Below are 57,671 nucleotides of genomic sequence, written 5' to 3'. Positions count from 1 at the left end.
TGCAGGTCCACGAGTCGATCGCGGTACCGCTCCACGGTGAAGTCGGGCACGGTCCAGATGACCTTGCGCAGGAAGTAGACGACGGCGCCGACGTCGGAGAAGTCGACTCGCAGCGACACCTGTCGAAGGTCGACGAGCTCGAGCCCGTTCGCAGCGGCCTCGGCGACCGCGCGTTCCGGAGCGCGGGCGTCGCCCGGCTGCTGCGGACCCATGACGAACTCCGTGAGCTCGCGGTTCGTTTCCGGCCCGACGTGTTGCGCGAAGTAGTGGCCGTCGCGGTCGAGGACGCGCGCGACCTCGTCCCAGCGAGTCATCACGGGATGGCGCGAGATGACGAGGTCCAAGGCACCCGAACCGAACGGCAGCGGGCCGTCGTCGGTCGCGGCCGCGACGGTTCCGCGGAACCGCTTCAGCCGCTCCGTCGCGAGCGCGCGGTTCGGTGCCCACGATTCGGTCGCGGCGATCGTGCCCGGACGCTGCGTCGCGCGGTCGAGAACCTCGGCGAACACCTCGGCCCCACCGGTCTGCACATCGAGCACGGCGCGTGCGCGCTCGAGTCGCGGCACGACCATGCGCGTGTAGCCCCACGGCGGTCGCTCCTCGGTGGCCCGACCGTCGAGCCACGAGAAGTCCCATCCCTCGATCGGCGCGCGCTCGGCCGCCGTGATCAGCTCGTCCGGATCGTTGGGCACGAGCCGAGCATGGCAGCCGAGCGACGCGCGCAGTCGGTTAGAGGTTGAAGGCCTTCGCCATGCTCTTCGCCGTGACCGCCTTGGCGAGCGGCGGCACGCCGAGCAGATCCTCCGTCGTGCGCAGCAGCGAGTAGTGGTTGAAGAGCTTCGCCGACTTGGTCCCGGCCTTCGTGCTGGGGCTGGCCACGATCGCCGCGATGTGGCAGCCGATGTCGGTCGTGTTCCGCGCGCAGTCGTTGCTCGTGCCGCCCTCGCCCTCGTCCCACGTCAGCACGACGGCGGTGGTCCCGGCCGCGTACGCGGGGCTGTCGAAGATCGCTTGGAGGTTCGTCGACAACCATGCGTCGCCGGTGGCCACGCCCGCGTTGTGCGTGTCATCGACGAGGTTGGGCGTGATGAACGAGAACGCCGGCAACGTGTTGTTCGCGAGGTCGGTCGACAGGCTCGTGTAGGGGACGTCGTTGGTCGAGCATCCGCTCAGCGTCCGGAAGTACGGCGGCGGGTTGTGGCGCACCGCGTAGTTGCCGCTGTTGGTGACGGAGCAGTTCGAGGGCATCGACTCCTCGTACGCCTTCCACGACGACACCTGCCCGAAGATGCTCGGCGCGGCCGTGCGGCAGGTCTTCGACACCGTGCAGTCCGACGCGAACTTGTTCCTGACCGTCGTCATCGGCAGTCCGCTCGTCGCGGCGATGTAGTTGGGAAGGCTCGGGTGCGTGATGTTGTGGTAGTTCGTCGCGAGGCCGCACTCGTTCGCCAGCGTGTTCGCGTAGGGCGCGTCGGGCGACCCGATAATCGTGTCGTAGCTGTGGTTCTCCATGAAGACCCAGATGACGTGCTGGTAGACCGGCGCGATCCGGGTCTGACCGCACGGCGACGAGGCCGTCGGCCGGGCGCCGGCGACGGCCGGCGTCGCGACGCCGAGTCCCATGAGGGCGAGGCACACACAGAGCAGCAGCGACTTCCGTTTCACGACATTGACCCCCGTTTGGCTGGCGATCCCCACCGCTGACCCCATCCTGCCTGATCGGGGTGCGCTGCGCCCGCGGGTCCGGCGGGGCCGGCGCGCCGCTCAGGCCTTGGCGATGATCTCCTCGGAGAAGCGGCCGAGGTTGGTCTGCAGCGAGTCGAGGTCGAAGCCGAGCGGCGGGATCGTGTAGCGCGCGACGCCGAGGTCGGCCGCGCGCTTCACCGAGTCGAGGTCGAGCCCGCCGCCGCTCGTGACCTCGATGGCGTCGGCATCGCGACCCGCGTCGCGCGCCGACGCACGCATCACGTCGAGCAGCTCTTCGAGTCCGTTGCCGGGACCGCGGCCGGGAAAGAAGCCGTCGCCGATGCGCCCGGCGCGACGCGCTGCGGGCTCGGAGTGACCGCCGACGTGGATCGGCACGGTCGCGCCGTTCGCGGGTTTCGGGTACGAGTTGAGCTCCGCGAAGTTCGTGAACTCGCCGGAGTACGCAGTGCTCTCCTCCCGCCAGACCCGGCGCAACACGTCGACGTACTCGTCGGTGCGCGCGCCGCGTCGTTCGAACGGAATGCCGAGCGCGTCGAACTCCTCACGCAGCCAGCCCACGCCGATGCCGAGATCGACGCGCCCGCGCGACAACCGGTCGAGCGTCGCGACTTCCTTCGCGAGCACGAGCGGATTGCGCTGCGGAAGGATCAGGATCCCGGTGCCGAGCCGGATGTTCGTGGTCGCGGCGGCGACGTACGCGAGCCAGATCAGCGGATCGGTGATCGCGACCTGCTCGCCGCCGGGCATCTTGCCGTCGGGCGAGTACGGATACGGCGACGAGTAACCGCTCGGGACGACGACGTGCTCGACCGTCCAGAGCGACTCGAAGCCGAGCTGCTCGCACAGCTGCGCGAGGGGCGCGGCGCGCTCGGGGTCACCGAGCGGACCGGCATTGGCGAACGCAAGACCGAATTTCATGCGGCGAAAGCTACTGACCGACCTCCGCACAAAGGAAACGCTCCGGCCGATTCGGCCGGAGCGTCTCGAGATCGGGGTCGATCGCGCCACCGGGCGCGTCCGGAGCCGTCAGCTGCGCGGTCAGGGCCGCTGCATCGGTCGAGGGCTCGTGCGTGTCACGCGACGGCGACCGACCCGGTGACTCTCCGGTGGACTGTCCTCGCTCATGCGCACCTCCTGGTGTGCTTCGCTCGACGACTGTAGGCCCGCGTTCGCGGGCGCGGAAGAGGGTCCGTCCGGCCGGCTCGACCGGCGCTCAGCTCGTCACGGTGAAGTCGGTGTGCATTCCGCTCTTGAAGTGCGACGTCGAGCCGTCGACACGGTTGCAGAACAGCACGTACTTGCCCGCCGACATGGTCACGGTGAGGGTCTTGCTCTTTCCCGGATCGATGTCCTCGACCTCGCCGAGGTGGTTCGAATCTGAGATCTTGTCCTCGTTGACCTCGCCATCGGTCTTCAGCGGCAGCGAGGCTGCGCCCGCGGCGCGGTCGACAACGAACTCGTGCGTGAACGTGCCGTTGTTCGTGACCTTGAAGGTCACTTTGCCGGCGGCGACGCTGGTCGCGTCCGGGATGATCTTGTAATCCACCTCCGAGACGTTGACCTTCTTCCCGCTGCTTCCGCCCCCGCAGCCGGCCAGCGCGCCGGTCGCGATGGCCAGGAGGAGCGCGGCAGACCACACACCGAGACGAGTTGTCATTGCTCGACCACCTTTCCGTTGCTCTCCGGCGGTGGAGCTCCCGACACGGAATTCTCGGGAGGTCCACCGCCGGCTCTCAGAAACCTCTCATACCTCGTACCCGGCCGGGCGAGGGCGCACTCGGTTTCTCGAGATCGCCCCCGGCCCTGCCTCCGGTGGGTGCTGCGAGGGGTCGCGGCGCTCCTATGGATCGACGCGGATCGCCCTGTGTCGCTGCGCATCGACGACCACCCGCGCACCGAGCCGATCGCGCAACGTGATCGTGAGGCGACGGACGTAGCCGATGGCCGCGAACGCGACCGCCGCGCCGCTCGACGACGGTCCCGGAGTCGCGACCGCCGAGACCAAGACGGCGACGGCAGACGCCGACTCCGCGAGGTGCGCCTCATTGCTCACACCGCACGCGCCGGCGCCCGCGGCGCCTCCGACGAATGAGATCGTGAGTACCCGCGGTTCGGTCGTGCGCTTCGCGCTCATCAGCTCCGAGCCAATCGGGCCCCTCGGCGGTTCGTAGAGCGCCGACGGAGCGACCGCGAGTACGGCCGCGGGATCCGAGACGCCTTGGAACGAGAGCAGCCACGCGGGCAGCACGAGGGCGTGGTGATCGCTTCGGAGTCGAAGCCTGCGTTCACGACGGCACTGAGACGCGAGAAGCGCACCTGGTTCCGGCGCCAAGGGGCACTCGCCGAACTCCACCTATATTTCTCCGATGCGCATCGGCATTCTGGGGGCCACCGGCCCGGCCGGTCGGGGGCTCGCCGCCCGATTGGCGAGCGTCGGCCACGAAGTGCTCTTCGGCTCCCGAGAGGTCGAGCGGGCCAAGCAGGTCGTCGAGGAGCTGCGAGTCGAGTGGGGTGACCGGGTCGCCGGCTGCATCCCTTGTGACAACGCGTGGGCCTGCGACGCGCCGGTCGTGATCCTGGCGGTGAACTCCGACTCCGCGATCTCGACGGTGAAGCAGCACGCGGGCCGGCTCGCGGGCAAGGTCGTCGTCTCGATGGCGAACCACCTCGTGCGCAACGGCAAGGAGTTCAACGCGGTCCTCCCGCCCCACGGGTCGATCGCCGCCGAGATCCAGTCGCTGCTCTGGGACTCGAAGGTCTGCACGGCCTTTCACCTCGTGCCCGCGGCCGAGTTCGGCGAGCTCGACCACGAGATGGAGAGCGACGTCGTGGTGCTCGGCGACGACGACGATGCCCGCCGCACGCTCATGGAGATCACGAGCAGCATCCCGAAGCTCCGCCCGCTCGACGGCGGGTCGCTCCAGAATGCGGTCGGCATGGAGACGTTCGCCGCGGTGCTGCTCACGATCAACGTGCGGCACAAGGGTCGGGCCAGCCTTCGTCTCATCGGTGTTTGATGGTCGCGCTCGCTGTGCTCGCCGCTCCCGACGCTTCAGCCCCCGAGTCGGGCGGGCGGCAGAGCCACCTGCCCGTTCCGGCGAGAACACGGATCTGAGTCATGAAGCTCTACGACACCTCGCGCGCGGAGGTCGTGCCGTTCGAGCCGCCGCACACGGTCCGCATGTACGTGTGCGGCATCACGCCGTACGACTCGACGCATCTCGGTCATGCCGCGACCTACCTCACGTACGACCTGCTCGTGCGCCGGCTCGAGGACCTCGGTCACGAAGTGCGGATGGTGCGCAACATCACCGACGTCGACGACTCGATTCTTCCCAAGGCGCGTGAGCTCGGTGTGCCGTACCTCGAGCTCGCCGAGGCCGAGATGGCGCGCTTCCGCTCCGACATGGACGCGCTCGACATGCGCCCGCCGCTCTCGGAGCCGCGCGCGACCGAGGCGATCGACGGCATCATCGACCTCGTCGCGCGTCTGCTCGACGGCGGGCACGCGTACGTCGCGAACGGCACCGTCTACTTCGACGTGTCGGGCTTTCCGAAGTTCGGTGCGCTCTCGCACTACTCGCGCGACAACATGGTGCGCCTCGCGCGCGAGCGTGGCGGCAACCCCGACGATCCGCACCGGCGCGCGCCGCTCGACTTCGTGCTCTGGCAACCGTCGTTGCCCGACGAGCCCTCGTGGCCGGCGCCGTTCGGTGTCGGTCGGCCCGGCTGGCACATCGAGTGCTCGGCGATGGCGATGGCCGAGCACGGTCCGACGCTCGACCTGCACGGCGGTGGTACCGACCTGATCTTCCCGCACCACGAGTGCGAGATCGCGCAGAGCGAGTCGCTCACCGGCGAACCGTGCGCACGGCACTGGATGCACTCGGCGATGGTGAGCTACGAGGGCGAGAAGATGTCGAAATCGCTCGGCAACCTCGTGTTCGTGAGCGACCTGTTGAAGCACGCCGACGCGCGCGCGGTGCGCCTTGCGTTGATGCAGCACCACTATCGCTCGGGCTTCGAGTGGTACGACTCGGAGATCGACGAGGGGAGTGCGCTGCTCAACCGGTTGCTTGCGGCCGCGGAGTGTCCCGACGGTCCCGACCCGCGGCCCTACGCGCAGCGGGTCCGGGATGCGCTCGACGACGACCTCGACGCGCCCCGTGCGCTCGAGGCGCTCGACGACCTCGCGAGCGCGGTGCTGTCGGGCGGTGACGACGCGTCGGCGCCGGTCGTGCTGCGCGAGCTCGGTGCGCTCGTGGGCGTCGACCTCACGCGACCGGCCTCGACCGCGGGCGGACCCAGCCGGGGGGCGTGACCGCGCCGGGGGAGGAAGCCGCTGCGAGCTGGGGCGGCGCGCGCTGGCGCCTCCGAGATCTCGTGCGCGGTGAACGACTGGTCGCGGCCGCGGTACTCGCGCTGTTGCTCGTGCCGTTCGCGGTCGCGCTCGCGCGCGGCTTCGCCGACGGCATCGTGCCGCGCGGCGACGCCGCGAACGTCGCGACCCGCGCCCTCGACGTCTTCAGTCACCATCCGCCGCTGACGGGACTGCCGTCGACATCCCAGATGTACGGCGACCGCATCTCGACCGATCATCCGGGACCGATCGAGTTCTACTTCCTCGCGGCGCCGTTGCGCGTGCTCGGCATGACGGCGGGTCCGCTGCTCACGGCCGCCGCGATCAACGCCGCGTGCGTGCTGCTCGCGGCGTGGACGGTGTTCCGGCGGCTCGGGTCGCGTGCCGCGCTGTGGGCCACGGTGCTGTTGCTCGCCGCGCTGTGGTCGACCGGAACCGTCATCCTCACCGACACGGTGAGCTCGAACATGGTGCTGTTTCCGACGCTCGCGGCGGCAACGCTCGCGTGGGCGGTCGCCGACGGCGACGTACGCCTGCTCCCGCTGACCGCGCTCGTCGCGAGCTACGCCGCGCAGCAGCACCTGTCGGGAACGCTCGTCGTCGCGGCGCTGGTCGCGGTCGCGCTCGCCGCGGTCGTCGTCGACACGACGCGCCGCCGTCGATCCGGTGACGCGGATGCAACCGTGTTGCTCCTGCGCTGGTCGGCCGCCGCCGCGGTCGTCGCCGCGGTCGCGTGGGTCCCGGTCGTGATCGACGAGCTGACCGGCCATCCCGGCAACCTCACCGCGATCGTCCGCTTCGCGCGCGACGGCAGCCGCCCGGCCGTCGGCGCCGGTTCCGCGATCGACCAGGTCGGCCGCGCGATCGTGCCGCCGACGGTGTTCGCGCACACCGACACGACGGGAATCTGGTTCCTCGGCTCGATCGGCCCGTTCCGCGTCGCGATCGCCGCGTTGATCGTCGTCGGGCTCGGTGTGATCGCGTGGTGGGTGCGGCGCGAGTCGCCCGCGTTGTCGCGGCTCGCGCTCGTGGCGTTGGTCGCGCTCGGCGCCGCGCTGCTCGACGGCAGCAACATCCCGCGCGGCACGGAGGCGTGGCGCGTCAACCTCTACCACTGGGTCTGGGCCGCGGTGTTCCTCACGTGGCTCGCGCTGGGCATCGCGATCGCGCGCGTCGCCGGCCGCGTGCGGGTTGCGGCTCCCAACTGGCTCGGTCCGGCGGCGCTGCTCGTCGCGAGCGCGGTGATCGCGACCGCGGTCGGCGTCGTGCGAGGCGCGGACGACAAGGCCGCGCAACCCGCGGCGAGCGCACTCGAAGCGCGCGTGGCACGCGCCGTGCTCGACCGCGTGGACGAATCACATCCGGTCGCGGTCGTGCCGACCGGCGTGGGCGCGACGATCGCGGTCGCGCCGTACACCGTGTTCCGGCTCGTCCGCGCGGGCGTGCCCGTCGAGGTCACCAGCGCGCAGACGCAGACCTACGGCACCAATCGGCGTTACCGCGCGGGCACACCGGTCGTGTTGATCGTCAGCGGAACGGGCCAGCTCCCGCGTTCACCGGGCACGCTGCTCCTGCGCGACGACGTGTCACGCGAGCGCAGCGCGCTGCTCGACGATCTTGCGCGCACGCTGACGCGAGGACCGGTCGAGCTCGCTCCCGACGCGACGGCGATCGTGCATCGCCACTACTCGGGTGTGACCCGGCAGCTGGTCGACGCGCTGCTCCCGCAGCTCGCGTCGAGCCCGCGCGCCGCGCTCGCGCTGCCGGAGGTAGACCGCATGTTGCTCGCGGGTGTGCTGCGCGCGCCGGTCGTCGACCGCGCGCAGTTGCATCGGCTGCTCGCATTCCCTCCCGATACCGACACCGAGGGTGGCGACGAGCAGGTCGCGGTGTATCTGCTCGACGGCCAGCAGGCACGCGCCGCGCACATCGCCGGCTGAGCGCGGCGAGCGCGGTCGTCGGGAGCAGTTCCCGCAGGACCGGCCGGGTCGCTGTGCGGCCCGGCCGACCCCGAGACCGATGCGTCAGGAGCGGCGAGCGGAGCGAGCGCGACCGGAAAACGCAGGGCGCGCTGATACCCTCCGGCGGGTGAGCGACGCCATCGTGATCACGCTGCCCGACGGAACGACGCGCGAGGTCGCGACGGGCACGACGCCCGCCGACATCGCGGCGTCGATCGGCAAGCGGCTGGCGAAGGCGACCGTCGCCGCGAAGGTCGACGGGGACTGGGTCGACGCCGAGCGACCGGTCACGCACGACGCCAAGGTCGAGCTCGTCACGAGCGACTCCGACGACGGACGCGAGGTGCTGCGCCACTCGACCGCGCACGTGCTCGCACAGGCGGTGACCGATCTCTTCCCCGGCGCGAAGTACGCGATCGGTCCCGCGATCGCCGACGGCTTCTACTACGACTTCGAGCTGCCGAACGGCGCGCACTTCAGCGAGCACGATCTCGAGCGCATCGAAGCGAAGATGCGCGAGATCATCAAGGCCGACCAGAGGTTCGTGCGCGACGAGGTCGACTACGACGCGGGCTTCGACGTGTTCGCCGACCAGCCCTACAAGCGCGAGATCATCGCCAAGGTCCGCACCGGCGAAGCCGACTCCGACGACTCGGGCGAGGCGAGCGGCGACGGTGGCGTGTCGCTGTACCGCAACGTCGCGCGCGACGGCGACACCGTCGACTTCGTCGACCTCTGCCGCGGTCCGCACGTGCCGTCGACGGGGAAGCTCGGCTCGTTCAAGCTCACGAAGGTCGCGGGCGCGTACTGGCGCGGCGACGAGAAGCGCCCGATGCTCCAGCGCATCTACGGCACCGCGTGGGAGTCCGACAAGGCGCTCGCGGAGCACTTGCATCGTCTGGAGGAAGCCGAGCGGCGCGATCACCGCCGACTCGGCGCGGAGCTCGACCTCTTCTCGTTTCCGGACGAGATCGGATCGGGACTCGCGGTCTTCCATCCCAAGGGCGGCATGATCCGCAAGGTCATGGAGGACTACTCGCGTCAGCGTCACGAAGAGGCCGGCTACCTCTTCGTGAACTCTCCGCACATCACGAAGGCGGAGCTGTTCGAGACGTCGGGCCACCTCGACTTCTTCGCCGAGGGCATGTTCCCGCCCATGGAGCTCGACGGCGGCACGCAGTACTACCTGAAGCCGATGAACTGCCCGTTCCACATCTTGATCTACCGGAGCCAGACGCGGTCGTACCGCGAGCTCCCGGTGCGGTACTTCGAGTTCGGTTCGGTGTACCGGTACGAGAAGTCGGGTGTGGTGCACGGCCTCACGCGTGTGCGCGGCATGACCCAGGACGACGCGCACATCTTCTGTGCGCGGGAGCAGATGGCCGGCGAGCTGCACTCGCTGCTCGTGTTCGTGCTCGACCTCCTGCGCGACTACGGACTCGACGACTTCTACCTCGAGCTCTCGACGAAGCCGCCGGGCAAGGCGATCGGCGCCGACGAGGATTGGGACGAGGCGACGGAGGCGCTGCGCACCGCGGCGTCGAAGATGGACCTCGAGCTCGTGCTCGACGAGGGCGGCGGCGCGTTCTACGGCCCGAAGATCTCGGTGCAGGCGCGCGACGCGATCGGGCGCACGTGGCAGATGTCGACGATCCAGCTCGACTTCCAAGAGCCGCAGCGCTTCGACCTCCACTACGTCGCCGCCGACAACGAGCGCAAGCGGCCGATCATGATCCACCGCGCGCTGTTCGGCTCGGTCGAGCGGTTCTTCGGTGTGCTCGTCGAGCACTACGCGGGCGCGTTCCCCGCGTGGCTCGCGCCGGTGCAGGCGACGGTCCTACCGGTCGCCGACCGCCACGACGACTACGCGTGGAGCGTCGTCGAGCGACTTCGAGGCGGCGGCTTCCGCGCCGAGATGCTCGACGGTGCCGCGGGTGGGCTCGGCAAGCGCATCGGCCGCGCGAAGCGCGAGAAGGTGCCGTACGTGCTCGTCGTCGGCGACACCGACGCGGAGTCGAACACCGTCGGCGTGAACGCGCGCGGCGGCGACGCGCCCGAGCGCGATGTGCCCGTCGACGTGTTCGTCGATCGGCTCGCGCTCGAGGTCGCGGAGCGCCGCACCCGCTGACGTGCCGACATGACGCTCGATCGACTCTGGGCGGGCTGGCGCTCGCGCTACGTCTCCGAGATCGCCGGTGTGCCCGACCACGAGTGCTTCCTCTGCGCGCTGTGCGCGCTTCCTCGCGAATCGTGCTGCACCGAGGACACGCTCGTGCTCGAGCGCACCGACACGACGGTCACCGTGATGAACCTCTATCCGTACGGGTCGGGGCACCTGCTCGTCGCGCCCTGCCGCCACGAGGCCGACCTCGACGGTCTGAGCGACACCGAAGCGGACGCGGTCATGCGCGCGCTGCGCCGGACGGTGCGCGCGATCAAGGCCGCCTACGGACCCGACGGCGTGAACGTGGGGATGAACCTGGGCGCCGCCGCCGGTGCGGGCGTGCCCGGGCATCTGCACGCGCACGCGCTCCCACGCTGGCAGGGCGACACGAACTTCATGACCGCGGTCGCCGAGGTGCGGGTGCTCCCCGAAGACCTCGCGACGGGCTGGCACAAACTGCGAGCGGCCTGGCCTTCCGAATAGCGTCGGGTCGTGGCCGACGAGACCGACGACGTTCCCGAGCGGGCGTACAGCGACGCGCTGCCCGACGACCTCGACGTCGAGGCGTACGTCGGTGCGTATCTCTTCCCCGACATCAAGCGCCGTCGCATCGCGGGCACGCTCTACGCGGTGATCGCGATCGCGTGCGCCGTTGCCTTCGCGGCGAGCTCGAACGGCGGGCTGCTCGCGGCGGCGGTCATCCTGGCGCTCGTCGCGCTCTACCACTTCGTGACCGCGTGGCCGTTGCGCGTCGACCAGACCGAGTCGCTCGCGATCGCGAGCCGCACGGTCGGGTTCCCGGTCGGCCACGCGTCCGCGCAGCTCGCGTGGCGCGGGCTGCTGAGCCGGCCGGCGTGGCGGATCCTGCTGTACAGCGCCGACGAGCCGCCGAGCGTGCGCGGCCTCGTCGAGCTCGACGCCGTCGACGGTCACGTGCTCGGCGAGTACACCGAGGCGAACCCCGAGGACTGGTCCGAGTTCGGTCTCGACGGCCCGTCGACGTAGTCGCGAGCTTCCGCGAATCCGCGCCGCGCCCTGAGTACGGTGCTTCGCGCCCGCGGACGGAAGGGATCCCGTCGTGAAGCAGCTGTGGAAGGACTTCAAGGCGTTCGCGCTGCGCGGCGTCGTGCTCGACCTCGCGGTCGCGGTCGTGATCGGCGCGGCGTTCAAGGCGATCGTCGACTCGTTCGTGAACGACGTGTTCACGCCGATCGTCGCCGCGCTGTTCGGCAAGCCCGACTTCACCGACCTCGGGCTGACGCTGCGGCACTGCGCGCCCGCGGCCAAGGCCGCGAAGAGCTGCCGCCAGTCGGTGGTGCACTACGGCAACTTCCTCACTCAGATCACGAACTTCGTGATCGTCGCGGCCGCGGTGTTCGTGATGATCAAGGCGTTCGAGCGGCTGCGCACGCTGCGCCTGCTCGCGGTCGAGACCGGCGAGGTACCCGTCGCGGTCGACGAGGTCACGTTGCTCACCGAGATCCGCGACCTGCTGCGCGAGCAGGCAAGCGAGTGAGAGACGCGCTCCCGCAGGAACAACTCGCTACCTGAGGCGTGAGGAGCGGCGAGCGCGACCAGCAAGCTACGCGCGCACGGGCTCCGGGTTCACACTCGCGCGCACCTTCTCGACGAGGTGTGACGGCACCGGGTCGTAGTGCGAGTGCTCGGCGACGAAGCGACCGCGCCCGCCCGTCATCGACCGCAGGTCGATCGAGTAGCGCAGGATCTCCGACGTCGGCACCGACGCGGTGATCTCGACCTCGCCGTGCCCGACCGACGCCGACCCCTGGATGCGACCGCGCTTGGAGTTGAGGTCGCCCATCACGTCGCCCTGGTTCGCCTCCGGCACGGTCACGGTCAACGTGCTGATCGGCTCGAGCAGGATCGGGTTCGCCTTCGCCATCGCCTCCTGGAAGCCGATCGAGCCGGCCATGCGGAAGCTCATCTCCGAGCTGTCGACGGGGTGGTGCTTGCCGTCGTAGACGGTCGCCTTCACGTCGACGACGGGGAACCCGAAGTGGCCGCCGCGCTCCATCGTCTCGGCGACGCCCTTCTCGACGGCGGGGATGAACTGGCGGGGGATCGAGCCACCCACGATCGCGTCGGCGAACTCGAAGCCGCCGCCGCGCTCCTTCGGCTCGAGCCGCACCCACGCGACGCCGAACTGCCCGTGCCCGCCGGTCTGCTTCTTGTACTTGCCCTCCGCCTCGGCGAGCTGCGTGATCGTCTCGCGGTAAGGAACGCGCACCTCTTCGGTGTCGACGCTCACGCCGAACTTGCGCGCGAGCTTCTCGAGCGCGATCGACACGTGCGTCTCGCCCATGCCCCACAGCAGTGTCTGGTGCGTCTCCGCGTTGCGCTCGAGCCGCAGCGCGGGGTCCTCGTCCTGCAGGCGGTGCAGCGCGTTGGCGAGCTTGTCCTCGTCGCCCTTCGAGTGCGCCTTGATCGCGACCGCGAGCACGGGACTGGGTGACTCGATCGCGTCGACCTCGACCGTCGACCCCTTCACGCTCAGCACGTCGCCGGTCGCGGTGTCGCTGAGCTTCGCGACCGCGGCGACGTCGCCGGCTTCGAGCGTTGCCGCCGTCTCCTGTTCCTTCCCGCGCATCACGAACAGCTGGTGCAACCGCTCGTCGGAGCGCGTGCGGTTGTTCGAGAGCGTGTCATCGGTCTTCAACGAGCCCTGCATGACGCGGAAGAGGTTCACGCGCCCGACGTACGGGTCGACGATCGTCTTGAACACGAGCGCGGCCGCGGGGCCGTCGCCGACCCTCGGCGCGGGCGCCTCCTCGACGAGGAAGCGGATGAGCCGATCGACGCCGACGAGCTTGGTGGCGCTGCCGCACAGCACCGGGAAGACGGTCGCCTGCGCGATGCCGCTCGCGAGCGCGGACGCGAGCTCCGACGACTCGATCTTCTCGTCGTTGAGGTAGCGCTCCATGAGATCGTCCTCGGCGATGACGATGCCCTCGATGAGCGCGTCGTGCACCGAGTGCTCCTCGTACTCCATCTCCGACGGGATCTCGCCCGCCGTGCCCGCGGCCTTGCTGCCGTCGTACGTGATCGCGGTGTCGGTGAGCAGCTCGATGATGCCGTGGAGCGCGGATTCCTCACCGATCGGGAGCTGCAGCGGCGCGACGCCCGGGCCGAACTTCTCCTTCAGGTCGTCGAGCGTGCGGGAGAACGACGCGCGCTCGCGATCGAGCTTGTTCACGAAGATCGCGCGCGGCAGACCGAGGTCCTCGGCCATCGACCACGCGACTTCCGTCTGCACTTCGACCCCTTCGACCGCGGATACGACGAAGAGCGCAAGATCCGCGGCGCGCAACGCGGCGGAGACGTCGCCGACGAAGTCCGCGTAACCGGGCGTGTCGACGAGGTTCACCTTGTGCCCGTCGCTCTCGAACGGCGCGAGCGCGAGCGACACGGAGATGCCGCGGCGTTGCTCTTCGGGGTCGAAGTCGCAGACCGTGTTGTGGTCCTCGATGCGTCCCATCCTCGGGATCGCGCCGGCGGCGAAGAGCAGGGCCTCGGCGAGCGAGGTCTTGCCCGCCCCGCCGTGTCCGACGAGGGCGACGTTGCGCAATCTCGAAGTCGGGAACGTGTTCACGGAACCCCCCGTGTCGGTTGCTGCGCGGTGATTGTAGGAAGCCGTTCTCTCACGGTCACCCCGCAACGTTGGGCGGATGTTGTCTCACCGTCCGCGACCACTGCGCCGATGCGAAGACGTCATCAGGGCTGGAAGGGCGGGGGTGTGTCGTGGATGCGAATCGAACGGGCATGAAGTGGACGCGGCGTCACGTGACGGCGTTGGTCGCGGCAACGTTGGCCTTGGGCGTGGTGCCTGCGGTCGTCGCGCTGCCGACCACGCCCGCGGCGGCGTCGGTTGCGATCTCGAACATCGGGAACCAGCAGCCGAGCCTCCCGTGGGAGTCGCACTCGAAGATGATCGCCGACCTCGACGCGGTCGCGGCGACCGGTATGACGTGGGTTCGCACCGACTTCTACTGGCCGCTGATGGAGCCGGGCCGCGGTCAGTTCTCGTGGGGCGCGACCGACGAGTTCGTGCGCGCCGCGACGGCGCGCGGACTGCACGTGCTCGCAGTACCCGACTACACGCCCGCGTGGGCGAGCTCGGGTCCGACCGATCACTACCCGCCGCGCAACCTCTCCGACTACGCGAGCTTCGTCGCCGCCGCGACGAGTCGCTACGCGCCGATGGGCGTGCACGCGTGGGAGATCTGGAACGAGCCGAACCGCGCGTCGTTCTGGCTGCCGAAGGCAGACCCGCCGACGTACACGCACCTGTTGCAGCAGGCGTACGCGGCGATCAAGCACGTCGACTCGCACGCGACGGTGATCAGCGGTGGTCTGTCACCCGCGGGTGACGACGGCCTGAACATGGCGCCGCAGACGTTCCTCGACGCGATGTACCGCAACGGTGCGCGCGGCTCGTTCGACGCGGTCGGGTACCACCCGTACTCGTGGCCGTACCCGCCGATGTACGCCGCGGGTTGGAACACCTTCTATCAAACGCCCAACGTGCACGCGATCATGTCGCACTACGGCGACGGTGCGAAGCAGATCTGGGGCACCGAAACGGGATGGCCGACGGGCACCGGTCGCTACGCGGTGAGCGAGGGCACGCAGGCGCAGTACACCGTCGACGCGATCCGCCAGTGGGAGAGCTGGAGCTTCCACGGGCCGTTCTTCCTCTACACGATCCACGACCTCGGGACGAACTCGAACGCGTGGGATCAGAACATGGGCATGCTCGACTACCACGGCTCGCCCAAGCCAGTCGCCGCCGCGGTGACCGCGCTCCTCGCGGGCGCGGGCATCCCGAGCGTGACGCCGGGCGCGGGCACGCAGGTCGCGCCGTATTCGGGCACCGCGACGTTGCACGTCCCGGTGACGCTCGACCAGCCGAGTCGCAACGCGGTGAGCGTCGCGTACACAACGCTGTCGCTGCCGCCGAACGTGAACGCACGCGCGGGCGTCGACTACGACGCGCGGTCGGGCACGGTGACGTTCGCGCCGGGACAGACGCGCGCCGACGTCGCGATCACGATCCGCGCCGCGCACGGCGCGGTGTCGCACGACATCTTCTTCGTGCGCTTCCACGATCCGACCAACGCCGTGCTCGGTGGCTACTTCGGCCTCGGGATCGGCGTGATCACTCCCGGGCCGGGCGCCGGGGCCGTGCCGCCCTCGACCCACGGCACCGGCCCGGGCGTTCCGTTCGAGAACGCGCTCCACAAGGCGGGCTCGTCGGGTTCGGTCGGGGGCGCATTGGGCTCGGCCGCGCACCTCACCGCGGCCGAACGGGCCGCGATCTGCGGCTCGGCCCACCGGGCCATGCCCGACCACCGGATCGCGCGGCCGCACCCACGACCCGGCACCTTCTGCGCGGTCGATCTCTCGACCCGCGGCACCGCGGCGTAGCGGGAGCAGGCCGCTCCACCCCGGCCTTCCCGCACGTCGACGGTTGCCCGATCCGCCGGCGACCACCCCCCGGGTCGCCAGCGGATCGGGGCGTCGGTGGTAGCGTTGCTCGCGAACGCGAGCGCGTCGGCAGTGGGTCGGTAGGGGCCCGCCGAGCGGCCGAGGGGCCGGACCGACGCGGAAGGGACGTAACCGCGGATGCTCGACCGACACTGGCGGGCGGGAGTCGAGAAGGGTCTCCAGCCGCTGGGTGAGCGGCTGCGCCGCATCGGTGTGACTCCGGACGCCCTCACCGGCTTCGGCCTCGTCGCCTCCGCGGTGACCGCGATCCTCATCGGGTCCGGCCACCTCATCTTCGGTGCGGTCGGCATCGCGGTCAGCGGCCTCGGGGACCTCCTCGACGGCGCGGTCGCGCGCCGCACCGGCCAGGCGACCGCCCGCGGCGCCTTCTTCGACTCCGTCGCCGACCGGGTCTCCGACGCGCTCCTGCTCGGTGGCGTCGCCTGGTACCTGGCCCCCCGCAACCCGCACCTCCCGGTCCTCGTGCTCGCGGTCGCGGGCCTCTCGATGGTGATCTCCTACGAGCGGGCCAAGGCTGAGTCGCTCGGGCTCCAGGCGCGCGGTGGACTCATGGAGCGGGCCGAGCGGTTCGTGTTCCTCGGCGCCGGCTGCCTCTTCGGGATCCTCGTGCCCGTGCTCTGGGTGATGCTCGTGCTCACCGCAGTCACGGCGAGCCAGCGGTTCGTGATCGTGTGGCGCCAGGCCGACCGCCCGGTCCGTCCGCCCCGACCGCAGCGCGACGCCCGCCGCGAGGCCCGCCGCGAACGCCGCCCGTTCCGGTCGCCCGGTCACGAGGGTTCGACGCCGGCCCTGCGCCAGTGGTGGGAGACGCGCCGGCCGCGCGACCGCGACCGATCGAAGCCCCGCCACCTCTCTTCGCGGCGGCGCACCCGGCCCTGAATCGGTGCCCTCCATTCCCCAGCGCGTCACGTATCTCGGTTACCGCGCGGGCGCGGTGATCGCGCAGGCGCTCCCGACCGCAGTGAGCGAGCCGATCGCCAACGGCGTCGGCCGCGCGCTGATGCACGCGATGCCCGGCCGGCGCGCGATGGCGACGCGCCACCTCCGTCGCGCGAGCGGCGGGACGCTCGAGGGGCGCGCGCTCGACGCCGCGGTGGGAGCGATGTTCGACTCGTACGCTCGCTACTGGCTCGAGATGTTCCGGCTGCCGCACGACTCGCCGACCACGATCGAGTCGCACTTCGAGATCGTGGGCGAGGAGCACCTCTGGGCCGGCTTCGCGGCCGGGAAGGGCGTGATCGTTGCGCTGCCGCATCTCGGCGGGTGGGAGTACGCGGGTGCGTGGTTCGCGCGGGTCGAGCACGGCAGCATCCTCGTCGTCGTCGAGCCCGTCGAGCCGCCCGAGCTCTTCGAGTGGTTCGTGAAGGTGCGCGCCGCGATGGGGATGGAGGTCGTCGCGCTCGGACCCGAGGCCGCGCGCACGACGTTGAAAGCGCTGCGCGACAACCGCGCGGTCGCGCTCGTGAGCGATCGCGACCTGCGCGGCGACGGCATCGAGGTCGAGTTCTTCGGTGAGCGCACGACGATGCCCGCGGGACCGGCGACCCTCGCGCTGCGGACCGGCGCCGTGATCCTCCCGGTGGCGGTGTACTTCCGGCCGGGCGGCGGCCATCATGCCGTGGTGCGGCCGCCCCTCGACACGTCCCGGCAGGGGAGCCTGCGCGAGGACGTGGCCCGCATCACGCAGTCGCTCGCGCAGGAGTTCGAGGCGCTGATCTCGACCGAGCCGCGGCAGTGGCACCTCATGCAGCCGAACTGGCCCAGCGACCGAGTCGCGGCGCAGTGAGGGTGCTCATGGTGTGCCCGTACTCGCTGACGCAGCACGGCGGGGTGCAGGCGCAGGCGATCGGACTGACGCGCGAGCTGCGCAAGCTCGGGGTCGACGTGCGGTTGCTCGGACCGTGCGACGGACCGCCGCCGGGACCGGGAATGATCTCGATCGGTCCGAGCCGGCACTGGGAGAGCAACGGATCGTTCGCGCCGATCGCGGCCGGCAAGGCGGTCGCGCAGCGCACGATCGACGCGACCGAGCGGCTCGCGCCCGACGTCGTGCATCTGCACGAGCCGATCGTGCCGGGTCCGACGCTCGCGCTGCTCGTCGACCGCGACGCGCCGACCATCGGTACGTTCCACATCGCCGGCGACGTCGGTCGTGAATGGCTGGTGCCGCCGTTGCGGCCGTCGCTCGAACGACTCTCGGCGCGCGTCGCCGTGTCGGAGGCCGCGCGCGCGACCGCGGCGCGCGTCTATGGGCCGCAGGACATCACGGTGTTGTGGAACGGCATCGAGGTCGAACGCTTCGCGTCGGCGGAGCCGTGGCCGACGCGCAAGCCGGTCGTGCTCTTCGTCGGCCGGCACGAGCCGCGCAAGGGACTCAGCGTGCTGCTCGACGCGTGGGCCGGCATCGATCGTGACGCGGTGCTCTGGGTCGCGGGCCGCGGGCCGCAGACCGACTCGCTCCGGCGCCGCAACGTCCCGAACGTCGAATGGCTCGGCCCGGTCCACGACGACGAACGCAACCGGCGACTCCGCGCCGCGACCGTCTTCTGCGCGCCCGCGGTGCGCAGCGAATCCTTCGGTGTCGTGCTGCTCGAGGCGATGGCCGCGGACGCCCCGGTCGTCGCGTCCCGCATCGACGGCTATGCGAACGTCGCGCGTGACGGCCGGGAGGCGTTGCTCGCAACGCCCGACGACCCCGCGGCGTTGAGGAGCGTGCTCCAGCAGGTGCTCGACGACGCCGCGCTGCGCGATCGGCTCCGCATCGCCGGCCGGGAGCGGGCCGACCAACTGTCGATGGCCCGGCTGGCCGAGTCCTATGCGGACCTGTACGAGGAAGCCGTGAAACGGGGCTGACCGGTCCTACACTGGCGATTCCCCAGTCGCGAAAGGTGGAGCCGTCGTGCTCGCACTGATCATCATCATCGTCATCGTCGTCCTACTGCTGCTGTTCTTCATCGCGCAGTACAACGGCCTGGTTCGGCTCCGCAACCGTGTCGACAACTCGTGGTCGCAGATCGACGTGCAGCTCAAGCGCCGGCACGATCTCATCCCGAACCTCATCGAGACGGTCAAGGGCTACGCCGCGCACGAGCAGGGCACGTTCGAGAAGGTCGTGCAGGCCCGCAACGCCGCGATCAGCGCTCAGGGTCCGCAGGAGTCGGCCCAGGCCGAGAACGTCCTCACCGGCGCGTTGAAGTCGATCTTCGCGCTCGCCGAGGCGTACCCCGACCTCAAGGCGAACCAGAACTTCCTCTCGTTGCAGGAAGAGCTGACCTCCACAGAGGACCGCATCTCCTACGCGCGGCAGTTCTACAACGACAGCGTCCTGAAGTACGACAACAAGCTGGAGACGTTCCCGGCGAACACGATCGCCGGCATGTTCAACTTCCAGCCGCGCGAGTACTTCAAGACCGACGATCCGGCCGACCACGAGGTCCCGAAGGTCCAGTTCTAGGCCGACTCTCCCGGTCCCGAGGTCCTCCGGTGTACGAGCAGATCGCCGCGAACAAACGGCGCACGATCGTGATGATCGTGCTCTTCGCGTTGCTCGTCTTCGCGGTCGTCGCGGTCATCAACTACTTCACGCGTTTCGGTCTCATCGGCTTCGTGATCGCAGCCGTGATCGCGATCGGCGGCTCGTTCGTCTCGTACTACAACTCCGACAAGGTCGCGCTCGCGATGAGTCGCGCGAAGCCGGCCGACGAGAAGTCGTACGCCCGCTACCACAACCTCGTCGAAGGTCTGTGCATCGCGGCGGGTCTGCCGAAGCCGCGGCTGTACGTGATCGACGACCCCGCGCCGAACGCGTTCGCGACCGGTCGCAACCCGCAGCACGCCGCGATCGCGGTCACGTCCGGCCTGCTCGAGAAGATGAACCGGGTCGAGCTCGAAGGTGTGCTCGCACACGAGCTCAGCCACGTGAAGAACTACGACACGTTGGTGATGACGCTCGCGGTCACGATGGTCGGGATCATCGCGCTGCTCTCCGACTTCTTCCTGCGCTTCATGTTCTGGGGCGGCGCGCGCGACCGGAACGACAACAACGACGCGGGACCGCTCGGCGCGATCTTCGCGGTTCTCGGGCTCTTGTTGCTGCTCCTCGCGCCGATCGTCGCGTCGCTCATGCAGTTCGCGATCAGCCGCCGCCGTGAGTACCAGGCCGACGCATCGGGCGTGCTGCTCACGCGCTACCCGCCGGGTCTCGTCTCCGCGCTCGAGAAGTTGAAGGACGACCACACGGTGATCCACACCGCGTCGAAGGCGACGGCGCACCTCTGGATCGAGAGCCCGCTCGACGACGACAACGCGTCGGGCCCGGCGTCGAAGTTCAACCATCTCTTCGACACGCACCCGCCACTCGACGAGCGGATCAAAATCCTCAAGGCGATGTAGCGCGTTGAACTTTCGAGAACGACGAACCCAGGTCATCGCGGCCGCGGTGGCGATCGTCATCGTGCTCGTCGCGGCCGGCTTCGCGCTGAGCGGCGGTCACAAGAAGGCATCGTCGCCGACGACCACCGCGGTGGCCGCCACGACGAGCACGACCGCGAAGCGTCGAGTTCCGCCGGGCGGTGTCATCGCGCCGCTGACGGGTCAGCGCGACGTCACCGGTGCGTCGGTGACCCGCCCCGCGCTCACCGTCAAGGTCGAGAACACCCACGCCGCGTACCCGCAGATCGGGGTGGCGGCGGCGGACGTCGTGTACGAAGAGGTCGTCGAGGGTGGGATCACCCGGCTCCTCGCGATCTACAACTCGCAGGTGCCGCCCACCGTCGGGCCCATCCGCTCCGTGCGCCGCACCGATCAGAGCGTCGTCACGCCCGTCGGCGGGATCTTCGTGTACTCCGGCGGCGCCGCGTACGCGATCCAGAGCATCGAGACCGCGCCGGTCACGCTCGTCGACGAGACGCGCGCCGGCAGCGCGATGTTCCGCGTCCACTCGCGCATCAAGCCGCACAACTTGTTCGGTCATGCAGCGCAGCTGTTTGCGTTCGGCGCCAAGCCGGTGCCGCCACCCCCGCTGTTCTCCTACCGCGCCGCGAACCAGGCGCCCGGCGGTGTGGCCGCGACCCAGTTCCACGTCGGTCTCGGCAGTGGTTTCGGGGTGTCGTACGCCTACAACGCGACGACGAGCACGTGGGGTCGGACGGTCGACGATCCGTCGGTCGAAGCGGCCACACCGGAGAACCCGCGCAACGTCATCGTGATGTTCGTCGACTACGTCGGTGGGGTCGGCGTCATCGGCTCGGAGGCGAACCTCGTGGGGTCCGGGAACGCGACCGTCTTCACCGGCGGGCACCGCGTCGACGGGCGGTGGTTGCGGCCCGACCGCGCGAAGCCGGCGCGTTTCGTCGACGCGACGGGCAAGACCATCGGCCTCACCCCCGGGCAGACCTGGGTCGAGCTTGCCCCGACGGGTACGCCCGTTTCCTGATCGTTCCGTGCCCACGCGGCCGAAGCCGGGAGCGGAGCGAGCGAATTAGCATGGGTTCTCCAGCCGTCCAACGAGGGGATTCGTGATGTCGGAACCGCGCACGACGGGCACGGTGCGGGTCAAGCGGGGCCTCGCCGAGATGCTGCGCGGCGGCGTGATCATGGACGTCGTCACGCCCGAGCAGGCCAAGATCGCCGAGGACGCCGGCGCGGTCGCGGTGATGGCCCTCGAGCGGGTGCCGGCCGACATCCGCCGCGACGGCGGCGTCGCCCGCATGAGCGACCCCGCGATGATCGAGGGGATCAAGGCCACGGTCACGATCCCCGTGATGGCGAAGTGCCGCATCGGCCACTTCGCCGAGGCCCAGGTGCTCGAGGCGCTCGGCGTCGACTACATCGACGAGTCCGAGGTGCTCACGCCGGCCGACGAGGCGTACCACGTCGACAAGTGGACCTTCTCGGCGCCGTTCGTGTGCGGCGCGACGAACCTCGGTGAGGCGCTCCGCCGCATCTCCGAGGGCGCGTGCCTCATCCGCTCGAAGGGTGAGGCCGGCACCGGCAACATCGTCGAGGCGGTCCGTCATCTCCGCTCGATCCTCGGCGACATCCGCCGACTCACGGCCGCACCCGCCGAGGAGCGCTACGGCTGGGCGAAGGAGCTGCGCGCACCGGTCGAGCTCGTGACCGAGGTCGCGGAGCGGGGAGAGCTGCCGGTTCCGCTGTTCTGCGCGGGTGGCATCGCGACTCCGGCCGACGCGTCGCTCGTGATGCAGTTGGGCGCGCAGTCGGTGTTCGTCGGGAGTGGCATCTTCAAGTCGTCGGATCCCGCGTCACGCGCGAAGGCGATCGTCGAGGCGACCACGCACTACGCCGACGCCGCGATCGTCGCCAAGGTCTCGCGCAGTCTCGGTGACGCGATGCGCGGCGAAGAGATCTCGGATCTCGACGTCAAGCTCGCCGAGCGCGGCTGGTAAGGAGCGGTCCTGAAGATCGGGATCCTCGCGCTGCAGGAGCGGCGAGCGGCCGCGAGGCGGGTATCCCGCCGAGCCGCGAGCGCGACCATGCGCGCGAAGCGGTCGGGAGGGTCGTGAAGGTCGGGATCCTTGCGCTGCAAGGCGCGTTCCGCGAGCACGCAGAGGCGTTCGACGCCATCGGTGCCGACGCGGTGCTCGTGCGCACACCCGAACAGCTTGCGGGCGTCGACGCGCTCGCGATTCCCGGCGGTGAGTCGACGACGATCGACAAGCTGCTCGATTCGTCGGGCCTGCGGGAACCGGTCGCGACGCTCGTGCGCGACGGCATGCCCGCGCTGGCCACGTGCGCGGGACTCATCGTGCTCGCGCGCGAGGTCACGGGCGACGCGCTCGCAGGAACGGGCGGGTCGCGGAGCGGAACACCCGATCTCGTGACGGAGGCGTCAGGAGCGGCCAGCGCAGCGAGTGCGACCAGAAGGCTCGCGCTGCTCGACGTCACGGTGCGCCGCAACGGCTACGGGCGTCAGGTCGACTCCTTCGAGGCCGCGCTCGCGGTGAAGGGTCTGCCCGGTGGTCCGTTCGAGGGCGTCTTCATCCGCGCGCCCGTCATCGAGACCGTCGGCGCCGAGGTCGAGACGCTCGCCGAGCACGACGGGAAACCGGTCCTCGTCCGCCAGGGTGCGATCTGGGCCGCTACGTTCCATCCGGAACTCTCCGGAGACCTGCGGATCCATCAACGGTTCGTGGAGAGCTAGGTACTCGAGGTCCCGCATGTCCGGTCACAGCAAATGGCATTCGATCAAGCACAAGAAGGGCGCGGCCGACGCGGCGCGCGGCAAGCTCTTCGCGGTCCTCATCCGCCAGATCGAGGTCGCGGCGCGCAGCGGGGGCGGTGATCCCGAGTCGAACGCGACGCTCCGCACGATGGTGCAGAAGGCGCGTGACGCGTCGGTCCCCGTCGACACGATCGCGCGCGCGATCAAGCGCGGCACCGGCGAGGAAGAGGGCGTCGTCTACGAGCCCGTGAACTACGAGGGCTACGCGCCGCACGGTGTCGCGGTCTTCGTGCAGGCGCTCACCGACAACCGCAACCGCACCGGCGCGGAGATCAAGAACATCTTCAGTCGCAACGGCGGCAACTTTGCGGAGCCGGGCGCGGTGGCGTGGCAGTTCGAGCGGCGCGGCGAGGTGATGGTCGAGAAGAGCGCGGCGGGGGAGGACGACCTCATGCTCGTCGCGGCCGACGCCGGTGCCGACGACATCGTCGACCTCGGCGATCTGTGGCAGGTCACGACCCCGCCGACCGAGCTGCACGCGGTCCGCACCGCGATCGAGGCCGCGAGCATCAAGGTGAAGGAGAGCGACCTCACGATGGTGCCGACCTCGACGGTCGAGCTCGGCGAGGAGTCCGCGGCGAAGTCGGTGCTCCGGCTCGTCGACGCGCTCGAGGAGCACGACGACGTCGAGGCCGTCTACGCGAACTTCGACATCCCCGAGTCGGTGCTCGACGCGGTGACTGCATGAGTGCCGACGTCGGTGAGGCCGCGCCCGATTTCACGCTGCCCGGCATCGAGAACGGCGTTCGGCGCGACTACACGCTGTCGGAGTACCGCGGGCAGAAGGTCGTGCTCGCGTTCTATCCCGGCGACGACACGCCGGGCTGCACGCGCCAGATGTGCTCGTATCGCGACGAGTTCGCGGTGTTCGAAGGCGTGCAGGCGGTGTTGCTCGGCATCTCGCCGCAGGACGTCGACAGTCACGAGCGTTGGGCGCAGAAGCGGAACCTGCAGTTCCCGCTGCTCGCCGACACCGATCGGGTGGTCGCGCGCGAGTACGGATGCGCAGCGCCGGTGATCGGCATCCGGCGCGCGGTCTACGTGATCGACGGCGAAGGCGTCGTCCGCCACACGGACAAGAAGCTCATCGGGGCGACCTTCGAGAAGGCCGGCAAGCTCGCCGGCATCCTGCAGGGCATCTGACATCTCTTCCGGATCGAGGACTGGGGATCGGGGGCACATGCGGATCGCGATGACGGTGAACGGCCGACCGCAGGCGTACGAGGTCGAGCCGCGCACGCTGCTCGTGCACTTCCTGCGGGAGCCGTGCGCGCTCACGGGCACGAAGGTCGGTTGCGACACGTCGTCGTGCGGCGCGTGCACGGTGCTCGTCGACGGCGAGTCGGTGAAGAGCTGCACGATGCTCGCCGCGCAGGCCGACGGCGCCGCGATCACGACGATCGAGGGGCTCGCGGGTGCGGGCGGTGAGCTGCACCCGATGCAGCAGGCGTTCCAGGAGAACCACGGATTGCAGTGCGGGTTCTGCACCGCGGGCATGGTGATGGCGTCGGTGTCGCTCGTCGCCGAGCACCCCGACCTGAACGAGCGCGACGTGCGCGAAGGGCTCGAAGGAAACCTCTGCCGCTGCACCGGCTACCACAACATCGTGAAGGCCGTGCTCGCCGCGGCCGAGGCCGCGAAGGTGTCGCAGTGATCCCCGCGCCGTTCGACTACGTGCGCGCCGCGTCGGCCGACGAGGCGCTGGCGCTGATCGCGGAGCACGGTGAGGACGCGAAGTTCCTCGCCGGCGGCATGTCGTTGCTGCCGCTGATGAAGCTGCGGCTCGCGACGCCGACGGTGCTCGTCGACGTCGGCCGCGTGCGCGATCTGTCGTACATCCGGGTCGACGGCGACGTCGTGAAGATCGGCGCGCTCACGCGCCACCGCGACCTCGAGGTCGACGCCACGCTCGCGCAGCACTGCGGCGCGCTCCAGGCCGTCGCCGCGCAGGTGGGCGACAACCAGGTGCGCCACCGCGGCACGATCGGCGGCTCGGTCGCACACGGCGATCCCGCGTCGGATCTGCCGGCCGCGTTGCTCGCGCTCGACGCGGAGTTCGTCGTGCGCGGTCCGGGCGGCGACCGGGTCGTGCCCGCGTCCGACTTCTTCCAGGGATTTCTCGAGACCGCGCTCGCGCCCGACGAGCTGCTCGTCGAGATCCGCGTGCGCGCGACGGGCCGCAACGGGTTCTCGTACCAGAAGTTCAACCGCCGCGCGCAGGACTGGGCGATCGTCGGCGCGCTCGCGGTGCGCGGCGACGGCGGCGCGCGCATCGGGCTCGTGAACATGGGTTCGACGCCGTTGCGCGCTCGCGGTGTCGAGGACGCGCTCGCGCAGGGCGCGTCGGTCACCGACGCGTCCGAGCACGCCGACGAGGGCACCGAGCCGTCCGCCGATCTCAACGCGTCGGTCGAGTACCGGCGGCATCTCGCGCGCGTGTTGGTACGCCGCGCCCTCGAAGCCTCGGCTTGATCGCGGTCGCCCTGCTCGCGGCCGGTGCAGGTTCGCGGTACGGCTCGGACCACAAGCTCGCGGCACCGCTCGGCGGGCGCGCGGTCGTGGCGTGGGCGCTCGACGCGGTGCGCGCGTCGGGGCTGGCGCCGGTCGTCGTCGTGGTCGGGCGCGAGGCCGACGCGGTGCTCGCGGCCGGGGATGTGAAGGACGGTGGCGACGAGCTCGTCGCCCGCAACGCACGGTGGGAGTCCGGGATCGCGTCGAGTCTCGTCACCGCGTTGCGCACGCTCGTCGACCGCGCCGAGGTCGACGGCGTCGTGATCGGGCTCGGCGACCAGCCCGCGGTCGGCCCGGAGGCGTACCGGCGGGTCGGCGACGCGTACGATGCGGGCGCCCGGCTCGCGGTCGCGACGTACGCAGGGGTTCGCGGGAACCCCGTGCTGCTCGCCCGGGACCACTGGGACGAGGCCCTCGGGCTCGAGGGCGACGAAGGGGCACGCGTGCTGATGCGCCGGCACCCCGTCGTCGAGGTGCCGTGCGACGGCACCGGCGAGCCGACCGACGTGGACACCCCACACGACCTCGCCGCCCTGGAGGCCCGATGGAGATCAGCGACCGATTCCACGTGAGCACCCCGCTCGCCGAGACCTGGAAGGTGCTGCTCGACATCGAGCGCATCGCACCCTGTCTGCCCGGCGCGCAGCTCGAGGAGATCGACGGCGACGAGTTCCGCGGCGTCGTGAAGGTGAAGGTCGGACCGATCACCGCGCAGTACAAGGGCACCGCGCGCCTCGCCGAGGTCGACGAGGCCCAGCGCCGCATTCTGATCGACGCATCGGGTCGCGACACGCGGGGGCAGGGGAACGCGGCCGCGAAGATCCTCGTGACGATGGAGGGCGACGAATCCGGCACCGACGTGTCGGTGCACACCGACCTCTCGATCACGGGCAAGGTCGCGCAGTTCGGACGGGGCGTGCTCGCCGACGTGTCGGCGAAGCTGCTCGGCCAGTTCGTCGCGCGGCTCGAGACCGACGTGCTGAGCGGCGACGGTGCGAGTGCCGGCGCGCCCGCGGCGCCGGAGCCCGCGCCCGGGCCCGCGCCGACGGTCGTGGGCACGTCGACGTTCGCTGCGCCCGACACCGCGACTGCGCCGTCCCCCTCCCCCCAGAGCACGGGGCCGCGCCGCATCGAGAGCGCCGAGGTCGAGCCCGTCGACCTGCTCGCGACCGCGGGCGCGCCCGTCGGTCGCCGGCTCGTGCCCGTTGCGATCGGCGTGATCGTCGCGTTGGTGCTCCTGCGGGGACGCCGCCGCCGCAAGCGCCGCCGCGCCTGACCCGTGCGCGACTTCGCGATCCGGCGCCTCGAGCGCGGGGACGAGGCGATGCTGACGACGCTCGCGAACGACGGGACGCGCTACGCCGAGGACGGCGAAGACGAATCGGAGTCGCCGCTCCCGCCGGACGACGCGTCGGCGTTCCTCGCCGACGATCACACGCACCTGCTGATCGCGTTCGACGAGGACGCGAGCGATGCGCCGCCCCTCGGCTTCGTCGTCGCGAACGAGCTGCGCCACCGCCACTCCTTCGCGCGCATGCTGATCGTCTACGAGATCGGCGTCGATCGGGAGCACCGTCGTCGCGGCGTCGGCCGCGCGCTGCTCGACGCCGTCGTGGAGATCGCGCGCGACCGCGGTATCCCCGAGGGCTTCGTGCTGACGAACGAGTCGAACCGACCCGCGATGGCGCTCTACGCGGCCGCGGGCGGTACCCGGCCGTCGCTCGACGTCGTCGAATGGGACTTCGACTACCGAACCTGACGCCCCACGCCCGCTCCTCGCCCGGCCTCTGGAAGTTGCGCATTCGCGACGAACGGATGGCGGGCGCGCCCTCGGTCCGCGGCGCGCGCACCGGAGCACCGTAGGATCGAACCCGTGTTCGCCTCGGAGGGCTCGCCGGAGGGCCCGATCCTCGGCATCGACCCCGGCCTGTCGCGCTGTGGCTACGGCGCGGTGATCGGCCCGGCATCGCAGCTGCGCGCGGTCGCGTACGGCGTGCTGCGCACCGATCCGCAGTGGCCGCTGCCCGAGCGGCTCGCGGCCCTCGAAGCCGACCTCGAGTCGTTGGTGCGCGAGCTCACGCCCAGCGCGGTCGCGGTCGAGCGCGTGCTGTTCCAGGTCAACGCGCGCACCGCGATCTCGGTGGGGCAGGCGAGCGGCCTCGCGCTCGCGGTCGCGGCGCGCGCCGGCCTGCCGGTCGTGCAGTACAGCCCGAACGAGGTGAAGCTCGCGGTCACGGGCGACGGCGCGGCCGACAAGCTCGCGGTGCAGACGATGGTGACGCGCCTGCTCGATCTCGCGAGCACGCCGAAGCCTCCCGACGCGGCCGACGCGCTCGCGCTCGCGCTGTGTCATTCGTGGCGCGCGCGCTTCGATCGCGAGCGCGACGCGCATCCCGCGGCTGCGGCGTCGTCGCGGCTTCAGGCTGCGATCAACCGCGCGCAGCAGAAGGCGGAACGATGATCGGTTCGATTCGAGGCACCGTGCTCGAGCGCACGCCGACCGGCGACGTGCTCGTCGAGGTCGGCGGCGTCGGCTACCGGGCGTCGGTGCCGGTCGGCGCGCTCATGTCGCTCTCGCCCGGCGACAAGACGTTTCTCTTCACGCACCTCCACGTGCGCGAGGACGCGATGGTGCTCTTCGGCTTTCCGACGCGCGACGAGCGCGACACCTTCGAAGCGCTCATCAACGCGACGGGTGTCGGCCCGAAGCTCGCGCTCGCGATCCTCGGCGTGCACTCGCCCGACGCGCTCCGCAGCGCGCTCGCGACCGACGACCTCGACGCGCTCGTGCTCGTGCCCGGTGTCGGCAAGCGCACCGCGCAACGCCTGCTCATCGAGCTCAAGGCGCGCCTCTCGGTACCCGACTTGGATCTCGGCGAAGGTGTCGTGGCGGCCGGACCGCGCGCCGAGGTGCGCGATGCGCTCGGTGGGCTCGGCTACTCGCCCGACGAGGTGCGCGAGGTGCTCGCGGGCCTCGACGACGAAACCCCGGTCGAGACGTTGCTGCGCGAGGCCTTACGCCAGTTGAGGCCGGCCGCCCGTGCGTGACGAGTTGCTCGATCCCGCGGAGGATCCAGTCGAGGCGACCGACGACGCGACGCTGCGCCCGAAGCGGCTCTCGGAGTTCGTCGGGCAACCGGTGCTCAAGCAGCAGCTCGAGACGATGCTCGGCGCGGCGCGGGCGCGCGGTCAGGCCGTCGACCACTTGCTGCTCGCGGGTCCGCCCGGACTCGGCAAGACCTCGCTGGCGGGGATCGTCGCGGTCGAGATGGGCGCGCGCATGCAGCCGACGTCGGGACCCGCGCTCGAGCGCGCCGGCGACCTCGCCGCGGTGCTCACGAACCTCGACGACGGCGACGTGCTCTTCATCGACGAGGTGCACCGGCTGCCGCGCACCGTCGAAGAAGTGCTCTATCCCGCGATGGAGGACTTCCACCTCGACATCGTGATCGGCAAGGGCCCGACCGCGCGGTCGATCCGGCTCGACCTCCCGCGGTTCACGCTCGTCGGCGCGACGACGCGCACGGGACTCATCACGGGACCGCTGCGCGACCGCTTCGGCTTCGTCGCGCGGCTCGACTACTACGGCGAGGACGACCTCGCCGCGATCCTGGCTCGGTCGGCGACGATCCTCGGAGTGCAGATCGGCACCGAAGGCGCACGCGAGATCGCACAGCGGTCGCGCGGTACACCGCGCATCGCGAACCGGCTCCTGCGGCGCGTCCGCGACTTCGCGGAGGTGCACGGCGACGGCACGGTCTCGCTCGACGTGGCGCGCGCCGCGCTCGAGCTGTTCGAAGTCGACGGGCTCGGGCTCGACAAGGTCGACCGCGCGATCCTCGGCGCGTTGTGCCGCACCTTCGGCGGCCAGCCGGTCGGGCTCAACACGCTCGCGGTCGCGGTGGGGGAGCAGCCGGAGACGGTCGAAGACGTCTACGAGCCGTTCCTCATGCAGTGCGGGCTCCTCCTGCGCACGCCTCGGGGTCGCGTGGCGACACCGCTCGCGTTCGCACACGTCGGGTTGCCGATCGCACGGTCGGGCGGGGAGACTCCCGGGCTGTTCGGACCCGACCGATAGCGGAGGCGTTCCCGTGGCCGATGCCGCGCCCGTGACCGAGGAAGTGCACGGCAAGGCGCTCGTTGCGACGATCGCGCACGGCAAGGCGAACGCGCTGTCCTCAGACGTGCTCGCGCGGCTCGGCGCCGCGCTCGATCGCGTCGAGCAGAGCGGGGACGACGGTCCCGGCGCGCTCGTCGTCACCGGCACGCCCGGGATGCTGTCGGGCGGCTTCGACCTCGCCGTGATGCGCGCGGGTCCGAAGGAAGCGGGCCGGCTCGTGACCGAGGGCGGCGCGCTGTTCACGCGCTTCTTCTCGTCGCCGGTGCCGGTGCTCGTCGCCTGCACGGGTCACGGCATCGCGGCGGGCGCGCTGCTGATGCTCGGCGCCGACTACCGCGTCGGCGCGGCCGGCGCGTTCCGCATCGGCCTCATCGAGACCCAGCTCGGCATGGTGCTCCCGCGTTGGGCGACCGAGCTCGGTGAGGAGCGGCTCAGCCGCCGGCACTTCCAGCAGGCGACGGTGGGCGCGCGCATCTACGACCCCGAGGCGGCGCTCGACGCGGGCTTCCTCGACGCGGTGGTGCCGCCCGAGCGCGTGCTCGAAGCCACGCTCGAGGAGGCCGAGCGCTGGGCCGCGCTGCCCCGGCCGGCCTATGCGGGCCAGGTGAAGATGAACCGAGGCCCTCGCATCGCGGCCCTCGAAGCCGCGGTCCAGGCCGATCACGACCTCGTCTTCGACGTCCCGTAGTACCGGTCGCGCCCGTGCGCGAACCGCCGGGCCGCCGGAGCGGCGGCGGATCGAAGCGCTAGGCTCGTCGCGCTCCGGTTCCAGCACTCCTGCCGTCGAAGTCGGTGATTTTCCGTCCTGTGGCTGCCTTCCTCTACCTGGCCGTGGTCGTCGTGGCCTGCGTCATGTTGTTCGTCGTGCTGCCCCGTCGGCGGCTCCGGGCGGTCGAGACGCTCCAGAACCAGCTCGCCGAGGGAGACGAGATCATGACCACCGGTGGCCTGTTCGGGCGGATCACCCGCCTGGAGCAGGACTCCTTCGACCTCGAGGTCGCCCCCGGCACCGTCGTCCACTTCGCGCGGGGCGCGGTCGGCCGGCGGATCGGGAGCCCTTCCGAGCCCGACCCTACGTCGGCCGACGAAACGTCCGACTGAGGTCCACGTGCGCCGTCAGATCTGGCTCCTCGCCCTCACCGTCGTCCTCATCGTGGCGGCGTTCTTCGGGACGCTGTTCGGGAACAGCCGGCCCCAGCTCGGGCTCGACCTCCAGGGCGGCATCTCCGTCGTCCTCTTCCCGGTGAAGGGCTCCGACCTCTCGACGCTCGACACCGCGGTGCAGATCATCACGAACCGGGTCGACGCCCTCGGCGTCGCCGAGCCCGAGGTGAACCGCCAGGGCAACTCGATCGTCATCAACCTGCCCGGCGCGAGGAACCGCACCCAGGCGCTCTCGCTCATCGGACGCACCGCGCAGCTCGAGTTCCGCGTCGTGCAGGGCTTCGTCCCGTTCTCGCAATCGCTCAGCACGGGCACGACCACCACGGTCGCGGGCGCGACGACCACGACCGCGAAGGGCACCACGACGACGACCGGCGCGCCCACGACGACGGCCGCGATCAGCTCGCCGTCGACCACCGCGAAGAAGGGCGCGCTCGGCAAGACGCTCGACCTGAAACCCGTGTCGTACACGCGCAGTGCGGCGGCCGCGACCACGACCGCGGCGCCGACGACGACGACGAAGCCTGCGGCGACCACCACGACGAAGCCGGGCTCGACGACGACGTCGACGCTCGCGCCGGGCACCACGTGCAAGTCGCTCCTCACGAAGACGTCGCAGCTCAAGGACAGCCAGCCCGCGGTGCTCCCGTCGAAATCCGACGACGCGAACCCCGGCTGCTACTCGGTGGGGCCGCTGCTGCTGAACGGCCGGCGCGTGAAGACGGCGCGACCCCTGTACGACTCGAGCCAGGGCGGCTGGACCGTCGAGGTCACGTTCCGCGGCGACGACTTCGTCACGCAGGTCGCGCAGCCCGATGTCGGCAAGCAGGTCGCGATCATCCTCGACGGCGTGGTGCTCTCGGCGCCGACGATCCAGCCCAACATCACGGGCAAGACCGTCTCGATCACCGGGAGCTTCAGCCAGGGTGAGGCGAGCGACCTCGCGCTGTCACTGAAGTACGGCGCGCTGCCGGTGCAGTTCGACCAGAAGCAGCAGACCGTCGAGAGCGTCTCGCCCGAGCTCGGCAAGGACCAGCTCAAGGCGGGCATCGCCGCGGGCCTCATCGGCCTCGGGCTCGTCGCGCTCTACATGATCTTCTTCTACCGGCTGCTCGGTCTCGTCGTGTGGCTCGGTCTCGGCCTCACCGGCATGATCTTCTTCGCGCTCGTGAGCTATCTCGGGCACGCGCAGGGCCTGACGCTCACGCTCGCGGGGGTGACGGGCATCATCGTGTCGGTCGGTGTCACCGTCGACTCGTACGTCGTCTATTTCGAGCGATTAAAGGACGAAGTGCGCACGGGCAAGACGATCCGCTCGTCGCTCGACACCGGCTTCCGGCGCGCCTTCCGCACGATCGTCGCGGCCGACCTCGTCTCGCTGATCGGTGCGGGTGTGCTGTATCTGCTCGCGGTCGGCTCGGTGCGCGGCTTCGCGTACTTCCTCGGGATCTCGACCGCGATCGACCTCGTTCTCGCGTTCTGCTTCATGCACCCGCTCGTGGCGCTGATGGCGCGCCGTCCCACGCTCGTGCGGATGCGCGGCATCGGGATCGCGAGCGGTCTCGACGTGGCGGGGGAGACGAACCTGTGAGCGGCGTCCGCGAGGGCGTGCCCGGGGTCGACCGCCGCCACCGGCCGTCGGACTTCTACCACGAGCACACGAACTTCCAGTTCATCAAGCGCTCGCGCCGCTACCTGATCATCTCGCTCGCCGTCGTCGTGATCAGCCTCGCGGGCTTGTTCATCCGCGGCCTCAACCTCGGCATCGACTTCAAGGGCGGCGTGTCGTGGGAGGTCAAGGCGCAGGGCATCACGCCGACGATCGCGGGCGCGCGCGACGCGCTGCGTCCGACCGGTCAGAACGACGCCAAGGTCACGATCCTGAGCCCGGCCAGCGGCGGCAAGAGCATCCGCGTGCAGGCGAAGCTGCTCCACGACCCGATCACCGACACCCAGGACGCGCTCGCGAGCGCAACCGGCACGGAGCCGGCCAACGTGTCGGTCGAGGTGAACGGCCGCAAGGGCTCGTTCTCGGTGTCGGGCGTGAAGAGCCCGGACAAGACCGCGATCGAGAACGCGGTGAAGAAGGTCGTCACCGGCACCGTGACCGTGAGCGGGACGACCGCGACGTTGTCGGTGCCGAAGATGCCGGCGAGCACGCAGGACGAAGTCACGGACGCGCTCGCGAAGTACGCGCACGTGAGCGTCAGCGACGTCACCCTCAACACGGTCGGTCCGACGTGGGGTGCCGAGGTGAGTCACAAGGCGCTCGAGGCGTTGATCTTCTTCTTCATCGTCCTCGCGCTGTACCTGACGATCCGCTTCGAGGTGAAGATGTCGTTCGCCGCGATCGTCGCGGTGCTGCACGACATCGCGTTCACCGTCGGTGTGTACGCGGTCGTCGGCTTCCCGGTCACACCCGCGACCGTCACCGCCTTCCTCACGATCCTCGGGTTCTCGCTCTACGACACCGTCGTCGTGTTCGACAAGATCCGCGAGAACACGCAGTCGGTCGCGATGATGGGCCGGCAGACGTACGGCGAGACCGCGAACCGGTCGTTGAACCAGGTGCTGATGCGCTCGCTCTCGACGTCGATCGTCGCGTTGCTGCCGGTCGCGTCGCTGCTCGTCGTCGGCTCGTTCATCCTCGGCGCGACGTCGCTCGAGGAGTTCGCGCTCGCGCTGCTCGCCGGTCTGTTCGTCGGGACCTACTCGTCGATCTTCGTCGCGACGCCGCTGCTCGTGTGGGCAAAGGAGCGCGAGCCGCAGTACAAGGCGATCAAGGAGAAGCGGGCGCGCCAGGTCGTCGAGCCGCCCGCACCGCGCGCGGCGCGTGTGCCGGTCAGCGTGGGTGCGCCCGCGGGCAACGGCGCCGAGGGCACGGAGCCGCAGGAGTCCGAGCCGATCCCGGCGCGCGATCGCGGGGTGGCGGGCCCGCCGGCGGTCGGGCGGTCGCCGATCGCGCCGCGACCGCGCCAGCAGCGGGGCCGCAAGCGCCGCTGAGCTTTCTGGTCGCACTCGCTTCGCTCGCCGCTCCTGACGCCTCGGTCTCCGGGTCGAGCGGGCCGCTCGGCGTCCCGCTCGTTCTGGCGGTTGCGAGGCTCCGGACCGCGAGCAGGCGCTTGTAGAATTGGGTCCGATGGACGCCGGTTGGCTGCAGGCTCATGTCCGCGACATCCCGGATTACCCGCGTCCGGGGGTCGTCTTCAAGGACATCACGCCCGTCCTCGCGGCGCCGGATGCCTTCACCGCGGCCGTCGACGCGGTGGCCGCGCCCTTCGCCGATCGCCGCATCGACAAGGTCTTCGGCATCGAGGCGCGCGGCTTCGTGTTCGCGGCGCCGGTCGCCTACCGCCACGCGGCGGGCTTCGTGCCCGTGCGCAAGGCCGGAAAGCTGCCGTGGGAGATCGAGCGCGCCGAGTACGAGCTCGAGTACGGCAGCGACCTCCTCGAGGTGCACCGTGACGCGGTCCAACCGGGCGAGCAGGTGCTGATCGTCGACGACGTGCTCGCGACCGGCGGCACCGCCGCGGCCGCGCTGACCCTCGCCGAGAAGCTCGGCGGCGAGGTCGTCGGCTTCGCGTTCTTCATCGAGCTCGCGTTCCTGAACGGTCGCGACCGCCTCGCCGGCCACAAGGTCGAGGCCGTCCTGGAGTACGAGTCGTGAGCCACGAGAGCGAGCTCACTCCCATCCCGCGTGTGGAGCGGCGAGCGCCCGCGGGTCGGGTATCCCGGCCCGCAGCGAGTGCGACCATGGGCGTGGAGAGCTCCTCATGAAGACGTCGACCTTGATCCCCACGTTGCCGCGGCGCCGGCAGCATCATCCCGAGGTCGACTCGGTCCTGCAGCCGCTGCTCGATTGCTACGTCGGTCGTCATCCCAAGGCCGACACGACGCTGATCGAGCACGCCTACGCGGTCGCGCGCGAGGCGCACGCGAATCAGGTGCGCCGTTCCGGCGACGCCTACATCACGCATCCCGTCGGTGTCGCGCTCGTGCTCGCCGACCTCGGTCTCGACGACATGACGATCGCGGCCGCGTTGCTGCACGACGCGGTCGAGGACACGCCGGTCACGCTCGAGGATCTCGAGGTCGAGTTCGGGTCCGACGTCGCGCGCATCGTCGACGGTGTCACGAAGCTGGAGCGCATCCACTTCGACTCGAAGGAGGCGCAGCAGGCCGCGACGATGCGGAAGATGCTCGTCGCGATGGCGAAGGACATCCGCGTCCTCGTCATCAAGCTCGCCGACCGGCTCCACAACATGCGCACGATCGCGTCGCTCCCGCCCGCGAAGCAGGAGCGCATCGCGCAGGAGACGATCGACATCTACGCGCCGCTCGCGCACCGGCTCGGCATCGGCGACGTCAAGTGGCAGCTCGAAGACCTCGCGTTCGCGGTGCTGCATCCTCGCCGCTACGCGGAGATCGAGCAGATGGTGGCGCAGCGCGCGCCGCTGCGCGAGGAGCAACTGGACGACGTGCTCGAGCAGGTGCGCTCGCGTCTCGCCGACCTGCACGTCGACGCGGAAGTCACCGGCCGGCCGAAGCACTACTGGTCGATCTACGAGAAGATGATCGTGCGGGGCAAGGAGTTCGACGAGATCCACGATCTCCTCGGCATCCGCGTGATCGTCGAGTCCGTGAAGGACTGCTACGGAGCGCTCGGCTCGATCCACGCGTTGTGGCGGCCGGTGCAGGGTCGCTTCAAGGACTACATCGCGATGCCGAAGTTCAACCTCTACCAGTCGTTGCACACGACGGTGGTGGGTCCGGGCGGCAAGCCGGTCGAGGTGCAGATCCGCACGCGCGAGATGCACCGCCGCGGCGAGTACGGCGTTGCCGCGCACTGGGGCTACAAGGAGCAGCGCAACCCGGCCGAGGACCTCGCGTGGCTGCAGCAGCTCGTCGACTGGCAGCAGGAGACGAGCGACCCCGCGGAGTTCATGGCGAGCCTGAAGGTCGACCTCGACCAGGACGAGGTCTACGTCTTCACGCCGAAGGGTCAGGTCGTGACGCTCGCGACGGGCGCGACGGCGATCGACTTCGCGTACGCGATCCACACCGAGATCGGTCACCGTTGCATCGGTGCGCGCGTGAACGGGTTGCTCGTGCCGCTCGACTCGACGCTCGGCTCCGGCGACTCGTGCGAGGTCTTCACGAGCAAGGCCGCGGGTGCGGGGCCGTCGCGCGACTGGCTCGCGATCGCGCAGACACCGCGCGCGCGGGCGAAGATCCGGCAGTGGTTCTCGCGTGAGCGCCGCACCGACGCGATCGAGACCGGCCGCGACGAGTTGGTGAAGGCGCTCCGCCGCGAGGGTCTGCCCGTGCAGAAGCTCCAGGCCGCGGGGGTGCTGCGCGGCATCGCCGAGCGGATGAACTACGGCGACCTCGAATCGCTCCAGGTCGCGATCGGCGAGAACCACGTCGCCGCGAAGACGGTCGCCCAGCGCGTGCATCGCGAGCTGCGCGGCGGCGAGGAGCAGATGCCGGTCACCGCGACCCGCCGGTCGCGTGGCCAGACCCGCCGCAGCGGTGTCGGCGTACACGTCGAGGGCCTCGACGACATCCTCGTGCGGTTGTCGCGGTGCTGCACCCCGGTTCCGGGCGACGAGATCATGGGCTTCGTCACGCGCGGGCGCGGCGTGTCCGTCCACCGCACCGACTGCGCCAACGGCGCGAGCCTGCGCACCCAGGTCGACCGGGTCATCGAGGTCGAGTGGGACCAGAACGCGCCGAGCGCCTACGTCGTCTCGATCGAGATCGAGGCCTTCGACCGGTCCCGGCTGCTGCGAGACCTGTCGGAGGTGCTGTCCGAGCACCACGTGAACATCCGGTCGTGCACGTCGCAGACGCAGTCGGACGCGATCGCCCGGCTGCGGTTCGAGTTCGAGCTCGCCGACCCCGGCCACCTCGACTCGCTCCTCTCCGCCGTGATCCAGGTCGACTCGGTCTTCGCCGCGAACCGCGTGCTGCCCGCTCGTCGCGGGTAGCCCCTCGCCGTTCCCGTCGCGCCGTCGTTGCGGCCGGCTCAACCGCGGGCCTCGCCGCGCCGATACCGCTCCGGACGGAACGAGGTCGCGGAGCGTGCGAGTCCACAACGGAGCCGGGGACGGTGCGGGGGTCGGCGACCGCTGCCGCGCGGCTCGGGCCCGGTTCCGAGGCTTCGCTCGCCGGGGTGAGGACGGTCTCACCCTGCTCGAGCTCGTCGTCGCCATCAGCTGCTTCGCCATCATCACCGGTGGGGTCGCGGCCACGATCGACTCGGGCCTGACGCTCACGCGCGACAACCGCGAGCGCTCCGTCGCCGCGAACCTCGCGAGCCAGGAGATGGACACCGTCCGCTCGATCCCGTTCACGTCGATCGCGCCGCGCACGGTCACGCAGAACGTCGACGGCACGAGCTACACGATCACGCGCGAGCTCACGTGGGTCTCGCGCACCGCGACGAACGGCCCCTGCGACGGCGCGAACCAGAACCCCGAGCTCTTGCGCGTGCGCGTCGTCGTCACGTGGCCGAACATGCGCGGGGTCGCGCCGGTGTCGTCGGACACGACGATGGCGCCCCCCATCGGCGCGTACAGCGCGAACTCCGGGCACATCGCGGTGAAGGTGCTCGACGGTGCCGCGGCCGGCGCGTTCGGCACCTCGGTGCAGATCACCGGGCCGACGACCAAGAGCCAGCCCACCAACGACGACGGCTGCGCGTTCTTCGCGTTCCTCACCCCGGGCACCTACACCGTTGCCCTGAACACGATCGGATACGTCGACCGGCAGGGTCTGCAGACACCGAGTCAGACCGTCAGTGTCACGAGCGGCAACGTCAGCAGCGTCCAGTTCGACTACGACCAGGCGAGCGCGCTGTCGCTCACGCTCGCGCCGAGCGCGGGCGGGACGCCGCCGAACGACCTCGCGATCTCGCTCGGCAACACGTCGTTCCTACCGACGGGCGTGCGGCTGTACGCGGGCACCGGGCTCACGCGCTCGATCGGCAGCCTGTTCCCGGCGGCCGACGGTTACACCGCGTGGGGCGGTTCCTGCGCCGACGCCGATCCCGAGGGCGACCAGGCGGGGAACGCAGGCCCGTACTGGCCCGGCGGCATGCGCCCCGCGCCGTTCGCGGCGCCCGCCGGCGGCACGACCACCGGAACGGTGCCGCTCGAGAGCGCCGCGCTCACCGTGATGGCGGGCGGCCTCCCCGTCTCGGGCGCGACCGTCGTCGCGACGCACGCGGCGGACTCGGTGTGCGCAAGCGGCGAGACGCACTCGCTGGGCACGACCGACGCGACCGGCGCGCTCACGACCGCGTTGCCGTACGGCACGTGGCAGCTGTCGGTGACCGGTCGCAACGCGCTGACCACATGGCCGTCGCTCGTGCTCGATCCGACCGCGACCACCACCCCGGCCGTCGAAGTGGACGTGCAATGAAGGTCGTCGCGCGCCTTCGCCGTCGTCTGCAGCGAGACCAACAGGGCTCGTCGATCCTCGAGCTCATGACGACGTTGCTCTTGCTCGGCGTCGTGATGGGCACGGTGATGACGGGCACGTTCTCGGCGAACAACGCGGTGATGGGCGCGTCGCTGCGGCTCGAGAACCTCGACCAGGCGCGCACGCTGATGGCGTCGTTGACGAAGGACGTCCGCACGGCCGTGCATCTGTCGGCCGGTACGTCGCCGTTCATCGTCGCCGACGCCAACCACGCGACGTTCTACGCGAACCTCAGCACGACGGGTGCGCCGAAGAAGGTCGACCTCGCGATCGACTCGCAGAGCCGGCTCATCGAGAAGGTCTGGAACGCCGACGCGGGGTCGAGCGCACCGAACTACACGTACACCGGCGCGGCGACGGTGCGCCTCGTCGGGCGCTACCTCGCGAACTCGGCCGCGGCCCCGCTGTTCACGTATCTCGACGACACCGGCGACGCATTGCCGAACACGCCGTTGAACGCGACCGACCTCCTCGCGGTCAACGCCGTGCAGATCGAGCTGGTCGTGAAGAAGAACGTCGCGACGCCCCTCAACGCGACGACGCTCCTCAACACCGTGCGACTGCCGAACCTCGACTACGACAACGACGTGAGCGGCTCGTGAGGTTTCCCCGACACCGCGACGAGAGTGGCTTCGCGCTCGCGACCGTGATGATCGTGTCGCTCATCCTGAGCATGCTCGCGCTCGCGACGGTCGACTACGCGGTGGGGTCGCAGAACATCTCGCATCACGACCAGAACTGGAACGCCGCGCTCGCCGCGGCCGAGGCCGGCATCGACGACTACATCTTCCGGCTCAACGAGAACGGCAACTACTGGCAGTACAACGCGGGGAATCTGCCGCCCGACGGGAACAAGGCGTTCATCCAGTACGTGGCGGTCGCGGGGTCGGCGACGAACTCGAAGTTCCGCTACGACGTCGACGCGTCGCTGCTCGCGGCGAGCGGTGTGATCGCGCTCACGTCGACCGGCCGGGTCGGCAACGCGGCGCGCAGCGTGCGGGTGACGCTCCGCCGCCGCAGTTTCCTCGACTACCTCTACTTCACGGACTTCGAGACCCAGGACCCTGCGCTGTACACGGGCACGCCGTTCACCGCGACGCAGGCACAGACGTACTGCGCGAAGTACTACTACGGGGGAATCGGCAACCAGCGCGACGAGCCGAGTCGCACCGACTTCGTCGGTGACAGCGACAGCAACAGCTCGTACTGCGGCGACATCTCGTTCGTCGGCAGCGACAAGCTGAACGGGCCCATGCACACGAACGACGCGTTCATGGTGTGCGGCAACGCGCAGTTCCTCGGGCACGTGACGACGAGTTGGACCGGCGCGAGCGGCAAGCTCTACCGCGACAACTGCCCGACGAGTCATCCGGTGTTCGCGGACCCCGGCGGCCCGACGTACGCGGCGCCGTTGACGATGCCGCCGACCAACTCGGCGCTCAAGTCGTACGTCGCCGCGGGGACGGGTGGCTGCCTCTACACGGGGCCGACGCGTATCAAGGTTTTGTCGAACGGTCAGATGACGGTGAAGAGCCCGTTCTCGAAGAACACGAACAACACGACCGCGGGTCAGTGTCCCAAGAACGGCACCGGAACGCTGCCCGCCGACGGCGTGATCTACGTGCAGAACGTGCCGTCGACGACGACGGATCCGAACTACACGAACGGTTGTCCGTACACCGTCAGCGACGGCGGCGGTGACAACCGCGCGCACCCACTCGGGCTGCCCGTGCACAACGACACGACGACCTACGGGTGTCGCAACGGTGACGTGTTCGTCGAGGGGACGCTCAAGGGCCAGCTCACGATCGCGTCCGAGAACAACATCGATATCACGTGGAGCCTGCAGTACAACTCGGGCGTCGCGGGCACCGATCTGCTCGGCCTGATCGCGAACAACTACATCGAGGTGTACCACCCGACGAGCTGCGCGGCCGGCGCGACGACGTCGTCGTGCAATCTCAGCGCGACCATCCCGGGTGAGACGCCCGCGCGCACGACCGCGAACACGTCGCCGACCATCCAGGCCGCGATGTTGTCACTGAGCCACTCGGTGCACGTGCAGAACTACGACCGCGGCGCGCCGCTCGGCACGCTGCACGTCGTCGGCGTGCTCGCGCAGCGCTACCGCGGCGCGGTCGGCACGAACTCGAACGGCACGATCATCACCGGCTTCTCGAAGGACTACACGTACGACCAGCGGCTGAAGTACCTGTCGCCGCCGTACTTCCTCGACCCCGTCGCGTCGCAATGGGGCGGTGTCACGTGGGCCGAGAACAAAGTGCCGACCGGGTATTAGGCGGCAATTGAGTCCGGGTCGGAGCGGCCCGCGCCCGTAACATGCGCGGATGTCCGACTCCCGGGACGCGTACCGCGCGCCGTACGGAACACGCGATGTGCTCGCGCCCGAGTCGGACCGCTGGCAGGCGCTCGTCGCGACCTTCGCCGACCGGGCCCGGCGCTTCGGCTACGGCCTCGTCCTGACGCCGATCTTCGAGCACGTCGAGGTCTTCCACCGGGTCGGCGAGAGCACCGACGTCGTCAGCAAGGAGATGTACGAGTTCACCGACCGCGGGGGCCGACAGCTCGCGCTGCGGCCCGAGGGCACCGCGTCGGTGGTGCGGGCGTACGTGCAGCACCGACCGCCGGTGCCGTGGAAGTGCTGGTACCTCGCGCCGAACTTCCGCGCCGAACGGCCGCAGAAGGGCCGCTATCGCCAGCACTACCAGGTCGGCGCGGAAGTGTTGGGCGTCGACGATCCCGACGTCGACGTCGAGGTGATCGCGCTCCTGTGGGGCTTCCTGCGCGAGCTCGGCCTGTCGCGCACGCGGTTGCTCCTCAACTCGATGGGTGATCAGGAGAGCCGGGCGCGACACCGCGCGGTGTTGCTCGAGTACTTCCACGATCACGCGGACCTGCTCGGCGACGAGATGGCGCGCGCGGAGCTCAACCCGCTGCGCATCCTCGACTCGAAGCGACCCGACTGGCAGGCGATGCTCGACGCCGCGCCACGACTCGGCGACCACCTCGGCGACGAGTCGGCCGCGCACTTCGCGCGCGTGCAAGACGGCTTGCGCGCGCTCGACATCCCGTTCGAGCTCTCGCCGCGTCTCGTGCGCGGCTTCGACTACTACACGCGCACGACGTTCGAGTTGCAGAGCGACACGATCGACGCCGCACAGAACGCGCTCGGCGGCGGTGGCCGCTACGACCGGCTCGCGGAGGAGATGGGCGGTCCGCCGACTCCGTCGATCGGTTTCGGCGCGGGCATCGAGCGCATCCTGCTCGCGTGCGACGCGGAATCGGTGTTGCCGGCGCCCGAGGCGCGCGTCGAGGTGTTCGTCGTCGACCTGCTCGGCACCGAGGAAGCGACCGTGCTCGTGCACGAGCTGCGCGAGCGCGGCGTCGCCGCCGACCGCGCGTACGGCGGGCGTTCGGGCAAGAAGCAGTGGGCCGCCGCCGACAAATCGGGCGCGACGTACGGCGTGATGCTCGCACCGCGCGAGTCCGAGGCCGGCGCCGTCGCGGTGAAGGACCTGCGGTCGGGCGAACAGGTCGAGGTGAAGCGGTCCGAGGTCGGCGAGTGGCTACGAGAGAGAACGGGGCACCAGTAGATGATGCGATCGCACCGGGCGGGCGACCTCCGCGCCGGCGACATCGGCACCGAGGTGACGCTGTGCGGCTGGGTCGGGCACCGACGCGACCACGGCGGCGTCGTCTTCCTCGACCTGCGGGATGTCGCGGGCGTGCTCCAGGTCGTCGTCGATCCGACGATTCCCGGTTGCGAAGGCGTGCACCGCGTGCGGGCGGAGTGGGTGCTGCGCGTGCGAGGTGTCGTGCGCGCGCGCCCGGACGGCACGGTGAACGCCGACATGCCGACCGGTGAGATCGAGATCGCGGCGAGCACGCTCGAGGTGCTGTCGGAATCGGAGCCGATCCCGTTCCCGCTCGACGACCGCACCGACGTCGACGAGGTGCTGCGGCTTCGGCACCGCTATCTCGACCTGCGGCGCGCGCCGATGCAACGCAACCTGCGCATCCGCGCCGCGGTCAACAGCAGCATCCGCACCGCGATGGAGGCCGAGGGCTTCGTCGAAGTCGAGACGCCGATGCTCATCGCGTCGACGCCGGAAGGCGCACGCGACTTCGTCGTGCCGTCGCGCCTCAAGCCGGGCTCGTTCTACGCGCTGCCCCAGAGCCCGCAGCTGTTCAAGCAGCTTTTGATGGTCGGCGGCATGGATCGCTACTACCAGATCGCCCGCTGTCTGCGCGACGAGGACCTGCGCGCCGATCGCCAGTTCGAGTTCATGCAGCTCGACGCGGAGATGAGCTTCGCGGACCAGGAGGACGTGCTCGACGTGATCGGGCGCGCCGTCGTGCGCGCGGCCGAGGCGGTCCGGGGCGAGCCGGTGCCGCCGATCGAGCGCATGACCTGGCTCGACGGCATGGAGCGCTACGGCACCGACAAGCCCGACCTGCGTTTCGGCATGGAGCTCGTCGATCTGTCCGAAGTCTTCGAGGCGACCGAGTTCCGCGCGTTCGCGGGCGCGGAGACGGTCAAGGGAATCTGCGTTCCGGGCTCCGGCGACCTGTCCCGGTCGCGCGTCGACGCGCTCGTCGACCGCGCGAAGGAGCTCGGCGCCGCCGGTCTCGTGTGGATGCGAGTCGGCGCGGAGTCGGTGCTCGAGTCGCCCGTCGTGAAGTTCCTGTCGGAAGCGGAGCAGCTCGGCATCGTCGACGGCCTCGGCGCGCGCCCAGGTGACCTCGTGCTGATCGCGGCGGGGGAGCGCGCGCTGACGCGCTCGGTGCTCGGTCAGCTCCGGCTCGATTTGGGACGCCCGCCGGTCGGTGAGGGCCCGCTGCGGTTCCTCTGGCTCGTCGACTTCCCGCTGTTCGAGATGCTCGACGCCGAGGGCCGGCCGGTGCCCGCGCACCACCCGTTCACGATGCCGCATCCCGACGACATCGACCGCCTCGAGTCCGACCCGTTGTCGGTGCGCTCGCAGTCGTACGACCTCGTGCTGAACGGTTGGGAGCTCGGTTCGGGGAGCGTGCGAATCCACCGGCCCGACATCCAGAGCCGGGTGTTCTCGCTCATCGGCATCGATGCGGAGACCGCGCAGGCGCGGTTCGGGTTCCTGCTGGACGCGTTCCGCTTCGGCGCGCCGCCGCACGCGGGCTTCGCCTTCGGCATCGACCGCCTGGTTGCGATCCTGGCGGGCGAGGAGAACATCCGCGAGGTGATCGCGTTCCCGAAGACGCAGTCGGGGAGCGATCCACTGACCGACGCGCCGAGCGCGATCGACGCCGCGCAGCTGCGCGAGCTCGGACTGCAGCTGCGGCCGGCCAAGTCGTAACCGGCGCGGGGTGGCGGTCCGGCGGAACCGCTCGGCGTCGCGCCGAAAACGTCATTTGCGCGATCCGTCCATTTGGACCTATCGCGCGCAGCGATCGGAACGCCGCGGCCGATCACGGCACGCGATGCTTCCATTTGGAGGCAACGCGCAAATGCGCTTTTCGGTGGGCCGCCGGCGGGGTGCGGGGCATCGGGCGAGCCGTAGGCTCCCTCCCCATGCCGAAGGCCTCGGGCGGCGGCGCCGACCTGTTCGCGAGCGCGGTCGAAGATCGCCTCGCGCGCCGCGCCCCGCTGGCCGCGCGCCTCAGACCCCGCAATCTCGACGAGGTCGTCGGCCAGGGCCACCTGCTCGGAGCGGGCAAGCCGCTGCGGGTCTTGATCGAGTCGGACCGGCTCTCGAGCGTGATCCTCTGGGGCCCGCCCGGCACGGGCAAGACGACGATCGCCCGCCTCGTCGCCGGCGCGACCAGCAAGGCGTTCGAGCCGCTGTCGGCCGTGACCGCGGGCGTGAAGGACGTGCGGGAGGTCGTCGAACGGGCCCGGGGCCGGCTCGGCGAGCAGGGCAAGGGCACGATCCTCTTCCTCGACGAGGTCCACCGCTTCAACCGCACCCAGCAGGACGCGCTGCTGCCCCATGTCGAGGACGGTCTGCTCGTCCTCATCGGTGCGACGACCGAGAACCCCTTCTTCTCGCTCACCGGTCCGCTGCTGTCGCGCTCGACCCTCTTCCGTCTCGAATCGCTCACCACCAAAGACCTCGCCGTCGTGCTGCGCCGCGCGCTCGAAGACCGCGACCGCGGCCTCGGCAAGGAGCCGGTCGACATCGACGAGGACGCGCTCGAGCACCTCGCCGATCGTTCCGAAGGCGACGCCCGCCACGCGCTCACCTGCCTCGAGCTCGCGCACGCGCTCGCGGTCGAGCGCGCGAACGCGCAGACCGCCGCGGGCGACGACACCGACGAGAAGCCGCGCATCACGATCGAAGACGCGGAAGCCGCGCTCGCGATGCGCGCGCTGCGCTACGGCGACGACGACCACTACGACATCACGTCCGCGTTCATCAAGAGCATCCGCGGATCGGATCCCGACGCGGGTCTCTACTGGCTCGCGCGCATGCTCGAGGCCGGGGAGGACGCGCGCTTCGTCGCGCGCCGGCTCGTGATCCTCGCGTCCGAGGACATCGGCATGGCCGACCCCACCGCGCTGCTCGTCGCCGATGCTGCGGCGCGTGCGGTCGAGCTCGTCGGGCTGCCCGAGGCCGGCATCAACCTCGCGCACGCGGTGATCCACCTCTCGCTCGCGCCCAAGTCGAACAGCGTCATCACCGCGCTCGGTTCGGCGCTCGAGACGGTGCGCCGCCTGCCGGCCGGTGCGGTGCCCGCCCACCTGCGGGATGCGCACTATCCCGGGGCGAAGTCCCTCGGTCACGGGGAGGGCTACCAGTATCCTCATAACGCCGAATCGGGCTGGGTCGCCCAGGAGCACGTGCCCGGTGAGGTCGCCGGGACCCGCTTCTACCGGCCCGGACGGCACGGCGCCGAGGTCGAGCTGGTGGAGCAGTGGAATCGCAGGCGAGCGGCCGGGATCCCGGCCGACGAGGAGATCGATGAGCGCAGCTGACGTTGTGGCCGTGGTCGCCGCGGCCGTCGCCGCGGTCCTTGCGGGTGCGCTCGTCGTCGCCCTGCTGTCGCTCGCGTCGACGCTGCGCGCGTTGCGCGCCGCCGCCGATCTGCTCCGTGAGGAGACGCTCCCACTCGTCGCCGATCTTCACCGCGCGGTGGCCGACACCGTCGACGAGGTCGAGCGGGTCGACCGCATCATCACCGCGGCCGAGGGGATCGGTGACCGCGTCGACGGCGCGTCCCGTCTCGCGTACCGCGCCTTCGGGAGTCCGGTCGTGAAGGCGATGGCGTTCGGCGCGGGGGTGTCGCAGGCGACGCGCCGCCTGCGCGGCACGAAGGAACGTGAGCACGAGCACGCGGCGGTCCCGATCAGCCGCGGTCGTCGGAAGGGCGCCTGATGTTCAAGCGCGCGCGTTGGATGGTGCTCGGCTACTCGCTCGGCGCGGGAACGTCGTACCTCGCCGCGCGCCGGTTGCGGCGCGTCGCGCAGCGCTACACGCCGACCGGTGTCGCAACGCGCGTCGGCGGCACGAAGCGTTCCGTGCAGAACGCGGTGGTCGCGGGGCGCGACACGATGCGCGACCGCGAGGTCGAGCTGCGCTCGAACCATTCACTCGATCGCGGCGCGCGCCGTCGCATCCGCGCCACCTGAGGCCGGCCGTGCCGAACCCGCCGCGCACCGCCGACGAGCTGCGCCAGTCCTGGTACGACTTCTTCACCGCGCACGGCCACACGCCCGTGCCGTCGGCGAGCGTCATCCCGATCGACCGCACGCTGCTCTTCACGGTCGCGGGCATGGTGCCGTTCAAGCCCTACTTCGTCGGCGACGAGAAGCCGCCGTTCTCGCGGGCGACGTCGGTGCAGAAGTGCATCCGCGCCGGTGGCAAGCACAACGACCTCGACGACATCGGCCGCACGAACCGGCACATGTCGTTCTTCGAGATGCTCGGCAACTTCAGCTTCGGCGACTACTTCAAGGCCGATGCGATCCCGTGGTCGTGGGAGTTCTACACCGAGGTCCTCGGCTTCGATCCCGACAAGCTGTGGGTCACGGTGCACGAGACCGACGACGAGGCCGAGGCCATCTGGCGCGAGATCGTGGGCGTCCCGTCCGAGCGCATCCAACGCCTCGGCGAGCCCAACTTCTGGCGCATGGCCGATACCGGACCGTGCGGACCGAGCTCGGAGATCTTCTGGGACCTCGGGTCGGAGCACGGCGAGGCCGGCGGACCCGCGCACGGCGGCGAGGACCGCTACATCGAGATCTGGAACCTCGTGTTCATGCAGTACGACGCGCAGCCCGACGGCTCGCTGCCTCCGCTCCCCGCGCCGTGCGTCGACACCGGCGCCGGGCTCGAGCGCAACCTCGCGATGCTCCAGGGCGTCGACTCGGTCTGGGCCATCGACGGGTTCCGCCCGCTCATCGCGACCGCCGAGCGGGTCACGGAGGTTGCGTACGAGGGCTTCCCCGGCGGCGAACGCGACGTGTCGCTGCGCATCCTCGCCGACCACGCGCGCACCACCGCGTTCGCGGTGAGCGACGGCGTCGTGCCGTCGAACGAGGAGCGCGGCTACGTGCTCCGGCGCATCATCCGCAACGCCGTGCGCCACGCGTACCAACTCGGCGCGCGCGACCTCGTGATGCCGGCGATGGTCGACGCGACCGTCGATGTAATGGGTGACGCGTACCCGGAGCTGCTCGCGAACCGGGAGCTCGTCAACACGATCGTGGCGCGTGAGGAGACCCGTTTTCGCGCCACGCTCGAACGCGGCCTCGACATGCTCGACGAGGTGCTGGCGCGCGGCGACGTGTCGGGCGACGACGCGTTCCGACTTCACGACACGCTCGGCTTCCCGATCGACCTCACGCGCGAGATCGCGGGCGAACGCGGTCATTCCGTCGACCTCGAGGGCTTCGAAGCGCGCATGCGCGATCAGCGCACGCGCGCTCGAGAGGCGCACAAGGAGGCCGGTGGCGCCGCGAGCGCGCCGGTCGAGCTCTACCGCGAGCTCTTCGAAGAGCACAGCGGCACCGAGTTCACGGGACGCGACGAGTACGCGTCGAGCGCGCGCGTGCTCGCGTTGATCGCGAACGGCGAGCGCACGAACCGCGCCGAACCCGGTGCGACGGTCGACGTCGTGCTCGACCGCACCCCGTTCTACGCGGAGTCCGGCGGCCAGGTCGGCGACACCGGCACGATCACGGTCGACGCGACCGGCGCGCGCCTCGACGTGCTCGACACGCAGTACGGCCTGCCCGGTTCGCTGGTCGTGCACCGCGCCCGTGTCGCCGGCGAGACCGCGGTCGTCGAGGGCGACGATGTCACCGCCGCGATCGACGGCGCGCGCCGTGACCGCATCCGTCGCAACCACACCGCGACCCACGTGCTGCATTGGGCGCTGCGCGAGGTGCTCGGCAAGGACGTGAAGCAGGCCGGGTCGCTCGTCTCGCCCGAGCGTCTGCGTTTCGACTTCAGCCACCACGAGGCGGTGTCGACCGCGCAGCTCGTCGAGGTCGAGCGGCTCGCGAACGAGCAGATCATCGGCGACGCGCCGGTGAGTCACAACGAGATGACGAAGATCGACGCCGAGGCGCTCGGCGCCATCGCGTTCTTCGGCGACAAGTACGGCGACGTCGTGCGCGTGCTCGAAGCGGGTCCGTCGATCGAGCTGTGCGGCGGTACCCACGTCGACGCGCTCGGCTTCATCGGTCCGATCAAGATCGTCAGCGAGGGCTCGGTCGGCGCGAACCTGCGGCGGATCGAAGCCGTCACCGGTGACGCCGCGCTCGCGCGCATCGCCGACGAGGAGGCGACGCTGCGTCGCCTCGGTGATCGCCTGCGCGCCGCGCCCGCAGAGGTCGAGGAGAAGGTCGACCGGCTGCTCGCGCAGGTGAAGGAGCTCAACGACGAGGTCGCCGCGCTGCGCGCACGCGAGGCGAAGCTCGCGGCGGAGGGTCTCGCGGCGTCGGCGGTCGGCGGAACCGTCGTCGCACGCCGCGACGGGCTCGCTCCCGACGAGCTCCGTCAGCTCGCGCAGGCCACGCTGGCCGCGATCGGGCAGGGCGTGGTCGCGCTCGTCGGGATCGGGCCCGACGGCACGAAGGCCGGGATCGTCGTCGCGGTGAGCAAGGACCGGCGCGCGGCGGGCGCGGCGGCACCGGAGCTCGCGCAGGACGCGGCGCGCGCGCTCGGCGGCGGTACCGGCAAGCAACCCGAGCTCGCACAGGGCGGCGGTCCGAAGGTCGACGGGATCGACGACGCGCTCCGTCTGGTGCGCGAGCGGGTCGAGCCCTGGGCCCGTTGAGCGCCGGTGCGCCCGGTCGCGTCCTGGGTGTCGATCTCGGCTCGAAGCGCATCGGCCTCGCGCTCAGCGATCCCGGCCGCCACATCGCGAGCCCGCTCGGGGTCCTGACGCGCGCGAAGACGCAGGTCGAGGACCATCGCTCGATTTTGGCGGCGGCCCGCGAGAATGAGGCGGTGGCGATCGTCGTCGGGCTGCCGATCTCGCTGTCCGGCGGTCTCGGTCCCGCGGCCCGCGCCGCGCTCGCGGAGATCGAGGCGCTGCGCGCGCTCGCGGGTCCCGAGCTCGCCATCACCGCCGCCGACGAGCGGCTGACGACGGTGACCGCGGAGCGCTCGTTGCGCGAGGCCCGGCTCGGCCGCGAGGCGCGCAGGGCGGTCGTCGACAAGGTCGCGGCCGCGGTGATGCTCCAGGCCTGGCTCGAGTCGGGCGCGTGATCAGCGACACCGACACCGACGCCGACCCTCGCGGCGGTCGCGCGCGCGAGGCCCATCTCGAACGGCGCCGACGCCGGCGGCGCCGGATCCTCGTACCCATCGTGTTCCTCAGCCCGCTGCTGATCCTGGTCGCCGTCGTCTACGGGTGGTGGCGGTACCAGCTCGATCCGCCCGGTGGGCCCGGCGACACGGTCACCGTCACGGTCGCGTCGGGCGCGGGCGTGCGCGACATCGGCAAGGAGCTCGCGCACGAGAAGGTGATCGGATCGAGCTTCGCCTTCGACGCGTACGTGCGCATCAAGCACGCGGGACCGTTCGACGCGGGGGAGTACCACCTGCGCAAGCACCTCGGCATCCAGGGCGCGGTCGACCTGCTCGACAAGGGTCCGGTGATCACGTACGAGACGCTGCGGATCACGCCCGGTCTGTGGCTCTCGGAGGTCGCGGCACACGTGCACGCGCAGCTGCCGTGGATCTCCGCGACCGACGTGCTCACGGTGGCGCGCTCGAACGCCGTACGGTCGAAGTTCGAGCCCGCGAACGTGCACACCCTCGAAGGCTTCCTCTATCCCGACACGTACCGCTTCACGAAGCACGACACCGCGACCGCGGTCGTGCGCACGATGGTGCGCCGCTTCGACCAGATCGCGACCGCGGCGGGCCTCGGCACCCCGCAGGTCGCGGGGCAGACGCCGTATCAGGTGCTCACGATCGCGTCGATCGTGCAGGAGGAGTCGGGAACCGCGCCCGACGATCCGTTGATCGCGTCGGTCATCGACAACCGCTTGCAGCAGAACATGCTGCTGCAGATGGACGCGACCGTCGTCTACGCGCTGCAGCAGCGCAAGGCGTCGAACACCGCGGCCGACCGCGCGAACCCGTCGCCCTACAACACGTACGTGCACACCGGACTCCCGCCGACGCCGATCGGCGCGATCACGAAGACCGCGCTCGCCGCCGCGCAGCATCCGGCGCACACGACGTACCTCTATTTCGTCGTCGCCGGACGCGACGGGCACAGCGCGTTCGCGACGACGCTCGCGGAGCACGAGCAGAACGTGCAGCACGCGCGCGAGCTCGGGCTCCTGCAGTGATCACCGGGCACACGCGGCTCGCCGCGGTGATCGGCGATCCGGTGCGGCACTCCGTGTCGCCGGTGATGCACAACGCCGCGTTCGCGGCCGTCGAGCTCGACTGGGTCTTCGTCGCGCTGCCGGTGCCGGCCGGCGCGGGGGTTCAGGCGCTCGACGGGGTACGCGTGCTCGGCATCGACGGCGTGAGCGTGACCATGCCGCACAAGGCGGCCGCGGCCGAGGCCTGCGACGTCGTGCGCGGCGACGCCGCGGTGCTGCGTAGCGTGAACTGCGTGTCGCGTCGGGACGACGGCGCGCTCGTCGGCGAGTCGACCGACGGCGAAGGCTTCCTGCGTTCGCTCCGCGACGAAGGCCACGATCCCGCAGGCGTCGACGCGGTCGTGCTCGGCGCGGGCGGAGTGAGTCGCGCCGTCGCGCTCGCGCTCGCGCGGGCGGGTGCGTCGGTGCGGGTCGCGGCGCGACGGCCGGACGCGGCGCGCGAGTGCGCCGCGCTCGGCGACGGCATCACCGCGGTCGACTGGCCGGGCGCGGCCGAGGCGGTCCGCGAGTGCCGGCTCGTCGTGAACGGCACGCCGATCGGCATGGCCGCCCGCGGCGCCGACCCCGCCGCCGAGCTCGCGGAGCTGCCGTTCTCCGGGGCCGACCTCGGTCCCGAGCACGTCGTCGCCGACCTCGTCTACCTGCCCCGCCGCACCCCGCTGCTCGAGCTCGCGGCGAGCCGGGGCGCGCAGACCGTCGAGGGCATCGGCATGCTCGTCCACCAGGGCGCGATTGCCTTCGAGCGCTGGACGGGCGTCACCGCGCCGGTCGCGGTGATGAAGCAGCACGCGGTTTCCGCCCTGGGCTGAAACCCACTCAACCGGACCCGACTCGCGTGCCGATGATGGGGGCAGACGAAGGACGGGGAATCGCGTGTCGCTGCAGGGGACGTTCGACACGCTGTCGGTGACCGAGCTGTTCGGGCTCCTCTCGACGGCAGGCAAGACCGGCGCGCTCCGCCTCGAAGCCGGGCACCACGAGGCATCGCTGCTCGTGCGCGCCGGCCGCTGCTGCGCGGTCGACGACGGCGCCCCGGTTGCCCTCGGAACCGAGTCCGAGTTGGGTGCCCGCCTCGTCGACGTCGGCTTCACGCTCGCCCGCCAGCCCGAGGGCTCGTTCCGGTTCAGCGACGGCGACGTCGCGGAGTCGGGCGTCTCGGTCGCGTTCGACCCTGCGGTCGCCGAGATCACCGCGATGGTCGAGGCGTGGAAGGACATCGAGACCACCATCCCGTCCCTCGACGTCCGGCTGCGGCTGGCCCCCGCGCTGGGCGCGGAGGAGATCGTCCTCGGCGCGCCGGAGTGGGCGCTGCTCGTCGGGCTCCAGGGCCGCCCGACCGTCCGCGAGCTCGTGGCGACGGCCGGTGAGTCGCTGCTCGACGTCTGCCGGCGGGTGAAGGACCTGGTCGACCGGGGTGCGGTCGAGGTGGGAACGGCCGCACCGACGCCGGCCGCACCGGTGCCGGTCGCCGAGCCTGCGGTCCGTGTCGTCGCCGCCGAACCGCCGCCGCAACCCGAGCCCCAACCCCGGCCGCAACCGGAGCCCCGGCCCCCGACCCGGGACCGGGCGGCCCTCGAGGAGGCCACGACCCACCTGCTCGACCCGATCGAGCCCTACGCCCCCGAGGCCGACGAGCCGGCCGACCGGAGCGCCCTGCTCCGCCTCTTCTCGGCGCTCAAGGAGTAGGGGGATACAGAGAGGCCCGGTTCCGGCCGATATCAGATGGAGGACCTGAGGAGGCTCCCCCTGTCGGACGGAACGCCGCTCGGCGCGCTGCTGATGCGCGAGGGTCTCCTGACGGAGGCCCAGCTCGACGCGGCCCTTTCCGAGCAGGGGCGATCGGGCAAGCAGCTCGGCCGGATCCTCATCGAGTCGGGCACGATCTCCGAGACCGACCTCGTCCGGACGCTCGCCAAGCAGGTCGGCCTCGAGTACCTCGACCTCGGCGACGCGACGATCGACCCGTCGGCGGTCAGCCTCGTCAGCGAGGCGATGGCGCGTCGGTACCAGGCGATCGCGGTCGCGTGGGAAGACGGCAAGCTCGTCGTCGCGATGGCCGACCCGTCGAACGTGTTCGCGCTCGACGACATCCGCGCGATCACGGGGCACGAGGTGAAGACCGTCGTCGCGAGCCCGAGCGAGCTCGCGGCGACGATCGACCGCTACTTCCGTCTCGACACCGAGGTCGACACGGTCGCGCAGGCCGCGGCCGACGAGTTCTCCGAGAGCGAGGACCTCGGCTCGGTCAACGAGGTGCTCGAGGACGCGCCGATCGTCAAGTTCGTCAACCTGCTCGTCACCCAGGCCGTGAACGACCGCGCGTCCGACATTCACGTCGAGCCGACCGAGAGCGACCTCCGCATCCGTTTCCGCATCGACGGCGTGCTGCACGAAGTGATGCGCTCACCGCGTTCGATCCAGGCCGGTGTGATCAGCCGGCTCAAGGTCATGGCCGACATCAACATCGCGGAACGGCGTATCCCGCAGGACGGGCGCATCTCGCTGAAGGTCGGTGGGCGCGCCGTCGACCTTCGTGTCGCGACCCTGCCGACCGTGTATGGCGAGAAGGTCGTCATGCGGATCCTCGACAAGGGGAACGCGCTGCTGCGGCTCGAGGATCTCGGCTTCCTCACCGAGACGCACGAGCGCTTCGCGAGCGCGTACCACAAGCCCTACGGCACGATCCTCGTCACCGGTCCGACCGGTTCCGGCAAGTCGACGACGCTCTACGCGACCCTCAACCTCCTCAACGAGGCGCACCGCAACATCATCACCGTGGAGGATCCGGTCGAGTACCGGCTCGCGGGGATCAATCAGGTGCAGGTGCATCCGAAGGCGGGGCTCACGTTCGCGTCGGCGTTGCGGGCGATCCTGCGTTCCGACCCCGACGTCATCCTCGTGGGTGAGATCCGTGACCGCGAGACCGCGGTGATCGCGATCGAGGCCGCGCTGACGGGCCACCTCGTGTTGTCGACGTTGCACACGAACAGCGCCGCGTCGACCCCGATGCGGTTGGTGGAGATGGGGGTGGAGCCGTTCCTCGTGACCTCAGCGTTGGACTGCGTGGTCGCGCAGCGACTCGCGCGCCGGCTGTGCGATCACTGCAAGGAGGCGTACCAGCCGACGGAGGCCGAGCTGGTCGAGGCGGGGTGGGCGGTCGACGAGTTGTCGGGGAGCGAGTGGCCGGTGTTGCAGCGTGCGGTGGGGTGCTCGTCGTGCGGGCGGACGGGGTACAAGGGCCGGTTCGCGATCCACGAGGTGATGCTGCTGTCGGAGGAGATCGAGCGGATGATCATCGAGCGCCGTTCGACCGACGACGTGTCGAAGATGGCGGTCATGGAGGGGATGATCCCGCTCAAGAAGGACGGCCTCCGCAAGGTCGCGCTCGGATACACGACGCTCGAGGAGATCTTCCGCGTCGTCGCGTGATCGCGCGCTCGCGGTTGGCGACGACGCGCGCGCGGGTGACACGATCGCCGCGTCCGTGCCGGAACGCACGGATTCGACGATCAAGGGGGCAAGGATGAAATCTCGATCTCGCACGTTGTTCGGAGGCTTGGCCGTCGCGCTGTTCGCGGCGACGTTCCTCATCGCCGCGGCACCGGCGGGCGCGACCCCGCGTCCGGGTGTCGTGTTCGTCAGCGCACACAACTCGCAGGCGACCTCGGCGGGTCACTTCGACGACGAATGCGCGCACGCGCAGTTCAGCGCGATCCAGGACGGCATCGAAGCCGTCGCGAACGGCGGCACCGTCGTCGTCTGCCCGGGCACGTATCCCGGGCTCGTCACGGTCGATCGCCGGGTCACGCTCGCAGGCCTGCGCGGCGCCACGATCGACGCGAAGGGCGACGCGTACGGCATCGGCGTCACTGCATCGTGGTCGAACGTCGTCGGGTTCAAGGTGGAGAACGCCAGCCCGCTGAAGCCCGCGAAGGGCAAGCTCGCCGACGGCATCGCCACGCTCGGACTCGGGGCGACCGGCCCGGTTGCCGCGAACCACGTGAACATCCTCTTCAACGAGGTGACCGGCAACCTGGGTTCGGGCATCGACATCAACTCGAGCTCGCACTCGGCCGCGCTGTTCAACAACGCGCACGACAACGGCGTCGGCATCAACCTGGCCGACGACCTCAACCTGCCGGCGAACCACAACCTCGTCGCCTTCAACACCACCGACGAGAACTTCGGCGGCTGCGGCATCGCGCTCGCGGACCACAGCGGCGCGGGCGTCAACGACAACCTGATCCAGTTCAACACGTCGGACAACAACGGCCTCTCGACCGCGACCGCGCCGGACGCGTCCGCGGGCAGCGGGGTGATCCTCGCGAGCCCGATTCCCGGCGGAGTGGTGAAGGGCAACTCGATCACGTTCAACGAGTTCTCGGGCAACGGGCACGGCGGCGTCGTCGTCCACGCGCACGCGCCGGGCACCGACTTCTCCGGCAACTCGGTCATGTACAACCGGATCGGCACGAACAACGTGCGCACCGACGAGAACGACCTCGAGACGACCGGCATCTACCTCGGGAGCGCGGGCCCGCTGACCATCCGGGTCGCGAGCAACGTCATCGGCCCCGACTACTACGGCGTCTTCACGTCGGGTCCCGTGACCGTGAAGGGCACGAACTCCTACGTGCAGGTGAAGCACGAGCTCGGGACGTCGCCGACGTTCTGAGTCTCTCTGCGGACGAGCGATCGGGTGGCCGCGCGGGAGACCGCCGGCCACCCGTTTCGCGCCCGCGGACGGGCACACAGCGAGCACACGCTCGAAACCGACCGTTCACATTCGGGTCTTCGTCGAGCAACGAGGGTCTCGTAGGGTGACCGCATCATGACGACACGGATCGGTCCTCGTGCGCGCTTCGACGTCGCGCTGCTGATCCTCGTCGTGTTCGGCGTGCTCGCGCCCACCGCAGTGCACGCCGTCGCGCACACGCCGGCGAAGGTGAGCGTCGATGCCGCGGCCGCGCCGCACGGCTCGCCGACCCGCCATCCCGACGTCCGCGCGGCCTCGGTCGGCGCGCAGTTCGTCGTCGCGCAGCCGACCAGGCCGCGTCCGCAGGGATCGGGTCTCGCGGTCGCCGTCGCGGTCGCCGTCGGCGCGTCGATCCGGCCGCGCTCGCGCCGGTTCGTCGGCTCTCACGCGCGCGAGCAGGCGCGTTTCGCGCTGCGGCGCGGTCCTCCGGTGCCCTCCACCGTCTGACCGACGACGCGCGGGCACGCCCGTGCGTGGAGAGCGTGGAGGTTCCCGGTGATTGTTCTCGATCGCGCGCCCGCGCGCGACGTAGAGCCCCCCGTCGTCGATGACGACGACATCCTGCGGCGCGCCGGCGAATGGGTCGCGCTGTCACCGATCGAAGCGCGCCTCGCGCGCGCGTTCCTCGAGAACCCCGGCCGGTTGCTGGGTCGTACGACACTCGGTCGCGCCGGGTGGCCCGGCGGTGTGCCGAACGACCGCTCGGTCGACTCGCGCATCAAGACGCTGCGCCGGCGCGTCACCGCGCTCGGCCTGCACATCTCGACGGTTCGCGGCCGCGGCTACGTCGCGGACGTCGACCGCACCGACCCATGAACACCAAACAGAAAGGGAGCACTCCGAGCATGTCCACACGGTGGTCGCGACTCAAGAACAAGGACACGCGACGATTGATCGCGGTCCTCTTCGCCGGGAAGCTCGCGGCCGTCGCGCTGCTGCTCGGCGCGATGAAGGGCGCAGATTGGTACTTCAACTCGCCGCTCGGCGCGGCGACCGGCGCGCCGGTCCATCACGCGAACGATTTCGTCAGCCCGATCAACACGGTCTGGGTGTTGGTGACCGCGTTCCTGGTCTTCTTCATGCAGGCCGGGTTCATGGGCCTCGAGATCGGCTTCGCGCGATCGCGTGAGACGGTGAACATCCTCATGGAGTGCGTGTTCGACACGTGCCTGTGCGGGCTCCTGTACTGGTCGATCGGCTTCGCGTTCCAGTTCGGTGTCGGCAACGGGTTCATCGGGCACCAGTTCTTCTTCCTGCACGGGATGACCGCGGGCTACGGCACCACGGGTGTCGCGTTCCTCGCGTTCTGGCTGTTCCAGTTCGCGTTCGCCGACACCGCGTCGACCATCACGTCCGGAGCGATGATCGGCCGCACGAGCTTCAAGGGCGACATCCTCTACAGCATGTGCGTGTCGGGTCTCATCTACCCGATCTTCGGGCACTGGGTGTGGGGTCCCGGCGGCTGGCTCGAGAACTCGGGCGGCACGATCATGAAGCATTTCGGCGGCAGCGTGTTCTTCCGCGACTTCGCGGGATCGACCGTGGTGCACACCGTCGGTGGGCTGATCGCGTTGGTCGGAGCGATCGCGCTCGGGCCGCGCCTCGGGCGCGTGTTCAAGCGCGACGGCGGTGGTCCGATGCCGGCGCACGACCTCACGTGGGGTGCGATCGGCGGCGTGATCCTCTGGTTCGGCTGGTACGGCTTCAACCCGGGTTCGACGCTGTCGGCGATGGACTGGGAGGGCATCGGCCGCGTCGCCGCGAACACGACGCTGGCGGCCGCCGCCGGCGGCTTCATCGCCGTGTTCTTCGTCTATCCGCAGACGAAGAAGTGGGACCTCGGCATCTCGGTGAACGGTCTGCTCGGCGGGCTCGTCGCGATCACCGCGCCGTGCTACTGGGTGTCGCCGATGGGCGCCGTGCTCATCGGAGCGGTCGCGGGCGTCGTCGTGCCGCTCGTCACCAACCTGCTCGAGCACCTGCGCATCGACGACCCGATCGGCGCGGTGCCCGTGCACTTCGCGTGCGGTGTGTGGGGCACGTTGTCGGTCGGGTTGTTCGCAACCGGTCAGTTCGGTGCACCCGGTCCCGACGGTGCCGACCTGTCGACGCGCGTGACCGGCCTGTTCTACGGCGGCGGGCTGAACCAACTCGGGGCCGAGCTGCTCGGAAGCCTGTCGTGCATCGTGTTCGTCGGGCTCGCGGCGTGCGTCGTGATGTTCGGCATCCGTGCGATACGCGGTGAGTGGAGCCTGCGCGTCGAGAAGGACGGCGAGCTCGAAGGCCTCGACATCTTCGAGCACGGCACGCCGGCGTACCACGTCGAGTTCGGCTACGGCATGAGCTACACGACGCCCACCGGATCGTCGGTGATCGGTGGCGGTCCGCCGTCGATCCGGATCGACGAGCCCGAACCCGAGAAGGTGTGAGGAGAGATCGATGGCTCATCTGGTGACCGCGATCGTGAAGCCGTTCAAGTTGGAGGAGGTGAAGGAGGCGCTGCGCGGCGCCGGCGTGATCGGACTGACCGTCAGCGAGGTCCAGGGCTACGGCCGGCAGGGCGGCAAGACCGAGGCCTTCCGCGGCAACGAGTACAAGGTCGAGTTCGTGCCGAAGGTGCGGATCGAGGTGCTCGTCGACTCGGCCGACGTCGACAAGGTGCTCGACCTCGTCGCCGCCGGCGCGCGCACGGGGAAGATCGGCGACGGGAAGATCTGGGCGACGCCCGTCGACCGCCTCATGCGGGTCCGAACCGGCGAGATGGGAGACGACGCGTTGTGAGGTCGGGTGGTGCCGGGCGGCCTTCTGGGCGGCCCGCCCGGC

57 protein-coding genes (1 of these 57 running past the window's edge) are annotated in these 57,671 nt (G+C 70.4%); 51 read left to right on the top strand and 6 right to left on the bottom strand.

Translation table 11 applies throughout. From position 1 onward, the window contains the following. The 5 genes from VH914_15285 to VH914_15265 all read right to left on the bottom strand — a co-directional run. Nucleotides 1-692 carry the 5' portion of an SAM-dependent methyltransferase gene (locus VH914_15285; GenBank protein ID HEX4492570.1) on the bottom strand. It extends 73 nt beyond the left edge of the window, so only the first 692 of its 765 coding nucleotides appear in the window; its start codon is at nt 690-692; its stop codon lies beyond the left edge, outside the window. Nucleotides 693-729: 37 nt separating this feature from the next. Beyond that, the gene (locus VH914_15280; GenBank protein HEX4492569.1) at nt 730-1,665 is read right to left on the bottom strand and encodes an alkaline phosphatase family protein; all 936 of its coding nucleotides are present in this window, start codon (nt 1,663-1,665) and stop codon (nt 730-732) included. Nucleotides 1,666-1,764: 99 nt separating this feature from the next. Then, nucleotides 1,765-2,625, bottom strand: a complete 861-nt coding sequence (locus VH914_15275; protein HEX4492568.1) for an LLM class F420-dependent oxidoreductase — start codon at nt 2,623-2,625, stop codon at nt 1,765-1,767. Between the two features lie 295 nt (nt 2,626-2,920). Then, nucleotides 2,921-3,364, bottom strand: a complete 444-nt coding sequence (locus tag VH914_15270) for a cupredoxin domain-containing protein (GenBank protein HEX4492567.1) — start codon at nt 3,362-3,364, stop codon at nt 2,921-2,923. 183 nt (nt 3,365-3,547) lie between these two features. Next, on the bottom strand, nt 3,548-3,841 hold the full coding sequence (locus VH914_15265) for a hypothetical protein (GenBank protein HEX4492566.1): 294 nt from the start codon (nt 3,839-3,841) through the stop codon (nt 3,548-3,550). A 232-nt stretch (nt 3,842-4,073) separates the two neighbouring features. On the opposite strand from VH914_15265, the gene npdG reads away from it, so the two are divergent. The 7 genes from npdG (at nt 4,074) to mscL (ending at nt 11,708) form a co-directional block, all read left to right on the top strand. Continuing rightward, nucleotides 4,074-4,724, top strand: a complete 651-nt coding sequence (npdG, locus tag VH914_15260; GenBank protein HEX4492565.1) for an NADPH-dependent F420 reductase — start codon at nt 4,074-4,076, stop codon at nt 4,722-4,724. A 101-nt stretch (nt 4,725-4,825) separates the two neighbouring features. Then, the gene (cysS, locus tag VH914_15255) at nt 4,826-6,028 is read left to right on the top strand and encodes a cysteine--tRNA ligase (GenBank protein ID HEX4492564.1); all 1,203 of its coding nucleotides are present in this window, start codon (nt 4,826-4,828) and stop codon (nt 6,026-6,028) included. After that, nucleotides 6,025-8,007 (top strand): hypothetical protein, encoded by a 1,983-nt coding sequence (locus VH914_15250; GenBank protein ID HEX4492563.1) that lies wholly within the window; start codon nt 6,025-6,027, stop codon nt 8,005-8,007. Before cysS ends, VH914_15250 begins: the two co-directional genes overlap by 4 nt. Before the next feature lie 148 nt (nt 8,008-8,155). After that, nucleotides 8,156-10,156 carry a threonine--tRNA ligase gene (thrS, locus tag VH914_15245; GenBank protein ID HEX4492562.1) on the top strand — a complete coding sequence of 667 codons (2,001 nt, stop codon included), beginning with the start codon at nt 8,156-8,158 and terminating at the stop codon, nt 10,154-10,156. Nucleotides 10,157-10,165: 9 nt separating this feature from the next. Beyond that, a complete protein-coding gene (locus tag VH914_15240) occupies nt 10,166-10,675 on the top strand; it encodes an HIT domain-containing protein (protein ID HEX4492561.1) in 510 nt (169 codons plus the stop codon). Nucleotides 10,676-10,684: 9 nt separating this feature from the next. Further along, complete coding sequence (locus tag VH914_15235; protein ID HEX4492560.1) at nt 10,685-11,197, top strand: hypothetical protein; 513 nt, start codon at nt 10,685-10,687, stop codon at nt 11,195-11,197. A gap of 82 nt (nt 11,198-11,279) precedes the next feature. After that, the gene (mscL, locus tag VH914_15230) at nt 11,280-11,708 is read left to right on the top strand and encodes a large conductance mechanosensitive channel protein MscL (GenBank protein HEX4492559.1); all 429 of its coding nucleotides are present in this window, start codon (nt 11,280-11,282) and stop codon (nt 11,706-11,708) included. 66 nt (nt 11,709-11,774) lie between these two features. Here the strand turns inward: mscL and VH914_15225 are convergent, their stop codons facing one another. Next, nucleotides 11,775-13,778, bottom strand: a complete 2,004-nt coding sequence (locus VH914_15225) for an elongation factor G (protein ID HEX4492558.1) — start codon at nt 13,776-13,778, stop codon at nt 11,775-11,777. 194 nt (nt 13,779-13,972) lie between these two features. On the opposite strand from VH914_15225, the gene VH914_15220 reads away from it, so the two are divergent. The 44 genes from VH914_15220 to VH914_15005 all read left to right on the top strand — a co-directional run bounded on the left by VH914_15220 (nt 13,973) and on the right by VH914_15005 (nt 57,629). Beyond that, the gene (locus VH914_15220; GenBank protein ID HEX4492557.1) at nt 13,973-15,637 is read left to right on the top strand and encodes a cellulase family glycosylhydrolase; all 1,665 of its coding nucleotides are present in this window, start codon (nt 13,973-13,975) and stop codon (nt 15,635-15,637) included. 198 nt (nt 15,638-15,835) lie between these two features. Further along, nucleotides 15,836-16,597 (top strand): CDP-alcohol phosphatidyltransferase family protein, encoded by a 762-nt coding sequence (locus tag VH914_15215; GenBank protein ID HEX4492556.1) that lies wholly within the window; start codon nt 15,836-15,838, stop codon nt 16,595-16,597. 4 nt (nt 16,598-16,601) lie between these two features. Continuing rightward, complete coding sequence (locus VH914_15210; protein ID HEX4492555.1) at nt 16,602-17,504, top strand: phosphatidylinositol mannoside acyltransferase; 903 nt, start codon at nt 16,602-16,604, stop codon at nt 17,502-17,504. Then, on the top strand, nt 17,501-18,571 hold the full coding sequence (locus tag VH914_15205; GenBank protein HEX4492554.1) for a glycosyltransferase family 4 protein: 1,071 nt from the start codon (nt 17,501-17,503) through the stop codon (nt 18,569-18,571). Before VH914_15210 ends, VH914_15205 begins: the two co-directional genes overlap by 4 nt. A gap of 46 nt (nt 18,572-18,617) precedes the next feature. Continuing rightward, on the top strand, nt 18,618-19,172 hold the full coding sequence (locus VH914_15200; GenBank protein HEX4492553.1) for a LemA family protein: 555 nt from the start codon (nt 18,618-18,620) through the stop codon (nt 19,170-19,172). A 29-nt stretch (nt 19,173-19,201) separates the two neighbouring features. After that, nucleotides 19,202-20,110 (top strand): zinc metalloprotease HtpX, encoded by a 909-nt coding sequence (gene htpX, locus VH914_15195; protein HEX4492552.1) that lies wholly within the window; start codon nt 19,202-19,204, stop codon nt 20,108-20,110. A gap of 4 nt (nt 20,111-20,114) precedes the next feature. After that, nucleotides 20,115-21,152: a DUF3048 domain-containing protein gene (locus VH914_15190; protein HEX4492551.1), complete on the top strand. Its 1,038-nt coding sequence runs from the start codon at nt 20,115-20,117 to the stop codon at nt 21,150-21,152. Nucleotides 21,153-21,237: 85 nt separating this feature from the next. Beyond that, a complete protein-coding gene (gene pdxS, locus VH914_15185) occupies nt 21,238-22,125 on the top strand; it encodes a pyridoxal 5'-phosphate synthase lyase subunit PdxS (GenBank protein ID HEX4492550.1) in 888 nt (295 codons plus the stop codon). Nucleotides 22,126-22,238: 113 nt separating this feature from the next. Beyond that, on the top strand, nt 22,239-22,880 hold the full coding sequence (gene pdxT, locus VH914_15180) for a pyridoxal 5'-phosphate synthase glutaminase subunit PdxT (GenBank protein ID HEX4492549.1): 642 nt from the start codon (nt 22,239-22,241) through the stop codon (nt 22,878-22,880). A gap of 16 nt (nt 22,881-22,896) precedes the next feature. Next, entirely contained in the window at nt 22,897-23,649 is a 753-nt protein-coding gene (locus VH914_15175) for a YebC/PmpR family DNA-binding transcriptional regulator (protein HEX4492548.1), read from the top strand. Next, complete coding sequence (locus VH914_15170; GenBank protein HEX4492547.1) at nt 23,646-24,104, top strand: peroxiredoxin; 459 nt, start codon at nt 23,646-23,648, stop codon at nt 24,102-24,104. The genes VH914_15175 and VH914_15170 overlap by 4 nt, the downstream gene beginning before the upstream one ends. Nucleotides 24,105-24,141: 37 nt before the next feature. Further along, nucleotides 24,142-24,615 carry a (2Fe-2S)-binding protein gene (locus VH914_15165; protein HEX4492546.1) on the top strand — a complete coding sequence of 158 codons (474 nt, stop codon included), beginning with the start codon at nt 24,142-24,144 and terminating at the stop codon, nt 24,613-24,615. Next, entirely contained in the window at nt 24,612-25,433 is an 822-nt protein-coding gene (locus VH914_15160; GenBank protein ID HEX4492545.1) for a xanthine dehydrogenase family protein subunit M, read from the top strand. Before VH914_15165 ends, VH914_15160 begins: the two co-directional genes overlap by 4 nt. Beyond that, nucleotides 25,430-26,044 carry a nucleotidyltransferase family protein gene (locus tag VH914_15155; protein HEX4492544.1) on the top strand — a complete coding sequence of 205 codons (615 nt, stop codon included), beginning with the start codon at nt 25,430-25,432 and terminating at the stop codon, nt 26,042-26,044. The genes VH914_15160 and VH914_15155 overlap by 4 nt, the downstream gene beginning before the upstream one ends. Then, nucleotides 26,017-26,748: an SRPBCC family protein gene (locus tag VH914_15150; protein HEX4492543.1), complete on the top strand. Its 732-nt coding sequence runs from the start codon at nt 26,017-26,019 to the stop codon at nt 26,746-26,748. The genes VH914_15155 and VH914_15150 overlap by 28 nt, the downstream gene beginning before the upstream one ends. A 48-nt stretch (nt 26,749-26,796) precedes the next feature. Then, nucleotides 26,797-27,231, top strand: a complete 435-nt coding sequence (locus VH914_15145; GenBank protein HEX4492542.1) for a GNAT family N-acetyltransferase — start codon at nt 26,797-26,799, stop codon at nt 27,229-27,231. 114 nt (nt 27,232-27,345) lie between these two features. Further along, nucleotides 27,346-27,933, top strand: coding sequence for a crossover junction endodeoxyribonuclease RuvC (gene ruvC / locus VH914_15140; protein HEX4492541.1), 588 nt, complete (start codon nt 27,346-27,348; stop codon nt 27,931-27,933). Next, nucleotides 27,930-28,520, top strand: coding sequence for a Holliday junction branch migration protein RuvA (ruvA, locus tag VH914_15135; GenBank protein HEX4492540.1), 591 nt, complete (start codon nt 27,930-27,932; stop codon nt 28,518-28,520). The genes ruvC and ruvA overlap by 4 nt, the downstream gene beginning before the upstream one ends. Further along, nucleotides 28,513-29,550 carry a Holliday junction branch migration DNA helicase RuvB gene (gene ruvB, locus VH914_15130; protein HEX4492539.1) on the top strand — a complete coding sequence of 346 codons (1,038 nt, stop codon included), beginning with the start codon at nt 28,513-28,515 and terminating at the stop codon, nt 29,548-29,550. The genes ruvA and ruvB overlap by 8 nt, the downstream gene beginning before the upstream one ends. 13 nt (nt 29,551-29,563) lie before the next feature. Continuing rightward, nucleotides 29,564-30,280: a crotonase/enoyl-CoA hydratase family protein gene (locus tag VH914_15125; protein ID HEX4492538.1), complete on the top strand. Its 717-nt coding sequence runs from the start codon at nt 29,564-29,566 to the stop codon at nt 30,278-30,280. Nucleotides 30,281-30,399: 119 nt separating this feature from the next. Beyond that, the gene (gene yajC / locus VH914_15120; GenBank protein ID HEX4492537.1) at nt 30,400-30,693 is read left to right on the top strand and encodes a preprotein translocase subunit YajC; all 294 of its coding nucleotides are present in this window, start codon (nt 30,400-30,402) and stop codon (nt 30,691-30,693) included. 7 nt (nt 30,694-30,700) lie between these two features. Continuing rightward, nucleotides 30,701-32,347, top strand: coding sequence for a protein translocase subunit SecD (gene secD, locus VH914_15115; GenBank protein HEX4492536.1), 1,647 nt, complete (start codon nt 30,701-30,703; stop codon nt 32,345-32,347). Then, entirely contained in the window at nt 32,344-33,759 is a 1,416-nt protein-coding gene (gene secF / locus VH914_15110; protein ID HEX4492535.1) for a protein translocase subunit SecF, read from the top strand. Before secD ends, secF begins: the two co-directional genes overlap by 4 nt. 136 nt (nt 33,760-33,895) lie before the next feature. Beyond that, the gene (locus VH914_15105) at nt 33,896-34,423 is read left to right on the top strand and encodes an adenine phosphoribosyltransferase (GenBank protein ID HEX4492534.1); all 528 of its coding nucleotides are present in this window, start codon (nt 33,896-33,898) and stop codon (nt 34,421-34,423) included. Between the two features lie 106 nt (nt 34,424-34,529). Beyond that, nucleotides 34,530-36,746: a bifunctional (p)ppGpp synthetase/guanosine-3',5'-bis(diphosphate) 3'-pyrophosphohydrolase gene (locus VH914_15100; GenBank protein ID HEX4492533.1), complete on the top strand. Its 2,217-nt coding sequence runs from the start codon at nt 34,530-34,532 to the stop codon at nt 36,744-36,746. Nucleotides 36,747-36,840: 94 nt separating this feature from the next. Beyond that, nucleotides 36,841-38,181: a prepilin-type N-terminal cleavage/methylation domain-containing protein gene (locus VH914_15095; protein ID HEX4492532.1), complete on the top strand. Its 1,341-nt coding sequence runs from the start codon at nt 36,841-36,843 to the stop codon at nt 38,179-38,181. Nucleotides 38,182-38,246: 65 nt separating this feature from the next. Further along, nucleotides 38,247-38,843: a hypothetical protein gene (locus tag VH914_15090; GenBank protein ID HEX4492531.1), complete on the top strand. Its 597-nt coding sequence runs from the start codon at nt 38,247-38,249 to the stop codon at nt 38,841-38,843. After that, complete coding sequence (locus tag VH914_15085) at nt 38,840-40,540, top strand: hypothetical protein (protein HEX4492530.1); 1,701 nt, start codon at nt 38,840-38,842, stop codon at nt 40,538-40,540. The genes VH914_15090 and VH914_15085 overlap by 4 nt, the downstream gene beginning before the upstream one ends. A gap of 49 nt (nt 40,541-40,589) precedes the next feature. Then, nucleotides 40,590-41,855, top strand: a complete 1,266-nt coding sequence (gene hisS, locus VH914_15080) for a histidine--tRNA ligase (GenBank protein HEX4492529.1) — start codon at nt 40,590-40,592, stop codon at nt 41,853-41,855. After that, the gene (aspS, locus tag VH914_15075) at nt 41,856-43,598 is read left to right on the top strand and encodes an aspartate--tRNA ligase (protein HEX4492528.1); all 1,743 of its coding nucleotides are present in this window, start codon (nt 41,856-41,858) and stop codon (nt 43,596-43,598) included. Nucleotides 43,599-43,813: 215 nt separating this feature from the next. After that, a complete protein-coding gene (locus VH914_15070; GenBank protein HEX4492527.1) occupies nt 43,814-45,217 on the top strand; it encodes a replication-associated recombination protein A in 1,404 nt (467 codons plus the stop codon). Then, nucleotides 45,204-45,617 carry a hypothetical protein gene (locus tag VH914_15065; GenBank protein ID HEX4492526.1) on the top strand — a complete coding sequence of 138 codons (414 nt, stop codon included), beginning with the start codon at nt 45,204-45,206 and terminating at the stop codon, nt 45,615-45,617. The genes VH914_15070 and VH914_15065 overlap by 14 nt, the downstream gene beginning before the upstream one ends. Further along, a complete protein-coding gene (locus VH914_15060; protein HEX4492525.1) occupies nt 45,617-45,871 on the top strand; it encodes a hypothetical protein in 255 nt (84 codons plus the stop codon). Before VH914_15065 ends, VH914_15060 begins: the two co-directional genes overlap by 1 nt. 8 nt (nt 45,872-45,879) lie before the next feature. Next, on the top strand, nt 45,880-48,525 hold the full coding sequence (alaS, locus tag VH914_15055; protein HEX4492524.1) for an alanine--tRNA ligase: 2,646 nt from the start codon (nt 45,880-45,882) through the stop codon (nt 48,523-48,525). Beyond that, nucleotides 48,522-48,959 (top strand): Holliday junction resolvase RuvX, encoded by a 438-nt coding sequence (ruvX, locus tag VH914_15050; GenBank protein HEX4492523.1) that lies wholly within the window; start codon nt 48,522-48,524, stop codon nt 48,957-48,959. The genes alaS and ruvX overlap by 4 nt, the downstream gene beginning before the upstream one ends. After that, the gene (mltG, locus tag VH914_15045) at nt 48,956-50,053 is read left to right on the top strand and encodes an endolytic transglycosylase MltG (GenBank protein HEX4492522.1); all 1,098 of its coding nucleotides are present in this window, start codon (nt 48,956-48,958) and stop codon (nt 50,051-50,053) included. The genes ruvX and mltG overlap by 4 nt, the downstream gene beginning before the upstream one ends. Further along, a complete protein-coding gene (aroE, locus tag VH914_15040) occupies nt 50,050-50,901 on the top strand; it encodes a shikimate dehydrogenase (GenBank protein ID HEX4492521.1) in 852 nt (283 codons plus the stop codon). Before mltG ends, aroE begins: the two co-directional genes overlap by 4 nt. A gap of 64 nt (nt 50,902-50,965) precedes the next feature. Continuing rightward, nucleotides 50,966-51,778 (top strand): DUF4388 domain-containing protein, encoded by an 813-nt coding sequence (locus VH914_15035; protein HEX4492520.1) that lies wholly within the window; start codon nt 50,966-50,968, stop codon nt 51,776-51,778. Between the two features lie 36 nt (nt 51,779-51,814). After that, nucleotides 51,815-53,521 (top strand): ATPase, T2SS/T4P/T4SS family, encoded by a 1,707-nt coding sequence (locus VH914_15030; protein HEX4492519.1) that lies wholly within the window; start codon nt 51,815-51,817, stop codon nt 53,519-53,521. A gap of 94 nt (nt 53,522-53,615) precedes the next feature. After that, nucleotides 53,616-54,767 carry a hypothetical protein gene (locus tag VH914_15025; GenBank protein ID HEX4492518.1) on the top strand — a complete coding sequence of 384 codons (1,152 nt, stop codon included), beginning with the start codon at nt 53,616-53,618 and terminating at the stop codon, nt 54,765-54,767. Between the two features lie 156 nt (nt 54,768-54,923). Then, complete coding sequence (locus VH914_15020; protein ID HEX4492517.1) at nt 54,924-55,295, top strand: hypothetical protein; 372 nt, start codon at nt 54,924-54,926, stop codon at nt 55,293-55,295. A gap of 48 nt (nt 55,296-55,343) precedes the next feature. After that, on the top strand, nt 55,344-55,664 hold the full coding sequence (locus VH914_15015) for a winged helix-turn-helix domain-containing protein (protein ID HEX4492516.1): 321 nt from the start codon (nt 55,344-55,346) through the stop codon (nt 55,662-55,664). A 29-nt stretch (nt 55,665-55,693) separates the two neighbouring features. Next, entirely contained in the window at nt 55,694-57,277 is a 1,584-nt protein-coding gene (amt, locus tag VH914_15010) for an ammonium transporter (GenBank protein HEX4492515.1), read from the top strand. A 10-nt stretch (nt 57,278-57,287) separates the two neighbouring features. Continuing rightward, nucleotides 57,288-57,629, top strand: a complete 342-nt coding sequence (locus VH914_15005; protein ID HEX4492514.1) for a P-II family nitrogen regulator — start codon at nt 57,288-57,290, stop codon at nt 57,627-57,629. Nucleotides 57,630-57,671: the final 42 nt, after the last annotated feature.

Source organism: Acidimicrobiia bacterium (assembly GCA_036271555.1).
Lineage (GTDB): Bacteria > Actinomycetota > Acidimicrobiia > IMCC26256 > PALSA-610 > DATBAK01.
Note: the sequence above shows the minus strand (reverse complement) of the source record. Positions and strands in the feature narration are given on the sequence as shown.

Coding starts and splice junctions, on each gene's coding strand:
- VH914_15275 (HEX4492568.1), bottom strand. CDS start 2,625: ATGAAATTCGGTCTTGCGTTCGCCAATGCCGGTCCGCTCGGTGACCCC.
- VH914_15270 (HEX4492567.1), bottom strand. CDS start 3,364: ATGACAACTCGTCTCGGTGTGTGGTCTGCCGCGCTCCTCCTGGCCATC.
- VH914_15265 (HEX4492566.1), bottom strand. CDS start 3,841: ATGAGCGCGAAGCGCACGACCGAACCGCGGGTACTCACGATCTCATTC.
- npdG (HEX4492565.1), top strand. CDS start 4,074: ATGCGCATCGGCATTCTGGGGGCCACCGGCCCGGCCGGTCGGGGGCTC.
- cysS (HEX4492564.1), top strand. CDS start 4,826: ATGAAGCTCTACGACACCTCGCGCGCGGAGGTCGTGCCGTTCGAGCCG.
- VH914_15240 (HEX4492561.1), top strand. CDS start 10,166: ATGACGCTCGATCGACTCTGGGCGGGCTGGCGCTCGCGCTACGTCTCC.
- VH914_15220 (HEX4492557.1), top strand. CDS start 13,973: ATGAAGTGGACGCGGCGTCACGTGACGGCGTTGGTCGCGGCAACGTTG.
- VH914_15215 (HEX4492556.1), top strand. CDS start 15,836: ATGCTCGACCGACACTGGCGGGCGGGAGTCGAGAAGGGTCTCCAGCCG.
- pdxS (HEX4492550.1), top strand. CDS start 21,238: ATGTCGGAACCGCGCACGACGGGCACGGTGCGGGTCAAGCGGGGCCTC.
- VH914_15175 (HEX4492548.1), top strand. CDS start 22,897: ATGTCCGGTCACAGCAAATGGCATTCGATCAAGCACAAGAAGGGCGCG.
- VH914_15170 (HEX4492547.1), top strand. CDS start 23,646: ATGAGTGCCGACGTCGGTGAGGCCGCGCCCGATTTCACGCTGCCCGGC.
- VH914_15165 (HEX4492546.1), top strand. CDS start 24,142: ATGCGGATCGCGATGACGGTGAACGGCCGACCGCAGGCGTACGAGGTC.
- VH914_15150 (HEX4492543.1), top strand. CDS start 26,017: ATGGAGATCAGCGACCGATTCCACGTGAGCACCCCGCTCGCCGAGACC.
- VH914_15145 (HEX4492542.1), top strand. CDS start 26,797: ATGCTGACGACGCTCGCGAACGACGGGACGCGCTACGCCGAGGACGGC.
- ruvA (HEX4492540.1), top strand. CDS start 27,930: ATGATCGGTTCGATTCGAGGCACCGTGCTCGAGCGCACGCCGACCGGC.
- VH914_15105 (HEX4492534.1), top strand. CDS start 33,896: ATGGACGCCGGTTGGCTGCAGGCTCATGTCCGCGACATCCCGGATTAC.
- VH914_15100 (HEX4492533.1), top strand. CDS start 34,530: ATGAAGACGTCGACCTTGATCCCCACGTTGCCGCGGCGCCGGCAGCAT.
- VH914_15090 (HEX4492531.1), top strand. CDS start 38,247: ATGACGACGTTGCTCTTGCTCGGCGTCGTGATGGGCACGGTGATGACG.
- hisS (HEX4492529.1), top strand. CDS start 40,590: ATGTCCGACTCCCGGGACGCGTACCGCGCGCCGTACGGAACACGCGAT.
- aspS (HEX4492528.1), top strand. CDS start 41,856: ATGATGCGATCGCACCGGGCGGGCGACCTCCGCGCCGGCGACATCGGC.
- VH914_15070 (HEX4492527.1), top strand. CDS start 43,814: ATGCCGAAGGCCTCGGGCGGCGGCGCCGACCTGTTCGCGAGCGCGGTC.
- VH914_15065 (HEX4492526.1), top strand. CDS start 45,204: ATGAGCGCAGCTGACGTTGTGGCCGTGGTCGCCGCGGCCGTCGCCGCG.
- VH914_15060 (HEX4492525.1), top strand. CDS start 45,617: ATGTTCAAGCGCGCGCGTTGGATGGTGCTCGGCTACTCGCTCGGCGCG.
- VH914_15030 (HEX4492519.1), top strand. CDS start 51,815: ATGGAGGACCTGAGGAGGCTCCCCCTGTCGGACGGAACGCCGCTCGGC.
- VH914_15025 (HEX4492518.1), top strand. CDS start 53,616: ATGAAATCTCGATCTCGCACGTTGTTCGGAGGCTTGGCCGTCGCGCTG.
- VH914_15020 (HEX4492517.1), top strand. CDS start 54,924: ATGACGACACGGATCGGTCCTCGTGCGCGCTTCGACGTCGCGCTGCTG.
- amt (HEX4492515.1), top strand. CDS start 55,694: ATGTCCACACGGTGGTCGCGACTCAAGAACAAGGACACGCGACGATTG.
- VH914_15005 (HEX4492514.1), top strand. CDS start 57,288: ATGGCTCATCTGGTGACCGCGATCGTGAAGCCGTTCAAGTTGGAGGAG.